Here is a 57,671-nt window from a genome sequence, read left to right as displayed (position 1 = left end):
GCGGTGACGCTGCCGCTGGGCGCCGGCCGTCTCACCCGCGAGCACCTGCCCGGCGACCCGCCCCGCCGCCGCGACGTCAAGCGGTTGCGCGGCGTGGTTGGGGAACATCTGGACGACCGGCTTCCGGACGGCCCGGACGGGCTGTGGGAGGGGCGTCCCGGCGAGGGGCCGGGCGCGGGGCGGGCGGTCGCCACGTCCAAGATCTTCGCGCAGCTGGCGAGGTCGCTGCGGCGGCGGGACGCCGAGGGCCGGCGGATCCTGCGGCGCAAGGACCTGCGCGACCAGATCCCGCGGCTGGCCCGGATGACCGCCGCCGACCGGACCGGGCTCAAGGGCGTCTCGGCGACCAGGGCCCGCCAGCTCCTGGCGGGCGCGATCGTGGCCGAGGCGGTCATGCGGCGGCTTGAGCTGCGCCGCCTGGAGGTCTGCCCGTGGGCGCTGCGCGAGGGCATCGCGCTGCGCCGCCTCCAGCAGATCGGCGGGCCGGCGCCGTCCGTCGACGACGACATCGGCCACCTGCTGCGCCCGATGCCCGGCCCGCGGTCCCGGCTCCACTGCGTCGGCGGGGTGGGGGCGGGCGCGTCCTGAGCCGGCCGTGCCGGGGCGCTTCCGGCCGGGCGGTCAGACGTGGGTGTCGCAGGCGGCCAGGTAACCCGCCAGGTAGGCCTCGGCGACCCGCCCGACCAGGGCGTCGTCGGGGAGGAACTCGCTGTGGTGCAGGCCCGGGGCCTCGTCCGGCGAGCCCTCCCCGGCCGTCCCCACGAACAGCATGAGCCCGCGCGTGACGTGGCAGTAGTGGGAGAAGTCGTCGGCGCCGAAGGACCGGAACGAGGTGTCGACCGGGATGCCCAGCCCGGTCAGCCGGCGCGCGGCCTCCAGTGCGAGCGGCGGGTCGTTGTGCAGGGACGGCTGCATCTCGTGGATCCGCACCTCGGCCGTGCAGCCGTGCGCGGCGGCGGTGTGCTCGACGATGTCGCGGACGAGGCCGGCGGCGATCTGCCGCTCGTCGTCGCCCATCACCCGGATCCCGCCGCGCGCCGAGGCGGTCCTGGGGATGACGTTGGCGGCGCTGCCCGCGGTGACCTGGCCCACCGAGCAGACCGCGCCGCGGACCGGGTCGAAGCGCCTGCTGACCACCTGCTGCAGCGAGACCACCGCCTGGCACAGCGCCAGCACCGGATCGCGGGCGGTGTGCGGGTAGCCGGCGTGGCCGCCGCGGCCCTCGATGGTGATCTCGAACTCGTCGGCCGCCGCGTTCACGGGGCCGGGCACGGCCGACACCACGCCCTCGGCCAGCCGGGGCTGCACGTGCGCGCCGATCACGGCGTGCGCGCCGTCCAGGGCGCCCTCCCGCACCGCGTCGGCGGCGCCGGAGGGGAAGGTCTCCTCGCGCGGCTGCAGCAGCGCCGCGATCGGGGCGTGGCCGCCGACCCGGGCCGCCGCGCGGCACACCGCCACCAGCGCGGCCAGGTGGACGTCGTGCCCGCAGGCGTGCATGGCGTGGGTGCGGGACGCCCAGGGCGCCCCGGTCCGCTCGTCGATCGGCAGCGCGTCCAGCTCGGCGCGCAGCACGACGCGGGGGCCGCCGCCGTCGCCGATCCGGACGATCCGGCCGGTGCCCGCGACCGGCGTCCCGGGGCCGGCGTCCAGCGCCCGCACGACGGCGCGCGTGGTGTCGCCCTCGTCGCCGGAGACGCGGGGGTCGGCGTGCAGCCGGTGGCGCAGCTCGATCGCGGCGGGCAGCTCGTCGGCGACCGCCGCCCGGAACTTCTCCACCTGCACGCTGTCCACCTGCATCCTTTCCTCCCGTGCCGTCCTGTGACCCTCCTGCGAGCGGGCCCGACCACCCACCGTAGGGGCGCGCGGCGGAATCGTCATGGCGGACGCGTGACACCGGCCACGCCGTAACACGGATTTCACCTGGCTCGTTCCTGCTCCACCTGCGGTGATATGGGTTCGCATATCGTTCTCACCCCGATATCGATCTTGGACTTTCCGCTGGTGAGATGGTGTTCTGTGGGCGGCCCGCCGGACGTGCGCGGGCGCTCCGCCGAGCGGACGGACGAAGGGGGACAAAAATGCGCAGACCTGGCGCCGTCATCGTGGCCGCCGTGGCCGTGGCGGCCGTGCTCGCGGGCGCGGGGATCTTCTGGTTCCTGCGCTCGGGGGACGGCCCCGAGCAGACCGCGGAGCGGTACCTGGCCGCCTGGCAGCGCGGGGACACCGCGGCCATGCGCGCGCTGACCGCCGACCCGCCCGCCGACTTCGACCGGCGCGTCACCGGGACGCGGGACGATCTCGGCGCCGTCCGGCAGCGGTTCACCGTCAGCTCCGTCGGCGACCCGGACGGCGGCCGGGCGGGCGGCTCCTACCGCGCGGAGATCACGCTGGCGGGCGGCCGCACCTGGGCCTACCAGGGCACCCTGCCGTTCGTGGAGCGCGACGGCCGGTGGCTGGTGGCGTGGTCGCCGCAGGTGCTCCACCCGGAGCTGCGCGAGGGGCAGCGGCTGCGCGCCAGCCGGGCCTGGTCCGACCGGGCCGCGATCCAGGCCGCCGACGGCACCGACCTGCGCGGCTCCTCCTCCGGCTCGGTCGAGCAGCTGGTCGGGCCGGTCGCCCCCCGCCTCCGCCGACGCCGCCAAGAAGCTCGGCGCCCCCTACCGGAAGGGCGACGCCGCGGGCGCCGACGGGCTGCAGCGCCAGTACGAGCGCCGCCTGGCCGGCACGCCCGCGATGGCCGTGCAGATCACCGGGGCGGACGGCTCGGTCGTCAAGACGCTGCAGCGGTTCGGGGGCGCGCCGGGGCAGCCGCTGCGGACGACCCTCGACCTCAAGGTGCAGGAGGCGGCGGGCCGCGCCCTCGGCGATGTGGACAAGCCCGCCTCGATGGTGGCGCTCCGGCCGTCCACCGGGGAGATCCTCGCGGTCGCCAACAAGCCGGGCGGCTACAACCGGGCGCTGATGGGCCGCTACCCGCCCGGCTCGACGTTCAAGGTGGTCACCGCCGCGGCCCTGGTGGCGGGCGGGGTGAGCGTGTCCAGCCCGGTCGGCTGCCCGGCCACCACCACCGTGGGCGGACGGACGTTCAAGAACTCCGAGAACGAGGCGTTCGGGACGGTGCCGTTCCGGGAGGCGTTCGCGCACTCCTGCAACACCACCATGGCGCGGCTGACCGTGGACCGGCTCGGCGAGAAGCGGCTGGCGCAGGTGGCGGCCCAGTTCGGCTTCAACGCCCCGCTCATCACCGGGCTGCCGGCCGTGCGGGCCTCGTACCCGGCGACCGGGGACGCCACCGCGCTGGCCGCGGCGTCGTTCGGGCAGGGCGAGGTGCTGACCAGCCCGCTCAACATGGCGGGCGTCGCCGCCGCGGCCGCCTCCGGCACGTGGCGGTCGCCGCGGCTGGTGGACGCCGCGCTGGCCTCGCAGGCCGTGGACGCCGGAGGCCGCCGCCCGGAGCCGCAGCACCGGCTGGAGCCGGCGGTGCACAAGGCGCTGCGGACGCTGATGCCCGCCGTGGTCAGCGAGGGCACCGCGTCGAAGGTCAGCTTCCCCGCCGGCACGGCGGGCAAGACGGGCACCGCCGAGTTCGGGACCGCGCCGGAGGGCGGCGAGCCGCCCACGCACGCGTGGTTCATCGGCTACCGGGGCGACCTGGCCTTCGCCGTCATCGTCGAGGACGGCGGCACGGGCGCCGGGACCGCGGCCCCCGTCGCGGCGGAGTTCCTCCGCTCGCTGTAGGGAAAAGGGGAGCAATCGGCGATTGAATTCGGGAGTGTCCCGGCCTAATGTCCGGACATGTGGAACCGGCCTGAATTCCTCAGCGCCGCACCCCCCGGCGCACCATTCCTCCCGGGCGCATCTTTCCGCCCCACATTTCTCAGGGCCGCGTTTATCCGGACGGCCCTCGCCGCCCTCCTCGCACCCGCCCTTTCCGCCTCCGCCTTTCTCCCGGCCGCTCCCGCGCACGCGGCGGCACCGTCCGCCGCGTGCGGGGACGTCACCGAACGGCCCTGGTGCCGCGCCTCGCTGCCGCCCGACCGGCGCGCGGCGCTGCTGCTGGCCGCCCTGACCCTGGACGAGAAGGCCGATCTGATGGCCGGGGACGAGTTCCTCGGCCAGGTCACCTCCGGCTGGGACCCGAACGCCCGGGCGGGCACGCTCAACGGAGTCCCGCGGCTGGGCGTCCCGGCGCTGCGGTTCAGCGGCGGCGACGCGGGCGTGCGGCAGGGCACCGCGACCGCGCTGCCCGCCCCGATCGCGCTCGCCGCCGCCTTCGACCCGGCCGCGGCCCGCCGCCACGGCGCCCTGGTCGGCGACGAGACGCGGCGGAAGGGGAGCGAGGTCACGCTCGGCCCGGCCCTTGACCTGATCCGCAATCCCCGGTTCGGGCGGTCGTTCGAGCAGTACGGCGAGGACCCGCACCTGACGGCGCGGCTCGGCGTGGAGTGGATCAGGGCGGCCCAGGCCCAGGGCGTGATGGCCTCGGCCAAGCACTTCGCCGCCTACAACCAGGAGGCCGACCGGTACACCGTGGACGCGGTGGTGGGGGACCGGGCGCTGCGCGAGATCTACCTGCCGCCGTTCGAGGCCGCCGTCCGGGAGGGCGGGGCCGCCACGGTCATGTGTGCTTACAACAAGGTCAACGGGGCCTGGAACTGCGAGAACCGCACGCTGCTCGGACGCGTCCTGCGGGAGGAGTGGCGCTTCCCCGGCATCGTCGTGTCCGATTGGATGACCCAGTTGTCCGGGACGGCCCCCGCCGCCCGCGCCGGGCTCGATCTGGAGATGCCGATCGGGCAGCGCTTCAACCCGCTGTCGGTGCGGGCCGAGATCGCCGCCGGACGGCTCGACCAGGCCACCCTCGACTCCCGGGTCCGGGCGATCCTGCGGACCATGTTCGCGTTCGGGGTCTTCGACCGGCCGCCGTACCCGAACGCCCCGGAGACCATCGACGTGCCCGCCCACCTGGCCGCCGCCCGCGAGCTGGCCGAGGAGGGCGTCACGCTGCTGAAGAACGACCGCGGCGTACTCCCCCTCGACCGGCCCGCGTCGATCGCGGTCATCGGATCGGCGGCGGACGCGTACGTGAGCGGCGGCGGCTCGTCCCAGGTCCTGGCGCGCTCGCCGGTGACGCCGCTCCAGGGGATCAGGGAGCGCGCCGCCCGCGCGGGGATCCGGGTGGACCACGACGCGGGCGCCGACCGGGCCCGCGCCGCCGCGCTCGCCCGCCGCGCCGACGTGGCGGTCGTGGTGGCGGCCGACGCCCGCACCGAGTTCGCCGACCAGTGGTGCCTGGCGCTGATCTGCGGCGACGCGCTGCGCGGCGACCAGGACGCCCTCATCGAGGCCGTGGCCACCGCCAACCCGGAGACGGTGGTGGTGCTGGAGAACGGCGGCCCCGTCCTGCTCCCGTGGGCCGGCCGGGTCGCGGGGATCGTCCAGGCGTGGTACCCCGGCGAGCAGGGCGGCAACGCGCTGGCGCGGGTGCTGTTCGGCGACGTCGACCCGGGCGGGCGGTCCCCGGTCACCTTCCCGGCCGCCGAACGCGACGCCCCGGCGTCCGGCGGTCCCGCCCAGTACCCGGGCCGCGACGGCAGCGTCCACTACTCCGAGGGAGTCCTCGTCGGCTACCGCCACTACGACGCCCGCCGCATCACACCGCGGTTCGCCTTCGGCCACGGCCTGTCCTACACCACGTTCGCGTTCGGCGGCCTCGCCGTCCACCGCGACCGCGTCGAGGTCACCGTGACCAACACCGGCGCCCGGCGCGGCACCGCCGTCCCCCAGCTGTACCTGGGCCTGCCCGGTACGGCCGAGGCGCCCCAGCCGCCCAGGCAGCTCAAGGGCTTCGCCAAGGTGAGACTGGACCCGGGGCAGAGCCGCCGCGTCACCATGCCCCTGAACGACCGGGCCTTCTCCTACTGGGACGAGACCGCCGGCGCATGGCGCGCTGCCCCGGGCTGCACGTCGGTCATGGTCGGCACCTCGTCCCGTGACATCGTCGCCACCGACCGCCTGTGCTGACCTCGCCGCAGCGGAATCGGCCGGATCGGGACGTTGCCACTGTGCGTCACATAGAGAGAGATGTCAGTCGGAAGCCGATACGGTCGTCGTACCGTAGTCGTCGGGGTTCGCGGGGGTACCCAGCATGGAGTCGAGGAGCAGGATCGCCGCGGGCGATCCCGCCGAGGCCGCCGCCGAGATCGAGCGGCTGCGCCGCGCCAACGACGCCCTGGTCGCCCGGGTCGCGGAGGCGGGCGAGCTGCCGCAGGGCGCCGAGGAGGCCCGCCGGGCGTTCCTGGACCGCGCCGAACTGGTCCGCCGCTGCGCCGACGAGCCGGTCACGGTCGGCGTGCTGGGCGTCCACAGCACCGGCAAGACGCTGCTGCTCAACATGCTGCTCGGCCGCCCCGACCTGCTGCCCAGCGGGTACGCGCCGACGACCGGGAACGTGACCGTCCTGCACCTGCGCCCGGCGGCCCCGGCCGACGGGGAGGTGGCGGAGTCGCGGCTCACCGGGGCCCGCGTGGAGTTCCTCAACGAGACCGACCTCGCGGGCTGCCTCGCCGCGCTCTTCGACGCGGTCCGCGACACCGCCCGCGGCTCGGGCAAACTCGACGACCGGGCCCTGGCCGAGCTGGACGGCCTGCTGCCCGAAGGCCCCGCCCGCTTCACCCCCGAGGGCTGGGGCGGGCTGGTGCGCTGGTTCGAGGAGCGCGGCTGGCCCACCGGGAGCACCGCGCTGCGGCTGCGGATCCTGGAGCTGCTGGCGTTCCGGTCCGCGTGCCTGGCCGGGCGGGAGGTGCTCGGCCGCGAGGAGCAGGTCGACTTCGCCACGCTCAGCGCCAGCGCGATCCGGCTCGACACCGACGTCCTGGAGACCGCCCGCGGCGACATGCCGCCCCGGCCCGGCCCCGGCCTGCCGATCCGGCCCGGCGGCCGGCTGACCGAGGAGGCGCTGGCGGAGGGGTTCGCGTTCGTCCGCCGCATCCACCTGGACGTGCTGGTGCCCGCCTCCGTGTGGGCGCTCGGGGACCTGGGCGCCGAGTCGGTGAGCCTGGTCGACTTCCCCGGGCTGGGCAGCCTGGCCTCCAAGGAACGCGACGCCTACCTCGCCGACCAGGAGATCGACCGGCTCACCTCGATCGTCATCATGCTGGACGCCGAGTCCCCCTACGACGAGGCGCCGCTCGGCCTGATCACCCGTTTCGAACGCACCCGCTCCGCCAAGCTGGCGCCGTCCTGCCTGGTGGTCGCCAACCGGCTGGACCGGCTGCCCGGCGGGCTGCACGGTGCCGAGGCGGCGCCCGACCCGCTGCGCACCGAGACGGTCCTCGGCCACTCCGACGCGCTGCGCACCCTGCTCGGCATCGCCGAGCAGGCCGTCACCCACGGCCACACCGACCGGATCACGCTGGCCTCCGCCCTCTACGCGCGGCTGCGCCTGGAGGGCGAGGCGTCCCCGGTCGAGGTGGGCAACGCCGCGACGACCCGGGCGTGCGCCGACGGCTGGCGGCGGCTGGCGCAGCGGCTCAACGCCGACGACCCGGGCCGCCCGCTCGGCGCCCTCCTGGAGGCCGCCGCGGCCGACGGCGGCATCGCCCGGCTTCGCGACACCATCGCCCGGCACGTCGGCGAGCACGGCATGCCGCTGCGGCTGGACCGGATGGCCCGCCTCGTCGCCGACCGCGCCGACGCGCAGCGCGACCTGGCCCGCGCGCTGCGCCCCGACGACCGCCGCCCCGCCGGCCGCCCCACCCCCGAGCAGCGGGAGCTGCGCCGCCTGCTCGTCCAGGTCGCCCGGAACGCGCGCGGCCTGCTGCAGAACGTGCGGCCCCAGATGGACCAGGCCGAGGGCGACGCGGGCCTGCGCGCGGCCGTGGAGGAACGCGTCGTCGGCGACGTCTTCCGCTGGCCCGAATGGCGGCAGCTGCTGGAGGCGGTGGAGCGCGGCGTCGTCCCGATCCGCCAGCTCGACCGGCGCGAGCTGCGCCCCAACGACACCGGCGAGCTGGAGAAGAGCTTCAGCGCCGCGCTGGAACGCCTGGAGTCGCAGATCGTCGACCTGGACCGGACGCTGCTGGACCGCTGGATCGCGGCGCGCGACGACGACGCCCACGACCTGCGCCGCCAGATCAGGACGCTGCTGGACGGCGCGGACGGCGCGGGCGACCCCGAGGCGCTGTCCTGGGTCGAGCCGTTCCTGGCGTTCGGCTGGGTGCGGCAGGACGTCGCGCACGCACGCCGCGCCGCCGCGGACGACGCGGACGGCTTGGACGGCGTCGACGGCGCGAGCGCGGCGAGCGGCGCGGACGGCGCGGACCGGCCGCCCGGCGAGAGCGCGCAGGTGCAGGAGTTCCCGCTCCGCCGCGAGCACGGCCTGCCCTGGCACCCGGACTACCCGGTCCCGCACGGCTGGCCCACCGACGAGCTGGAGCTGCGCCGCCACCAGATCCAGGTGATGGCGGTGCGCCGGGAACTGGTCAACGCGCTGACCCGCAAGGTGATGCTCCAGGCCGAACGGCGGCGCCGGGCGCTGGTCGACGACGTCCGCGCGGCGCTCGTCCGGCGGCTGGAGGCGCTGCCGGAGGGCGACTACGGGAGGCTGGCGGCCGAGGCGCTCGGCCAGTCGCGGCGCTCGGACGGCGCCGCGCTGGGCGCCCTCGCCGCCGCCCTTCTCGACGACCAGGGACAGGGGGATCTCTGATGCCGCTCATCGTGCGGATCGCGCCGCCGGCCGGAACGCCCGGCCAGTGGGGCGGCGGGCCGCTGGAACTGTACGAGCAGGCGGGCCGCTACCTGCTGCCCGACCTGCTGGTCACGCCGACGCACCCGCCGGTCTGGCTCACCGGCGTCGCCGCCGACCTGGAGGCCGGCAGCGGATCGCGGGTGCTGCGCGAGGTCGTCCGGAACGCCTACCGCGCCGCGCGGGTCCCGGCCGAGCCGCTGCACGCGCAGATCCGGGTGCCGGGCCCGTCGATCCCGGCGATGGACGTGGAGGCGGCCGGCGCGGTCCGGCTCGTCCTGGACGTGGTCTACCGGGGGCTGCCGGCGGCGGGCAAGGGCGACCCGGGGATCGAGATGTCCCAGCGGGTCGCGTGCGACGTGATCTTCCGGCCGTCGTCGTCGCGGACGCCGCCCGTCCCGCCGCCGCAGGCGCAGTCGGCGGCGCAGGCCCCGCCGCCCTACGCCCCGGCCTCGTACGCGCCGCCGCCGTCGGCCGTGCAGGAGTTCGCGGCGGTCCCCGGGCAGCCGGTCCCCGCCCCGCAGCACGCTCCTCCGCCACCGCGGCAGGCTCCCCAGCCGGCGGCGCAGCAGGCTCCCCAGCAGGCCGCCGAGCCCGTGGCGAACGAGGTCGGCACCGACCGGCACCACGGGTTCGCCGCGGTGGACCTGGGCACGAGCAACTCCACCGTCACGCTCCTGGACAGCGAGCTGGTGCAGCGCGTCGCCATGTCGTCCAACCAGCAGGAGGAGCTGCGCAACCGGCTCGTCGCGCTGCTGGAGTCGGTCCCGGGCGAACGGCATGACCCCTACGGCGACGCCGCCGACGAATGGCACGAGCTGCTCGCCGAGATCGCCGAGACCCTCCTGCCCGGCGACGGCGATTCCGCCGATCCGGTGCGGGACCTGGTGTCGGCGCTGCGCGCGCGCCGGTCCACCAGCGACGAGCTGCTGCACGAGATGCTGCGCCGCCTCGACCTCGACCTGCAGTTCGCCGGCGACCCGCTGCGGTCGTGGCTGGCGGTCGGGCTGCACCGCTGCTACGACGCGGCGTTCGCGGTCCCCGCCCTCGACACCCGCTCGCTCCACCAGATCGTGCTCGACCCCAACGAGGGCGACACCGTCCTGTCCAGCCGCGCCGAGGTCACCTCCGTCGACCCGCCGCGGGTGCGGCTCGGCCGCGCCACCGTCGACGTCCCCGAGGCCGACGGCGGCGGCGACGGCGACGGGGGCCCGCGGGTCTTCTACGGCGTCAAGTCCCGCTTCGACCGCCTCGACCAGGTCGAGACCACCCTCGACGGCCGTGACCTCACCGTCCGCGACCTGATCGGCGCCTCCTACGCCGACCTCATCGACCGCACCAACCGCCGCGAGCACCGCCGCCTGATGGATAGGCGGCCGATCGGCCGGGTCGTGGTCACCTACCCCGCGATGGCCTCGCTCAAGGTGCGCGGCGAGCTGCGCCCGATCGTGCGCGAGGCGCTGGGCGTCTCCACCGTCTACACCAGCTACGACGAGGCGGTCGGCGCGGCGTTCTTCTTCCTGATGAAGGACGTCGGGGCCCGCTCGGGCAGCGGCATCGAGGCGCTGCGGGCGCGCTGCCGCCCGCTGCCCGGCCGCCCCGGCCACTGGCAGCGCAACGTCCTGGTGGTCGACATCGGCGGCGGCACCACCGACATCGCGCTCATCACCTTCGTGCTCAGCGACGAGACACCGCCGCTGCCCGGCGGCGACCCGCGCTTCACCGGCCGCTACTACCGGATCGTCCCGACGCTGCGCGGCTCCAGCGGCCACGCCAACCTCGGCGGCAACCTCATCACGCTGCGCGTCTTCCACTGGCTCAAGCTGAAGCTGGCCGACGCGCTGCTCGCCCACGACTCCCAGCGGCTGGCCGCCTCCCTCCCCGACGACCTGCGCGGCCCCGACGGCCTCTACCTGGCCGGCAGCCTGCCCATGCACGTGGGCGACGAGCTGCCGCTGCCCGGCGAGATCACCGAGCTGGTCGAGGACATCGTCCCGACGCACTGGAAGCGGCACCCGCGCCGCCGCCGCGCCTTCGAGATGCTGTGGGACGAGGCCGAGAAGGCCAAGCGGGAGCTGGGCGCCGCCGGCGGATCCGGGTCGTACACCGTCTCCAAGGCCGTCCTCGGCCGGATCCTGCGCGCCCTCACCGACACGCGGGCGCGGATCCCCGAGCAGGGTGTGGACGAGCTGGTCCTGCAGAGCGCCCAGTTCGAGGACCTGGCCCGCCCGTCGGTGCGGCGCGTCGTCGAGCTGGCCAACGCGCTGGTCGAGGAGCGGTTCCGGGACCGCGACGAGCGGCTGGACGAGCTGATCCTCACCGGCAACGCCAGCGCGCTGCCGCTGGTGGAAGAGGAGTTCGCCGCCGGGTTCGGGGCCCGCCCCGGCGGCCACGAGACCTTCGCCTGGTCGGCGCACGACATCAAGGTCGAGCGGACGCTGCCGAAGAACGCCGCGTCCATCGGCGCGTGCTGGGCCGAGAGCCTGCGCCAGTTCGGCCACGACCAGCCCGCCAACGCCGCCGCCCGGCTGCGCGAGGACGACTCGGTCATCGACGTCGAGGTGGAGAACCTGTTCCGCGGGCTGCCCAGCTCGTTCGCGCTGGCCGGGCAGGACGGCCAGGAGCTGGTGGTGCTGTCGGCCGGGGACTCCCTCGACATCGTCGACGCCGACCACGGCACCCGCGTCCGCACCGACGGCACCGGGCCGCTGCTGCGCAGCTTCCAGATCATGCGGAAGGTGGAGGGCTCGGCGTCGCTGCGCTGGGGCTCGTTCAGCTACGAGAGCCGCCCGGGCGCCGAGGACCTCAGCGCCTCGGTGTGGCCGGCCGAGATCCGCACCACGCTGGACATGAGCCACGAGCTCACCCCCACCCTGCACCTGTGGCGCGGCGACCGGCCGCACTACGTCGTGGAGGGCGAGGCGTTCGGCAACGTCCACGACGTGCTGGCCAACATGGGCAGGGCCGCGGCGCGGGGCGAGGAGCCCGGGCCCCGCTTCCAGCTCGTGGTGGACACCCCGCCGGAGGAACCCGCGGGCGGATCGGTCGTCTTCGGCGACCTCGCGGTCGGGCCCGACGGCCGGATCTACCCGGCCGTGCTGCCCGACCGGTTCCGCGGCCGGGACGGCCGGGTGCGCGCCGGGCTGCTGTCGCCGCTGCCGCTGCGCCGCCCCCCGCGCAAGGGCGGGTGGACGTTCCACCTGCGCTTCAACGACAGCACCGACGTGGTGCGCGTCGGCGAGGGCGGGCCGCCGCCGGAGGCGCCCTACGTGGCGTGCTGGGTGTCCATCGACGAGGACGGGCTGCTGCGGCTGCACCCGGGCGGCCCCCCGTTCGTCCGCGCGGACGACCTGCCGCACGTCGAGCAGGACCCCGGCGCCGTGTTCAGCACCGAACTGGCCGAGCCCGCCCTGCAGCTCGACGAGGCGCGCGACCCGTTCAGCGGTGAGCAGTGAACGAACCCACCCCGGACACGACCGTCCCCGGGGACGACCTCGCCGCGTTCCGCGGCCTGCTCGCCACCCCCGACTCCGACCTTGCCGGGACGTTCCGCGACGGGCTGAGGCTGCTCGCGCGCGCCCTCGACCACACCGCCCTGCTCCATCCCGGCGACCCGGGCGCCGAGCCGTTCACGCGCGTGCGCGCCGTCCTGGGCGGCCTGCTCGACGACCCGGCCGAGCCCGTGCCCGCGGGACCCGCGCCGCCCCCGGCGGCCGTCGCGGAACCGGCCCCCGAACCGGCGCCCGATCCGGTCGCCGTCCTGCTCGACCGCTTCCACGCCGACCGGGCCGTCCGCGAGCACCTCGGCGACATCCGCCGCCAGGACGACCCCGCCCGGCAGTGGATCGCGTTCAACTGCGCGCTGCTGCGGCTGCCCCGCAAGACCGCCGAGTCATGGCGGGAGCAGGCGGCGCGGGCCGTCCCGGCGGCGCCGGACGCCCCCGCGCCCCTGCTGCTGCCCGCGCTCGACTCCGAGGAGGACCTGCTGCTGCCCTGGCCCGACCAGGGCATCCGCGGCGTCCGCACGGCCGTCGGCGCCGCCCCCGTCCCCGAAGTGGCCCAGGCCCTGGCCCCGGTCCCACCCCAGGACCCGACGGGCAAGGCCCTCACCGCGCTGGCCTCACAGGTCCTGGCCGTCGCCGAGCTCGACCCCGAGGCCCTCTACTTCGAAAGCCTCACCCCCCAGCCGCGCCCCCTCGCCCAGGCGTCCGCCCGAGCCGACCACACCAGGGAACTGCTCACCAGGCTCGCCGCGTACCCCGCCGCCCTCCGCGACGGGCCGTCGCGCGCGCTCGAAGCCCTCGTCGCGATCGACGAGGCCCTGTGCTCGGTCGCGCACCTGCCGCCCGCCGCCGACCCCGCCTCCTGGTGGAACGGCCTGGCGTCCCGCGCCCACGAACTGGTGTTCGCGCTCGCCGCCGGACTGCCGGGCCGGGCGCGGGTACGCGAACCGGCCCGCCGGTTCCGGGACGTCCGCGACCTCACCGAGGACGACGTCCCCATGGTCAGCCAGGCCCACCCCGGCCGGGTCATCTGGTGCCTGCGCCTCTACTCCGAGATCGACGGCGTCCCCCGCCGAGGCCGCGTCATCTACGGCGTAGATCGTTAACTCTGGGGCGCCCGGGGTCGCTCTTGGGAGTGAGGACAGGGGCGGCTCGGGAAAAGATACTTGGGGCCGTGTCGTTCTTCTCCCGGGTTGTGACGCGGGCCCAGACGTTGCCGCCCGTGGCCGTGGACGCGGTCATCGCGGTCGCGTGCCTGGCCAACGCGGTCATCCAGTCGATCGTGAACGAGCGGTTCTTCTGGTACATGCCGCTGGTGGCCGGGGCCGCGTCGGCGGCGCTGCTGTGGCGGCGCCGGTACCCGTTCTGGGTCACCCAGGTCGTCGGCGTCTGCACGATCGTGCAGGCGATGACGGGCGCGCTGGGCGATCTGCCGCCCGCGCAGCTGGTCGTCACCTACACCTTCGCGGCGCTGTGCCCGCCGAAGGAGCGGCTGATCGCCGCGGCGGGCACGTTCGTCGGCGTCATGCTGTCGGTCGGGGTGCCGCAGGAGAAGGTGCTCAACCTCGGCCTGGTCGGGATCGCGTTCACGGCGGCGTACGCCCTCGGCGTCGGCGCGCGGGCGCGGCGCGACCGGATCGCGATGCTGGAGGAACGGGCGGCGCGCCTCGCCGAGGGGCAGGTCGCCGCGGCCACCCGTGAGCGGGAGCGCATCGCGCGGGAGATGCACGACATCATGGCGCACTCCATGAGCATGGTCGTGATCCAGGCCGAGGCGGGGCCGGTCGCCGTGCGCACCGATCCCGACAAGGCGGAGGAGGTGTTCGACACCATCTCCGAGACGGCGCGGGAGGCGCTGGCGCAGTTGCGGCGGGCGCTGGGCGTGCTGCGCGCGGAGGAGGGCGGGGCATCCCGGCGGCCGCCGCCCGGCCTGGAAGCGCTGCCCGCCCTGGTGGACGACGTCCGGCACGCCGGGCTCGAGGCGACGCTGGAGGTGGACGGGGAGCCGCGGCCGGTCCCGTCCGACCTGGCCGTCACCGCGTACCGGATCGTGCAGGAGGCGCTGACGAACACGGTCAGGCACGCGGCGGCCGACCAGGTCCGGGTGCGGCTGAGCTGGCGGGACGGCGCGCTGGACGTGGAGGTCCGCGACGACGGGCGCGGCGCGTTCGGCGGGGGCGGCGGGGGCGCCGGGCTCGGGCTCGTGGGGATGCGGGAACGGGTGGCGGCCTCCGGCGGGGAACTGGCGGCCGGACCGGGCCCCGGCGGAGACGGCTACCGCGTGACGGCCAGCCTGCCGCTGGCCTAGATTGATCGCGTGCCGATCCGCGTCCTCATCGCCGACGACCAGGCGCTCGTGCGCGACGGTTTCGGCATGATCCTGTCCGCGCAGCCCGACCTGGAGGTGGTCGGCGAGGCCGCCGACGGCGCCGAGGCGATCCGGGCGGCGCGCGAGCTGCGGCCCGACGTGGTGCTGATGGACGTGCGCATGCCCAACGTCGACGGCATCGAGGCGACCGCCGCGGTCTGCCGCGACACCGCCGCCAGGGTGCTGGTCCTCACCACCTTCGACCTCGACGAGTACGTCTACGACGCGCTGCGGGCCGGGGCCAGCGGGTTCCTGCTGAAGGACATGCGGCGGGCCGAGCTGGTCGAGGCGGTGCGGGTGGTGGCCGGGGGAGAGGCGCTGCTCGCGCCCACCGTGACCCGCCGCCTGATCGCCGACGTGGTGGGACGGGGCGGGCGGCCCGCGGCGCCGCGTCCCGCCGACGACTCCCGGCTCGCCACGCTCACCGCCCGCGAGACCGACACCCTCCGGCAGGTGGCCCGGGGACTGTCGAACGCGGAGATCGCCCGCGAGCTGTACGTCACCGAGCACACCGTGAAGACCCACGTCAGCAGCCTGCTGAGCAAGCTGGGCCTGCGCGACCGCGTCCAGGCCGTGGTGCTGGCCTACGAGACGGGCCTGGTCCAGCCCGGCGAGAACGCGCCGCCCGCCCCCTCCTGAGAGTGAGGCCGGCCGCTCCTGAGAGCGGCCCGCAAGTCCGCTCCTGGCGGCGATTCGCCGGACGCGTCTCCGGCGGAGCATCGGAGCAGCCACGCAAGCGTAGGAGGCTGTCGTGATCCGTTCCGTTTCCGCATTCGCCGTCCGGCGGCCCTGGGTCGTCATCGTGCTCTGGGGCGCCGTCGTGTTCGCCGGCTTCGGCATCGGCGTCGGGGTGTTCGGCCGCCTGGTCGGCGACGTCGGCACCGTCCCCGGCAGCGAGTCCAGCCGCGCCGAGCAGCGCGTCGAGCGGCTCGCCCCCCGCCCCGAGAGCCTGACCGCCGTCATCACCGGGCGGCCCGCCGACGACCCGCGGCTGAACCGCGAGGTGTCGGCCGCGCTGGCCGCCGTCCGCGCGGTGCCGGGCGTCACCGGTGTCGAGGGGCCGCTGCCGTCGGCCACGACCGGTGCCGCGCTCCTCGTCGAGATCACCCTCGCGCCCGGCAAGGACGTCCAGGAACGGGCCGCCGAGGCCGCCGCCGAACGGCTGCGCGCGGTGGACGCCCGCGTCACCGTCGCGGGCGGGCCGCTGTCGGGCGCCGAGTTCGACGAGCAGGCCGGCCGCGACGTCGTCCGCGCCGAGCTGCTCAGCACCCCGGTCCTGCTGGTGCTGCTGCTGGTCGTGTTCGGCGGGCTGCTGGCCGCCGGGCTGCCGCTGCTGGTCGCCTTCGCCGGGGTCGGCTGCACCTTCGGGATCCTGTTCGCCTTCAGCGCCGTCACCGACATCTCCGTCTACTCCATCCAGATCACCACGATGCTGGCCGTGGGCCTGGCCGTCGACTACGCCCTGCTGATGGTCAACCGGTTCCGGGAGGAGCGGCAGGCCACGGCCGACGTGGGCGAGGCCGTGGCCCGCACGGTCGCCACCGCGGGACGGACCGTCATGTTCTCCGGCCTGACCGTGGCCGTCGCGCTGGCCGGGCTCGTCGTCTTCCCCGACCCGTTCCTGCGCTCGATGGGCCTGGCCGGCGCCGCCGTCGTCGTGGTCGACATGGCGGTCGCGCTGACGCTGCTGCCCGCGCTGCTGGGCCGGTTCGGGCACCGGATCTCCGCGTCCAGGCGCCGGGACGGCGGGCGCGGCGTGTTCGCGCGGGTCGCGGGCGCCGTGCAGCGGCGGCCCGTGCTGACCCTGGCCGTTTCGGGCCTCGTGCTGGTCACGCTGGCGCTGCCGCTGTTCGGGATGCGCATCTCCCAGGGCGACCCGCGGATGCTGCCGTCCTCGACCGAGACCCGGCAGATGTGGAACGGCCTGAACGCGCACTTCCCGGACCGGTCGGGCCGCGGCGGCGACATCCAGGTGATCGCGGACGCGCCGGTGAACGACCCCGGCGTCGAGCGGCTGCGCCGGACGCTCGCCGCCCGGCCGGGCGTCACCGACGTGCGCGCCGAGCAGATCGCGCCGCGCACCACCATCGTGCTGGCCACCCCGACCGGCTCGGCCGAGGGCCCGGCGGCCCGCCGCGCCGTCGAGGCCGTCCGCGACCTGCCCGCCCCGTTCCGCGTCCAGGTCACCGGGGACACCGCGGGCCTGATGGACTACCGGGCGATGCTCGCCGAACGCCTGCCCTGGGCCGTCGCGGTCGTGGCGCTGGGCACGCTGCTGCTGCTGTTCGCCTTCACCGGCTCGCTGATCCTGCCGGTCAAGGCCGTGCTGACCAACCTGCTGAGCATCGGCGCCGCGCTGGGCATCGTGGTCTGGGTGTTCCAGGACGGCCACCTCGCCGGCCTGGTCGGCGGCGAGGGCCTGGGATACGTGCACCTGACCGTCCCGGTGCTGATCGGCGCGATCGCGTTCGGGCTGTCGGTCGACTACGAGGTGTTCCTGCTGTCGCGGATCCGCGAGCGCTGGCTGGCCGGGGCGGGCCCGCGCGGCTCGGTCGCCGAGGGGCTGCAGCGCACCGGCGGCATCGTGACGGCGGCGGCCCTGCTCATCGGCATCGTGTTCGCCGGGTTCGTGGCCGGGGGCTTCGCGCCCATCAAGACGATCGGGCTGGGCCTGGTGCTGGCGGTGGCGCTGGACGCGACCGTCGTGCGGATGCTGATGGTCCCGGCCACCATGACGCTGCTGGGGCGGCGGAACTGGTGGCTGCCGCGGGCGCTGCGTCCCGTGCACGCCCGCCTGGCCCTGTCCGAGGCGCCCCCGCCGCGCGAGGCCCCGAACGCCGGGCCGGAGAAGGACGCGCTGGCCGCGCACTGACGAAAGGAAGAACGGCGGCGCCCCTCACTCCGGGGGGCGCCGCCGCCATGGTTAATGCCAATTCGGAAATGTCGGCTTTGTTTTGGTTACCTGCGAGTGTATTCGCAATCGAGACACCGTTCGTGCCATCGCGATCAATGGCGGCCACGTCGAACGGGCATGCAGGAATTCACCATGGACACCGCCTTCGTGGAAATCAGGGAGAGCCGCGCCGACCCTCTCCGGCTGGACGAGCTGACCGTGCGGCTGTACCGGGATCTGGCCGACCGCGACCTCCGGGTCCGGCGTCCCATGGGCGCCGCGCCCGAGGGGGCCAAGTCGGGGGCGGTGGCCGCGCTGGGCGCGCTCGTCGTCGCCCTGGGGGCCAGCCCGGTGGTCGCGGCGTTCGCCGAGGGCGTCTTCGCCTGGCTCGCGGCCCGCCCCGACCGGACCATCAAGGTCACGCGCGGGGCCGACTCCATCGAGATTTCCGACCCGTCCCCGGAGCAGGAACAGCAACTGATCGAATGGCTGACGCGGCATCCCGAAACCCGAGACGAGCTCTCCTGATCGCGTCGGATCGGTACTCCGACCCCGGACTCCAGCGGCTGCGCTCGCCGATGCAGGACGTGCACGAACTGGAGGCGGTCCTGGCCGACCAGGCCATCGGGGGCTTCTCCGTGCGGGTTCTGCGCAACGACCCGGCCCACCTGGTGATGGAGGCGATCGAAGACCACTTCGCCGACGCGGAGCCCGACGACGTCCTCCTGCTGTACTTCTCCTGCCACGGCTACAAGGACGAAGCGGGACGGTTCTACTTCGCGACCACGGGCACCCGCCTCGCCCGGCCGAACTCCACCGCCGTCCCGGCCGCCTACGTCAGCGACCAGCTCCGGCACAGCCGCTCCAGGAACATCGTGCTCCTGCTCGACTGCTGCCACAGCGGCGCCTTCACGCGCGGCATGGTCGCCCGCTCCGGCGGCAACGTGGACGTCGCCGAACGCCTCAGAGGATCGGGCTGCGCCGTGCTGTGCTCGTCCACGTCGCTGGAGTACTCCTTCGAGGTCGACCACGGCCGGGTGTCGGCGGGCCGGCCCACCGCCGGCGGGCCGCGCCCGTCCGTCTTCACCAGCGCCGTCATCCAAGGGCTGCGGACCGGCGAGGCGGATCTCAACGGCGACGGCCGGGTCACCATCGACGAGCTGTACGAGTACGCGTACGGGCGGATCCGGGAGACGACGTCGAACCAGACGCCGACCAAGTTCGTGGACGTGCGCGGCGAGCTGGTGGTCGCCTCCAGCCCGCGCGGGGCCCGGCCCCGGCCGATCCCCGAGGAGGTGCTCTCCGCGGCCGGCAGCCTGCTGACCGGGTCCCGCCTGGAGGCGGTGAACGCCCTGTGGCGTCTCGCCCGCGACGGCCTCCCGGCGGGGGCCACGGCCCTCGAACGCCTGGTGGCCATGCAGCACGACGACAGCCGGCAGGTCTCCGCGAGGGCCCGCGAAGCGGTGGAGGACGTCCGGCGCCATGCCACCTGGCCGCCCCTTCCGCAGCCGCCCGTTCCCCGCCCGCCCGTTCCGCAGCCGTTCGTCCCGCCGCAGCGTGCTCCGCTGCCTCCGCACCGCGCCGGGCCGGTTCTCCCGCCGGTGGGAACGGCGCCGCATCCCGCCGCGCGGGAAGGACTCGGCCCGGCGGCGGCCGCCTACTTCCTGCCGTTCTTCCTCGGCCTGGTGCTGGTCAGGGCGAGGACCGGCCTGGCAAGGTTCCACGCGTGGCAGTGCGTTGCGATCGACGTGCTGACGGTCCTCTACACCGTCGTCGGCACGATGGTCGGCGTCGGCTACGGCTTGGTCCGGTACGGCAATGAACCGATGCCCGAGAACGACATCGTCCTGAACGTCTTCACGGCCGGGTTCCTGCTGCTGCCGATCGTGCTGAGGGGGTACTGCCTTGTCGCCCTGGCGATGGGCAGACCGGCGCGGATCGCGGTCCTCGCGCCCGTCGCGGCGCGGCTGGCGGGACGCCGGTCCCGGCGCACCGCGTGAGGATGCCGGGTTGGGGGATCGCGTGGCGATTTAGCTTAGGCTAGCCTAAATCTGTGCTGACGTCCGTGCGGAAAGCCCCCCCGAGCGACCGCCCGCCGCCCGTGCGGAGCGGGATCCGCGCCGGCCGGTGGGCCGGGCTGCTCGTGCTGGCGGGACTGCTCGTGGTCGCGGTGACGGCGAGCTTCGCGATCGGGGCGCAGCGGATCCCGCCGGGTGAGGTGTTCGGCGCGCTGTTCGCGCCGGACGGCTCGGAGCACGCGCTGATCGTGCGCGAGCTGCGGCTGCCGCGGACGCTGCTCGGCGTGGCGGTGGGCGGCGCGCTTGGGCTGGCCGGGGCGCTGATGCAGGCGCTGACCCGCAACCCGCTCGCCGAGCCGGGGCTGCTGGGCGTCAACGGCGGTGCCGCGCTGGCCGTGGTGACGGTCATGAGCCTGGTCCGCACGGACGAGGTGATGGTCTACGTGTGGGCCGCGCTCGCCGGTGCGGCCGGGGCGTGGGTGCTGGTCTACCTGATCGGCGCGCACGGCCGGGGCGGGGCCTCGCCCGGGCGGCTGGTGCTGGCGGGCGCGGCGATCAACGCGGTGTTCACCGCGCTGACGGCCGGGCTGATGCTGATGAGCCCGCGCACGTTCAACGGGTTCCGGTTCTGGCAGGTGGGCTCGCTGTCGGGACGCGATCTGGGGGTCTTCGTCAAGGTGCTGCCGTTCCTGCTGGTGGGAACGGTCCTGGCGCTGTCGCTCGCGCGGGCGCTCAACGCGCTGGACCTCGGCGAGGAGTCCGCGCAGGCGCTCGGCGTGCGGCCGGGGCGCACGCGCGCGCTGGGCGCGGTCGCGGTGGTGGTGCTGTGCGGTTCGGCGACCGCGGCGGTGGGGCCGATCGCGTTCCTGGGGCTGGCGGTGCCGTTCGTCGTGCGGGCGTGGGTCGGGCCCGACCAGCGGTGGGTGCTGCCGTACTCGCTGCTGCTGGCGCCGGTGCTGATGCTGGGCGCGGACGTGGTGGGACGCGTCGTGACGCCGGGCGAGCTGGAGACGGGGCTGGTCACCGCGTTCCTGGGCGCGCCGATCTTCATGCTGATGGTGCGGCGCGGAGGGATGCGGAAACTATGAAGGCGCTGGGTGCCTCGGCGGGGCCGCGCATGGACAAGGGGTCCGGCCGGGTGGTGCGCGCCGGGAGCGTGTCGGTGCGATTCGATCCGCGGATCGCCGCGGTGAGCGCCGCGCTGCTGGCCGTGGCCTGCGGCGCCGCGGTCTTCGTGGTGGGGACGGGCGACTTCCCCATCTCCCCGGCCGAGGTCGTCCAGGTGCTGGTCGGTCAGGGCGACAAGGCCACCGAGTTCATCGTCACGAAGCTGCGGCTGCCGCGGGCTGTGGTGGGGCTGCTGGCGGGGCTGGCGCTGGGCATGAGCGGGGCCGTCTTCCAGAGCATGTCGCGCAACCCGCTGGGCAGTCCCGACCTCATCGGGTTCACGACGGGGTCGGCGACCGGGGCGCTGCTGCAGATCCTGGTGTTCGGCGGCGGGTTCGTGGCCATCGCGGCCAGCTCGGTGCTGGGCGCGGTGGTGACCGCGCTGGCGGTGTACCTGATCGCCTACAAGGGCGGCGGTGTGCACGGCATGCGGCTGGTGCTCGTCGGGGTCGGGGCCGCCGCGATGCTGGAGGCGTTCAACTCCTACCTCATCACCCGGGCCGAGCTGCGCGACGCGTACGAGGCGGCGTTCTGGCTGACCGGCAGCCTGAACGGGCGGGGCTGGGACCAGGCCGTGCCGCTGGCCCTGGCGCTGCTGGTGCTGGTCCCGATGGCGCTGCTGTTCGCGCGCCAGCTGGGGATGGGGGAGCTGGGCGACGAGGCGGCGCAGGCGCTGGGCGTGCCGGTGCAGCGGGCGCGGGCGATGCTCGTGGTCGCCGGGGTGGGGCTGTGCGCGGCGGCGACGGCGTCGGTCGGCCCGGTCCCGTTCGTCGCGCTGGCCGCGCCGCAGCTGGTGCGCCGGCTGACCCGGCGCACCGGGCCGCACCTGCTGTCCGCCGGTCTGATGGGCGCCGCGCTGCTGGTGTGCGGCGACCTGGTCTCACTGCGGCTGCCCGTGGCGCTGCCGGTCGGCGTGGTGACCGGCGTGCTGGGCGGCCTGTATCTGGTCTGGTTGCTGTCCACGAAGGGACGGAGGGGTATGCCGTGAACGGAGTGAACTTGAAAACACGGCAGCGGAGCTCACGCATGGCCGAGCCGCTAGGCGAGGCAGCCACCGAGCCGCTAGGCGAGGTGGCCGCGTGAGCAGACTGAGGGCGGAGGGCCTGACGCTGGCGTACGAGCAGCGTGTGGTGGCCGAGGGGCTGGGGGTGGAGATCCCCGACGGGTCGTTCACGGTCATCGTGGGCCCGAACGCGTGCGGCAAGTCGACGCTGCTGCGCTCGCTGGCCCGGCTGCTGAAGCCGAAGGCGGGCACGGTCTTCCTGGACGACGCGCCGATCGCCTCGCTGCACGGCAAGGAGGTCGCGCGGCGGCTGGGGCTGCTGCCGCAGTCGCCGATCACGCCGGACGGCATCACGGTGGCCGATCTGGTGGCGCGCGGCCGGTACCCGTACCAGGGGCTGCTGCGCCAGTGGTCGCGGGCCGACGAGCGCGCGGTGAACGAGGCGATGGACGCGGTCGGGGTCGCCGACCTGGCCGGCCGGGTGGTGGACGAGCTGTCGGGCGGCCAGCGGCAGCGGGTGTGGCTGGCGCTGGTGCTGGCGCAGCAGACGCCCATCATGCTGCTGGACGAGCCCACGACGTTCCTGGACATCGCGCACCAGATCGAGGTGCTCGACCTGTGCTCGCGGCTGCACGAGGAGGGCCGCACGCTGGTGGCGGTGCTGCACGACCTCAACCACGCGTGCCGGTACGCGACGCATCTGGTGGCGATGCGCGGCGGCGAGATCATCGACCAGGGCCGTCCGGAGGAGGTGGTGACGGCGGATCTGGTGGAGCGGGTGTTCGGGCTGCCGTGCCAGGTCATCGACGATCCGGAGTGCGGGACGCCGCTGATCGTGCCGGTGGACCGGCGGCGCGCGGACCGTCCGCGGGGGGCCGTGCCGGCGTCGGCGACGTTGACGGTCAAGGGCGCTTGATTTAGGTTAGCCTTACCTAAATTTCAAGAGGAGTGCCGTGCTGACCTGGGACGAACTGCACACCGCGCTGACCGAGGTGCTGGGCGAGGAGGCCCGGCCCGACGACAACCTCATCGAGCTGGGCATGGACTCGATCCGTCTCATGGGGCTGACCGGGCGGCTGCGCAAGCGCGGCGTCGAGGTGCGCTTCGCCGAGCTGGCCGAACGGCCCACCCTGAACCAGTGGTGGGAACTCCTCGAAGAGCGCGGCGCCGTCGAGCCCAAACCGGCCGCTGCCGAGCCCGAGCCCGAGACCGAGGTCGGCGCCGAGGCGTTCCCGCTGGCGTTGATGCAGCACGCGTACTGGATCGGCCGCGATGCCGGGCAGGCGCTCGGGTCGGTCGCCGCGCACCTCTACGTCGAGCTCGACGGCCGCGAGATCGACCCGACCCGGTTCGAGGCGGCCGTGCGCGCGTTGGTGGAGCGGCATCCGATGCTGCGCGTGGCGGTGTCGGACGACGGCACGCAGCGCGTCCTGCCCGAACGTCCCGGCCCCGCCATCGCCGTGCACGACCTGCGCGACGCGGGCGACGGCGGCGCGGCGGCGGAACTTGAGCGGGTGCGCGCGGAGATGTCCGTGCAGCGCCTCCCGATCGAGGACGGCCGGGTCTTCGACGCCCGGCTCAGCCTGCTGCCCGGCGGCGCCGCCCGGCTGCACCTCGACGTCGACATGGTCGCCGCGGACGCGATGAGCTACCGCACCCTGCTGGCCGACCTCGCCGCGCTGTACGAGGGCGAGTCGCTCGATCCCGTCACCTACACCTACGCGCGCTACCTCGCGGCCGACCCGCGCGCCGAGGCCCGCGAGCGCGACCGCGAGTGGTGGGCCGGACGGCTCGCCGACCTGCCCGGCCCGCCCGAGCTGCCGGTCGTGCCCGAGCCCGGCGACCGGGTGGTGCGGATGCACCACTGGCTGTCCCCGGACGACAAGGACCGGCTCATCGCCCGCGCGCACGGCGAGGGCGTCACCCCCGCGATGGCGCTGGCCGCGGTGTTCGCCGAGGTCATCGGGGCCTGGTCGGCCACGCCGCGGTTCCTGCTGAACCTGCCGCTGTTCCACCGCGAGCCGGTGCACCCCGAGGTGGACCAGGTGGTCGGCGACTTCACCGGGTCGATCATGCTGGAGGTCGACCTCACCGCGGAGCTGCCGTTCGTCGAGCGGGCGCGGGCCGTCCAGGCGCGGCTGCACACCGCGGGCGCGCACAGCGACTACTCCGGCCTGGAGGTGCTGCGCGACCTGTCGCGGGTGCGCGGCGAGCAGGTCCTCGCCCCGATCGTCTACACCAGTGCGCTCAACCTCGGCGAGCTGTTCGGCGAGCGGGTCCGGCGCAGCTTCGGCGAACCGGAGTGGATCGTCTCGCAGGGCCCGCAGGTGCTGCTGGACGCGCAGGTGACCGAGGTGTCGGGCGGGCTGCTGCTCAACTGGGACGTGCGCGATCCCGCCTTCCCCGACGGCGTCGCCGAGACGATGTTCGCCGCCTACACCCGCGAGATCACCCGGCTGGGTGCGCCGGACGCCGACTGGAACGAGCCGCTGCGGATCGCCGCGACGCCGGAGCAGCTGCGCGTCCGGCACGGGCTCAACGCCACCGAGGCCCCGCCCGCGCGCACCCTCACCGAGGGCTTCTTCGGGCACGCCGCCGCCACCCCGGACGCGCCCGCGCTGCGCTGGGGCCTGGACGGCACCCTGACCTACGGCGAGCTGGCCGACCGGGCGCTGCGCGTCGCCGCGCGGCTGGTGGAGCGCGGCGTGCGCCCCGGCGACCGCGTGTCGGTGGAGCTGCCCAAGGGGCCGGAGCAGGCCGTCGCGGTGCTCGGCGTGCTGGCGGCGGGGGCCGCGTACGTCCCCATCGGCCCCGAGCAGCCCGCCGCCCGCCGCGAGCGGATCCGCAAGCGCGCGGGCGTGACCGTCCCGCTGACCTCCGTGGAGACCGGCGACGCCGCGCCGCTGGACCTGCCGGTGCGGATCCGTCCCGGCCAGGTCGCCTACGTGCTGTTCACCTCCGGGTCGACGGGCGAGCCCAAGGGCGTGGAGGTGTCGCACGGCGCCGCGATGAACACCATCGGCGACCTGGTGGAGCGGTTCGCGCTCGGCGCGTCCGACACCACCCTCGGGGTGTCCGCGCTGGACTTCGACCTGTCGGTGTTCGACCTGTTCGCGCCCTGGGCGTCGGGCGGCGCGGTGGCGCTGCCCGAGCAGGACGACCGGCGCGACGCCGCGCGCTGGGCCGAGCTCGCCGGGCGCTGGTCGGTGACCGTGCTCAACTGCGTGCCGTCGGTGCTGGAGATGCTGCTGGCGACCGGGCCGGTGCCCTCTCTGCGGCTGGTGCTGCTGGGCGGCGACTGGGTCGGCGCGCACCTGCCCGGCCTGCTGCGCGAGCGCGCCCCCGGGGCCCGGTTCGTCGCGCTGGGCGGCACGACCGAGACCGCGATCCACTCCACCGTGCTCGAAGTCGAGGACGCGCGCGTGCCCGAGGGCCGGCACGCGATCCCATACGGCGTGCCGCTGCGCGGCGTCGCCTGCCGGGTGGTGGACGAGCTGGGCCGGGACCGTCCCGACTGGGTCGCCGGCGAGCTGTGGATCGGCGGCGGGGGCGTCGCCGACGGCTACACCGGCGACCCCGAGCGCACCGCCGACCGGTTCGTGGAGCACGAGGGCACCCGCTGGTACCGCACCGGCGACCTGGGCCGCTACTGGCCCGACGGCACGATCGAGTTCCTCGGCCGCCGCGACCACCAGGTCAAGGTGCGCGGCTTCCGCATCGAGCTCGGCGAGGTCGAGGCCGCGCTGGAGAGCCATCCGGAGGTGGGCCGCGCGGTCGGCCTGCTGGCCGCCGGGCGGCTGGCCGCCGCCGTCACCGGCCCGGACGCCGGCGGCGTCGAGGGGCTGCTCGCCCACGCGCGCGAGCTGCTGCCGCCGCACATGGTGCCCGAGCTGGTCGTCCCGCTGGCCGAGCTGCCGCTCACCGCCAACGGCAAGGTCGACCGCAAGGCGCTGACCGCCCTGGCCGCCGAGGCGGGCGGCGAGGGCGGCCGGGCCTACACCGCGCCGCGCACCGGGGTGGAGAAGGTGCTGGCCCGCGTCGTCGCCGGCGTGCTCGGGGTGGAGCGCGTCGGCGCCGACGACGACTTCTTCGCCCTGGGCGGCGACTCGGTGCTGGCCACGTCCGTCATCGCGCGGCTGCGCGAGGCCCTCGACACCACGTCCCTGCCGGTCCGCGTGGTGTTCAACCAGCGGACCGTGGCGGGGATCGCGCGCCGCTTCACCGAGCTCGAGGAGAGCCCCGGCCGGCTGGAGGCCGTCGCGGAGATCTGGCTCATGGTGGAGGGCATGTCCGAGGACGAGGTGTCCGAGCGGCTCGCCCGCTCGTAACGCTCCGGTCCGGCCGCGCACTGGGGTGGTGCGCGGCCGGACCGGTCAGGCGCGCTCCGGGTCCGGCTCGGCACCCGGAGCGGGGCCCGGCTCCGGATCCGGCGCGGGATCCGGAGCCGCGGCCTGGCCGGGTTCGAGCGTGGCGCCGCGGAGCCCGGCCAGGGACAGCGCGAGCGCGAGCGCGAGGACGGCGCTGACCGTCCCGTACACGACGATGGCGGCGCCGGGCGCGAGGTAGCGGCCCAGCGCGCCGGCGCCCAGCGACCCTACGGCCTCGCCGCCGGTCTCCTGCGCCGACCAGAGGGCGTTGACGCGGCCGAGGTAGGCGTCGGGCGTGTGGCTCTGGATGAGGCCGTAGCGCAGGATCTCCTCGATGGAGGCGACGAAGCCGTAAAGGAACAGGATGGCGACGGCCAGCACCGGGTGCCGGGCCAGGCCGAGCAGCGCCAGCGTCACGAACCCGGCGACGGACGCGACGAGCAGGACCCGTCCGGGCGCCCGGACCGTAGAGGCCCAGCCGCTGGTGACGGAGGCGAGCACGGCGCCGCAGGCGGGCGCGGTGTACAGGAACCCGATCGTGGTGGGCCCGCCGTCCAGGCTCAGCGCCGCGAACGCGGGCAGCAGCACCGGGATGCCGCCCGCGACCATGAACAGCAGGCCGAGCAGCATCAGCGAGCCCACGACCCGGTGCGTCGACACGAAGCGGAACCCGGACGCGAGCGCCTTCAGCGGCTTCTCATGCGTCTCGGCCTCGGGCTTGAGCGAGGGCAGCCCGGTCAGCAGGAACAGCGTGGCGAGCGTGCCCGCGGCCGCGGCCGCGTAGTTCCAGCCGACGCCGACCGCGGAGATCACCATGCCGCCGAGGGCGGGGGAGAGCATCGAGCCGAGCCGCACCGTGAGGGCGTTGAGCGCGCCCGCCGCCACGAGCTTGTCGGGTTTGACCAGCGCCGGTGTCGCGGCCAGCAGGGCGGTGACGCTGATGCCGGTGGCCAGGCCGTCCCAGGCGGCCAGGACGTAGAGGGCGGCCAGGGACGGCGACGGCAGGAAGGCGTTGAGCGTGAGCAGCACGAAGCCGATGCCGGCGGCGGTGCGGGCGCGCAGCATGAGCGTGCGGCGGTCGTACCGGTCGGCGAGCACGCCGCCCCACAGGAAGCCGACCAGCAGCGCGAACCCGCTGGAGGCCGCCACCGCGCCGACGTGCACGGTGGAGTCGGTCATGTCGTAGACCTGCACCGGCAGCGCGACCATCAGCATGCCGATGCCGAAGACCGACACCGTTCTGGCGATGAACACGTTGCGGAAAGGTCTGCTGCTGCGCAAGGGGCTGATGTCCATGGCCAGACGGCGAAGCATCTTCGGGGTTCTCCTCGGCAGGGGTAGTAGCTAAGGTAAGCCTAGCCTTAGTTGTTTTCGAGAAAGAGGCCGACCGGTGCAGCGCATGCTGATGAACGGAAAGATCCACCGTGCCACCGTCACCCAGGCGGACCTGCACTACGTGGGGTCGCTGACGATAGACGCCGACCTGATGGCCGCGGCCGACATCGTGGAGGGCGAGCAGGTGCAGGTGGTCGACATCACCAACGGCGCCCGGCTCGTCACCTACGCCATCACCGGGGAGGCCGGCAGCGGCGTGATCGGGATCAACGGGGCGGCGGCGCGGATCGTGCAGCCGGGCGACCTGGTCATCATCATCACCTACGCGTCGGTGGACGAGTCGGAGCGTAGCGCGCACGATCCGAAGGTGGTGCACGTGGACGCCGCCAACCGGATCGTCGCGCTCGGCTCCGACCCGGCCGAGCCCGTGCCGGGCGCCGAGGCGCAGCTCGCGGGGCGCTGAAATGGGCGGCGAAGCGGCTTCGGGGGGTCCGGGGGGCCGCCCCCGGGAAGGGCACGGCGTGGAAGGGTTCATCGCCTGGCCCCCGGAGCTCGAGGAGCGCTACACGCGCGAGGGCTACTGGAGCGACCGGCTGCTCGGCGGCGTGCTGCGCGGCGCGCCCGACCGGGTCGCGCTGGTCGCCGGTCCGGAGCGGCTGACCTACGCCGAGCTCGACCGGCGCGCCGACCGCACCGCCGCGGGGTTCCGGCGGCTCGGCGTCGGCCGCGGCGACCGCGTGGTCGTGCAGCTGCCCAACACCGCCTCGTTCGTCGTGGTGTTCCTGGCGCTGGTGCGGATCGGGGCCGCGCCCGTGCTGGCGCTGCCCGCGCACCGCGAGAGCGAGATCGGTTACCTGTGCGAGCTGTCGGAGGCGCGCGCCTACGTCGTCCCGGACGTCGACGGCGGCTTCGACTTCCGCGCCCTGGCCCGCACGCTCCGGGTCGAGCACGTCGTCGTGGACGGCGACGCGCAGGAGTTCGCCGCGCTCGCCGACCTCGACGCCGACCCCGCGGACGTGCCGGCCGGCGACGGCCCGGACCCCGCGGACGTCGGCGTGTTCCTGCTGTCGGGCGGCACGACCGGCCTGCCCAAGCTCATCCCGCGGACGCACCGTGACTACGTCTACAACCTGGAGGCGAGCGCGGAGGTCTGCGGCTTCGGCGAGGACACCGTCTACCTCGTCGTGCTGCCCGCCGCGCACAACTTCGCGCTGGCCTGCCCCGGCATCCTGGGCGTGTTCGCGACGGGCGGCACGGTCGTGCTGGCGCCCTCGGGGTCGCCGGACGAGGCGTTCCCGCTCATCGAGCGGGAACGTGCCACCGTGTGCGCCGCGGTGCCGCCGATCGCGCTGCTGTGGCTGGACGCGGTGTCGTGGTCCGACGAGGACCTCTCGTCGCTGGAGTTGCTCCAGGTCGGCGGCGCCAAGTTCGCCGCCGAGCGCGCCGCGCAGGTGCCCAAGGTGCTCGGCTGCTCGGTGCAGCAGGTGTTCGGGATGGCCGAGGGCCTGCTCAACTACACCCGGCTGGACGACCCCGCCGACCTGGTCGAGCGGACCCAGGGGCGGCCGCTGTCGCCCGCCGACGAGGTCCGCGTGGTCGACGCCGACGGCGCGGACGTGCCGGACGGCGAGGTCGGCGAGCTGCTCACCCGCGGCCCGTACACGCTGCGCGGCTACTACCGGGCGCCCGAGCACAACGCCCGCTCGTTCACCCCGGACGGGTTCTACCGCACCGGCGACCTGGTGCGGCGGCTGCCGTCCGGCCACCTGATCGTGGAGGGGCGCGAGAAGGACCAGATCAACCGGGGCGGCGACAAGATCTCGGCGGAGGAGCTGGAGAACCACCTGCTGGCCCATCCGGCCGTGCACGACGCCGCCGTGGTCGGCATGCCCGACCCGGTGATGGGGGAGCGGACCTGCGCGTTCCTCATCCTCCGTGAGGCGGCCGGGGACGGCGCCGCGCCGCCGGGGCTGCGCGAGGTCAAGGAGTTCCTGCGCGAGCGCGGGGTGGCCGCCTACAAGTTCCCCGACCGGATCGAGACGACCGGCGCCTTCCCCCGCACCCCGGTCGGCAAGATCAACAAGAAGGCCCTGGCAGCCCGGCTGGGCTGAGCCCGCCGGTTCCGAGCCGGGCGCACGACGGACGCCCTCCGCACCCGGGCAGCGGGGTGCGGAGGGCGTTCCCTCGTGCCGGGAGGTCAGGAGGCCGGGACGACGTACGGGGCGATGCTGGACAGCTTCTCGCACGTCTCCTCGTACTCGCGCTCGGGCGTGGAGCCGGTGACGATGCCGGCGCCCGCCCGCAGCCAAGCGCCGTCCTCGTCGCTGTAGAGGGCGCGCAGCACGAGGGCGGCGTCCATCGCGCCGTCGTGGGAGATGGTGAGGACCGCGCCCGCGTACAGCCCGCGCGGCTCCTCCAGCCGCCCGATCGCGGCCACCGCCTCGGCCTTGGGGATGCCGGAGGCGGTCACGCCGGGGAACAGCGCGTCCAGCACGTCCCAGCTGGTGCGGCCGGGCGCCAGCAGGCCGCTGACGCTGGAGCCGAGGTGCTGCACGCTGCCGCGCTCCTTCACCGCCATGAACCCGGTGACCTGGACGGTGTCGGGCTCGCACACGCCGTACAGCTCCTCCTGGGAGGTGCGGACGGACACGGCGTGCTCGAAGATCTCCTTGGGGTCGGTCTCCAGTTCGTGCCGGGTCGCCGCGTCCACCTCCGCGCCCCGCCCGAACGCGCGGGTGCCGGCCAGCGGCTGCGTCATGACGGTGCCGGTGCCGTCCACGCCCGCCAGCACCTCGGGGCTGAACCCGGTGGCGCCGAAGCCGCCGAGGCGGAGCAGGAACGAGCGGGCCGGGGTGTTGGCCTCGCGGCCGCGCACGTAGGTGGCGGTGACGTCGACGGGGTGAGAGATGGGTAGCCGCCTGGATACGATCACCTTTTGGTAGAGCCCGGCCGCGATCTCCTCGACGGCCTGGGCCACCCGTGACCGGTATCGGTCACCGCCGACCCGGACGTCGACCGGCGCGGGGGAGCCGAACCGGAGCGGTCCCGGCGCGGCGAGGAAGGCGGCGACGGCCTCGGCCTCCGCCGTGTCCACGCTGGTGACGGTGGCGGTGGCGCCCTCGATCCGCACCTCCGTGCGCGGGACGACCAGATGCGCGAGCCGCTGCCCGGCGGGCCGGTCGGCGGGGCGGGCGAACTCGAAGGCGATCCACCCGTAGGCGTTCCACGTGGCGAAGGGGCAGGCGCGGAACGCCTCGTCGAGCGCCGCGGACGGCGCGCCGGACCAGGAACGTTCCGATGGCTCGGCGCCGGCCCAGCGCGTGCGCGCCACGCCGTCGTCGAGGACCACCTCGCCGAGCACGCCGCCGGCGAACGTCCAGAGCCCGGGACGCTCGTAAACGACGTGGTCGTCGAACCTGCCGGAGCCGGACAGCCCCGCCAACAGACGCAGCGGCTCGGCACCGGTCACGTCGACCGTGAGCTCCGTGACCGCGAACGTGGTGACCGGACCGGCCGTGCGCACACCGAAGGACAAGGCACCCAACTCCTCTTCGACCGAAATATGCAGTCAAACTTAGGTAAGGCTAACCTTGTGCGTTTTTCGTAGGCAAGGCTAACCTAACTGACTGCGGTGGCCGACGACGACGAAAGAGTTGAGCGTGCGGGAACAGACGGCGGCGCGGCGACGCGAGCTGATGCGGCGAATGATGGTTGAGGCCGGGCTCGGCCCGGACACCTCCCGGATAGGTCCGCGTGGATCGGACGGCCCGGCGCCGTTGTCGTACGCGCAGCAGAGCATGTGGTTGCACCACCGGACGTTCCCCCAGAGCCCGGCCTACAACGTGTGCCTGCTGGTGAACCTGACGGGCGACCTCGACACCGCCGCGCTGCGCGAGGCGCTGCGCGGGCTGATCCGGCGCCACGCCGTCCTGCGCACCGTCTACGCCGACGCCGACCCGGCGGCCAACGGCGAAGCTCCCTCTGGAGCGGTGCAAATCGTCACCGACGACGACGCCCTCGACCTTCCCGCGAACGACTGCCCCGCCGAAGCGGCGCGGACGCGCGCCGAGGAACTGGCGGCGCTGCCGTTCGACCTGCGCAAGGAGCGGCCGATCCGGCTGGAACTGCTGCGTCTGGGCGAGCGCGAGCACGCCCTGGTCCTGGTCGTCCACCACATCGCGTGGGACGGCATGACGTGGGGCTCGCTGTCGGGCGACCTGTCGGCGCTCTACCGTGCCGCGCTCGCCGGGACGCCCGGCGCGCACGGCCTGCCCGACCTCGCCGTGCAGTACGCCGACTTCGCCGAGTGGGAGCAGCGGCGCCCCGTCCAGGAGGACGACCTGGCGTACTGGCGTGCCCGGCTCGACCCGCCGCCCGCGGCGCTGGACCTGCCCGCCGACCGCCCGCGCGGCGCCACCGTGTCCGAGCGCGGCGGGCGCCGCGCCCGCACCTTCGACGACGCGGTCACCGCCGGGATGCGGCGGCTGGCCGCCGAGGAGAACCTCACCCCGTACATGGTGATGATGGCCGCGTACGCGGTCCTGCTGCACCGCTACACCGGGTCGGCCGACATCTCGATCGGCTCGTCGGTGATGAACCGCGAGCACGCCGAGGTGCAGCGGCTGGTCGGCAACTTCGGCAACACCCTCGCGCTGCGCACCGATCTGTCGCCCTCGGACGGGACGCCGGGCGCAGGCCCGACCTTCCGGGAGGCGCTGCGCCGCGTCGGCCGCACGGTCGAGGAGGGCTTCGCCCACCAGGCGCTGCCCTACGACGCGATCGTGCGCGAGCTGCGCCCCGCACGGACGCAGGGCCGCTCGCCGTTCTTCGACACCATGCTGCTGTTCCTGGTCCAGGAGATCGGCGAGCTGGACCTGCCCGGCGTCACCTCCGGCTGGACCCACATCCACAACGGGACGACGCACTTCGACCTGTCGCTGGAGGCGTTCGTCCGGCGGCAGGGGATGACGGTCGAGGCGACGTTCCGCCGCGAGCTGTTCGACGACGCGCGCATGGACGCGCTGCTGGCCCACCTGGAGCGGCTGCTCGGCGACGCGACCGCCGACCCGGACCGTCCCATCGGCGCCTACGACCTCACGACCGGCGAGGACCGCGCCGTCGTGGACGCCGCGAACGACACCGGCCGCCCCGTCCCCGTGACGAACGTGGTCGAGCTGTTCGCCGACCAGGCCGCCCGCACGCCCGAGTCGACGGCCGTCGAGGGCACGGAGGGCGGCGCGGCGTCCCTGACCTACGCCGAGCTGGACGCGCGTGCGTCCGCCCTCGCCGCGAAGCTGCGCGCCCGCGGCGCCGGTCCGGGCGAGGTCGTGGCGATCGCGCACCCGCGCACCCCCGATCTGGTGGTCGCGCTGCTGGGCGTGCTGAAGTCCGGCGCCGCCTACCTGCCGCTCGACCTCGACCACCCCGCCGACCGGCTCGCCTACATGCTGGACGACGCCGGCCCGCTGTGCGTCATCGCCGCCTCCGGCACCACCGGGAAGCTCCCGGAGGACCGCGACGTCATCCTTCTCGACGAGATCGACCTGGTCACCGCCGCGCCCTCCGAGCCCCTGCCCGACCTCTCCCCGGACGACCTCGCCTACGTCATCTACACCTCGGGCTCCACCGGCAGGCCCAAGGGCGTGGCGATCCCGCACGGCGCGCTGGCCAACTTCCTGCTGATGCAGCGCGCCGAACTCGCGCTGGACGGCACCGACCGGCTGGTCGCCGTGACCACCATCGCCTTCGACATCGCGGCGCTGGAACTGTACGTGCCGCTCATCAGCGGGGCCACGGTCGTCCTCGCGGGACGCGCCGCCGTCCGCGACCCCGCCGCGCTCGCCGGCCTGCTCACCGGCGCCACGATCGTCCAGGGCACGCCGTCGCTGCTCGGCTCGCTCGACCCCGCCGCCCTCCGGGGGCTGCGGGTGCTGGTCGGCGGCGAGGCGCTGCCCGCCGACCTCGCCGCCTCGCTCGCGCGGGTGGCGGCGCGGGCCACCAACGTGTACGGGCCCACCGAGGTCACGATCTGGGCGACCTCCGCCGACATCCGCAGCGAAGCGAGGAATGTCGGCGCGGCTCTTGCCGGGGGGTCTGGGGGGTCGTCCCCCCAGAATGACACCGACCTGCCGTCGGACGGGATCGGGCGCCCGTTCTGGAACACCCGCGCCCACGTGCTGGACGCCGCGCTGCGTCCCGTCCCGGTCGGCGTGCCCGGCGAGCTGTACCTGTCGGGGGCACAGCTCGCGCGCGGCTACGTCGGCCGGCCCGACCTGACCGCCGAGCGGTTCGTCGCCGACCCGTACGGCCCGCCCGGCACCCGCATGTACCGCACCGGCGACCTGGCCCGCTGGAACCGGGACGGCTCCCTGGAGTACCTGGGCCGCACCGACGACCAGGTGAAGATCCGCGGATTCAGGATCGAGCCCGCCGAGGTGCAGGCGGTCCTGGCGGCGCAGGAGGGCGTCGCGCAGGCGGCGGTGGTGGTGCGCGAGGACCGTCCCGGCGATCCGCGCCTGGTCGGCTACTACGTGCCCGCGCCCGGCGCCGCGGCGGCCGAGGACGCCGCTTTCGAGGGGGCACTGCGCGACGCACTGGCCGAAACGCTGCCCGAGTACATGGTGCCGTCCGCCCTGGTCGCCCTGGACGCGCTGCCCCGCACCGTCAACGGCAAGCTCGACCGCAGGGCGCTGCCCGCCCCCGCGGCCGAGGCCGGGATCTCGGGCCGGGAGCCCAGGGACGACCGCGAGACCGCGCTGTGCGCGGTGTTCGCCGAGGTCCTCGGGCACGACCGGGTGACGATCGACGACGACTTCTTCGCGCTCGGCGGGCACTCGCTGCTGGCCACCCGGCTGGCCGCGCGCGTCCGCGCGGAACTGCGCGCCGAACTGACCATCGCGGACGTGTTCGAGGCCCCCACCGTCGCCGCGCTCGCGCCCCGCCTCGTCGAGGTCGCCGGCACCCGGGTCCGGGACGTCGAGCGCCCCGCCGTCCTGCCGGTGTCGGCCGCGCAGCGCGGGCTCTGGTTCGAGGAGCGGCTGCGCGGGCCCTCGCCCGCGTACGCGCTGCCGCTGGGCCTGCGGCTGTCCGGGCCGGTCGACCCCGGCGCGCTGCGCGCCGCGTTCGGCGACGTCGTCGACCGCCACGAGGCGCTGCGCACGCTGCTGGCCGAGGGCGAGGACGGGCTGCCCGTCCAGCGCGTCCTGGACCCCGGCACGGCCGCCGCCTTCGACGTCGTGGACGCGCGCGGCTGGACGCCCGAGCGGCTCGCGGAGGCCGAGGCGGGCGCCGCCGCGCACATCTTCGACCTCGGCACCGACCTGCCCATCCGCGCCACCCTCATCCGCACCGGCGACCAGGAGTGGACGCTGGTGCTGCTGCAGCACCACGCCGCCGCCGACGAGTGGTCGTTCACGCCGCTGCTGGCCGACCTGTCGGCCGCCTACGCCGCGCGGCTGGAGGGCCGCGCCCCGGACTGGGCGCCGCTGCCCGTCCAGTACGCCGACTACGCCGTCTGGCAGCCGCAGGCGCCCGAGCCCGCCGGCGGCCTGGCGCACTGGGAGCGGGCGCTGGCCGGGCTGCCGGAGGAGACCGTCCTGCCGCTGGACCGGCCGCGGCCCGCCGAGGCCACCCACCGGGGCGGGCTGGTGCCGTTCCGGCTGCCGCTGGAGGGGGTGCGGGAACTGGCCCGCGCCACCGGCACCAGCGTGTTCATGGTGCTGCACGCCGCCGTCGCCGCGCTGCTGCAGCGGTCGGGCGCGGGCGACGACATCGCGCTCGGCTCGCCCATCGCGGGCCGCTCCGACGAGGACCTCACCGACCTGGTCGGCGTGTTCGTCAACCTGCTGGTGCTGCGCACCGACCTGTCCGGCGACCCGACGTTCGCCGAGCTGCTCGACCGGGTGCGCGCCGCCGACCTGGACGCCTTCGCGCACGCCGGGGTGCCGTTCGAGCGCGTGGTGGAGCGGCTGGCGCCGGAGCGGTCGCTGGCGCGCAGCCCGCTGTTCCAGGTGATGATCGTGCACCAGCGGCTGGACGACGTGCGGCCGTCGCTGCCGGGGGTGCGGGCGACGCCGTTCCTGCCCGAGACCGGCGGCGTCAAGTTCGACCTCGACCTGTACTTCGCCGAGGGCGAGGACGAGGTGGAGGGCTTCGCCGCGTACGCCGCCGACCTGTTCGACCCGGAGACCGTCACCGACCTGGTCGACCGGCTCGGCGAGCTGCTCGGCCGGATCGCCGCCGACCCCGGTGTCCGGCTGTCCGCGCTCGGCGCGCCGGTCCGGGGGCCCGACACCGCCCGCGACTTCCCGGTACGAACCGTCGCGGAGCTGGTCGAGGCCCAGGTGGCGCGGACCCCGGACGCGACCGCCCTCGTCTTCGGCGACACCGTGCTGACCTACGCCGAACTGGACGGGCGCGCCGAGCGGCTGGCCGACCGGCTCGCCGCCGCCGGGGCGGGACCGGAGACCACCGTCGCGATCGCGCTGCCGCGCTCCGCCGACTTCGCCGTGGCGCTGCTGGCCGTGCTGAAGACCGGTGCCGCCTACCTGCCGATCGACGTCACCTACCCGGCCGCCCGCGTCGACTTCATGATCGAGACGGTCCGCCCGCTGCTGGTCCTGGGCCGCGACGAGCCGCCCGTGTCCGCCCCGCCGCGCACCCGGCCGGACGTGCGCCCCGGCCACCCGGCCTACGTCATCTTCACCTCCGGTTCCACCGGCACGCCCAAGGCGGTCGTCGGGACGCAGGGGGCGCTGGCCAACCGGCTCGCCTGGGGCGCCGAGCTGACCGGGCCCGGCGTGCGCGCCGCCAAGAGCTCGCCCGCGTTCATCGACGGCACCACCGAGCTCCTCGGCGGCCTGGTCGCCGGTGACACCGTGGTCGTGGCCGACGACGACACCGCCACCGACGCGATCGCCCTCACCGCCTTCCTCGACCGGCACGGCGTCGGCACCGTCACGCTGGTCCCGAGCCTGCTGTCGGCGCTGCTGGAGGCGGGCCCGCCCGCGTCCGTCACCACCTGGATCAGCAGCGGCGAGGCGCTGCCCGCCGCGCTGGCCGAGCGCGCCCCCGGACGCGTGGTCAACCTGTACGGCTGCTCGGAGGCGGCCGGCGACAGCCTCATCGCCGACGGCGGCACGGGAGGGCTCTCTCCGATCGCCAACACCGCGGCCTACGTGCTGGACGCCGCGCTCCGCGAGGTGCCGGTCGGCGAGCTGTACCTGGCGGGCGACGGCCTGGCCCGCGGCTACCTCGGCGACCCGGCGCGCACCGCCGAGCGGTTCGTCGCCAATCCGTTCGGCCCGCCCGGCTCGCGGCTCTACCGCACCGGCGACCGGGTCCGGCGGCGCCGGGACGGCTCGCTGGACTTCCTGGGCCGCGCCGACGACCAGCTCAAGATCCGCGGCTTCCGGATCGAGCCCGGCGAGATCGAGACCGTGCTGGCCGCGCAGCCCGGCGTCCGGCAGGCGGCTGTTACCGTCACCGGGGGGGCTGGGGGGTCGTCCCCCCAGAATGACACTGCGGTGCGCGGGGGATCGCGTCTGGTCGGGTACGTGACCGGCGACGTCCCCGACCCGGACGCGCTGCTCGACCGCCTCGGGGAGCTGGTGCCCGGCTACCTCGTGCCGTCCGAGCTGGTCGTGCTGGAGGAGATGCCGCTCAACCCCAACGGCAAGGTGGACCGCCGGGCGCTGCCCGAGCCGGGGCGCGGCGCCTCCGGGCGCCCGCCGCGCACCGGGCCCGAGCTGGTCCTGGCCGGGCTGGCGGGCCGCCTCCTCGGCCGCGACGACGTGGCCGCCGACGACGACTTCTTCCGCACCGGCGGCGACAGCATCAGCGCCGCCCTGCTGGTGGCCCGCGCCCGCCGCGCGGGGCTGGTCTTCACCGTCCGGGACGTGTTCCGGCTGCGCACGGTCGAGGCGCTCGCCGCCGCGGCCGCCATCGACGGCGGCGGCGCGGCGGTGGAAGCCGCGGCCCCGGCGGACGAGCCGTCGGAGCTGCCGCTCTCGCCGCTCCAGGAGGGCCTGCTCTTCCACCTGATGATGGCGGGCGAGGGCCGCGACATCTACGTCCAGCAGGCCGTGGTGACGCTGTCCGGCCCCGTCGACCCCGACCGGCTCAAGGACGCGGCGCGCGGCGTCCTGGAGAAGTACCCGAACCTGCGCGCCGGGTTCCGCGCCGACGGCGGCCGCACCGTCCAGTTCGTGCCCGCCGAGTTCGAGGTGCCCTGGACCCACGCGGAGGTCGCCGGCGAGGACGAGCTGGAGGCGTTCGTCGACGCCCAGCGCGCCCGCCCGTTCGACCCCGGACGCCCGCCGCTGATCCGCTTCGGCCTGGCCGGCCTCGGAGAGCACGACCACCGGCTGATCCTGACCTCCGAGCTGATCCTGCTGGACGGCTGGTCCGGCGGCCTCCTGGTCACCTCGCTGCTGGAGCACTACACCGACGCCGCCGCCGAGGCCGCCCGTCCCGCGGCGCCCTTCCGCGCCTACCTGGACTGGGTGAACGCCCGCGACCGCCAGGAGTCCATCGACGCCTGGCGCGCCGAGCTCGACGGGTTCGACGAGCCCGCGCTGCTGCGCCCCGGGCTGCTGGACCGTCCCGCCGACCTGTCCACCGCCGGCGAGGTGCACCGCGACCTGCCCGCCGGGCTCGCCGGACGGCTCGACGCGGTCGCCCGCGAGCGCGGCATCACGCGGGGCACGCTGTTCGAGACCGCGTGGGGCCTGGTGCTCATGGGCCTCACCGGCCGCGACGACGTGGTCTTCGGCGCCTCCGTCTCCGGCCGCCACCCGGACGTGCCTGGGGTGGAGTCGATCGTCGGCCTGCTGTTCAACACCATCCCGGTGCGGGTGCGCGCGGGCGGGGCCGACTCGCTGGACGCCGTGCTGGAACGCGTCCAGGGCGCCCGGTCCGAGCTGTTCGACCACAACCACGTCGCGCTCGCCGACGTCCAGCGCGCCACCGGCCTGGGGACGCTGTTCGACACCCTCTTCGTCTTCCAGAACTTCCCCGGCATGCCCACCGACCGCGGCTTCGGCCCGGACGGCGACGTGCGGGTGCTGGGCCGGGAGGTCCGGGACGCCACCCACTACCCGATCACGATGGTGGTGGAGCCCGGCGCCGGGCTGCGCGTCATGTACCGGGGCGACGCGTTCACCGAGGCCGAGACCGAGCGGATCACCGACCGGTACGTCCGCGTGCTCCAGCAGCTCGCCGACGACCCCGGCACCCTCTGCCACCGCCTGGACGTCCTCGTCCCCGAGGAGCACGACCGGCTGCGCGCCGACTGGGACGAGGCCGTCCGGCCGGTGCCGGAGCTGACCGTCGCCGAGCTGCTCGCCGAGCAGGCCGGGCGCACCCCCGACCGCACCGCCCTGGTGTCGCTGCCGGACGTGTCGCTCACCTACGCCGAGCTGAACGCCGAGGTCAACCGGCTCGCCCGGCTGCTGCTGCGGCACGGCGCCGGCCCCGAACGGGTCGTCGCGCTCGCGCTGCCCCGCTCGGCGGAGATGGTCGTGGCGCTGTTCGCGGTGCTGCGCACGGGCGCCGCGTACCTGCCGCTGGAACTGGACTACCCGGCCGACCGGCTCGACTACATGCTCGCCGACGCCGCCCCGGCCTGCCTCGTCTCGCACGGCCCGATCGCCGCCGGACTCACCTTCGGCGGCCCGGTGATCGAACTGGACGACCCCGCCGTCCGCACGTCCCTCGACGGGCTCGACGGCGGGGACCTCGCCGACGGCGAGCTGCCCGGCTTCGCGCCGGGCACGCCCGGCCGCATGGACCGGCCCGCCTACGTCATCTACACCTCCGGCTCCACCGGACGGCCCAAGGGCGTGGTGACGCCGTACCGCGGCCTGACGAACATGCAGTTCAACCACCGCGCCAACATCTTCGACCCGGTCGTCGAATCCGCCGGGCGCGGGCTGCGGATCGCGCACACGGTGTCGTTCTCCTTCGACATGTCGTGGGAGGAACTGCTGTGGCTCATCGAGGGCCACGAGGTGCACGTCTGCGACGAGGACCTGCGCCGCGACGCCGAGGCCCTCACCGCCTACCTGCGGCGGCACCGGATCGACGTCATCAACGTGACGCCCACCTACGCCCAGCACCTCCTCGACGAGGGGCTGCTCGACGACACCGGTGACGGGCACCGTCCGCCGCTGGTGCTGCTGGGCGGCGAGGCCGTCCCGACCTCGGTGTGGGAACGGCTCGCCGAGGCCGACGGCGTCCTCGGCTACAACCTGTACGGCCCCACCGAGTACACGATCAACACCCTGGGCGGCGGCACCGAGGACAGCGCCACGCCCACGGTCGGCAAGCCGATCTGGAACACCCGCGGCTACGTGCTGGACCGGTGGCTGCGGCCCGTCCCGAAGGGCGCCCCCGGCGAGCTGTACATCGCGGGCGCCGGGCTGGCCCGCGGCTACCTCGGCCGTCCCGACCTGACCGCCGAGCGGTTCGTGGCCGACCCCTTCGACGAGCACGGCGGCGGGGGCCGGATGTACCGCACCGGCGACCTGGTCCGGGTGCGCGAGGACGGCAACATCGACTTCCTCGGCCGCACCGACGACCAGGTGAAGATCCGCGGCTACCGGGTGGAGCTGGAGGAGATCGAGACCGCGCTGGCCGCCGAGCCCGGCGTCGGCCAGGCCGCCGTGATCGCCGCCGACACCGACATGCCCGGCGTGAAGCGGCTGCTCGGCTACGTGGTGCCGGACGGGTCGCGCGAGGGCGCGGCCGACGAGCAGATCGCCGAGTGGCGGCAGATCTACGACGCCGAGTACACCGAGGTCTCCACGGTCGTGCACGGCGAGGAGTTCGCCGGCTGGGACAGCAGCTACGACGGCGGCCCGATCCCGCTGGACCACATGCGCGAGTGGCGGGAGACGACCGTCGAGCGGATCCGCGCGCTGCGCCCCCGCCGCGTGCTGGAGATCGGCGTCGGCACCGGCCTGCTGCTGACCCGGCTCGCGCCCGGCTGTGAGGAGTACCACGGCACCGACTTCTCCGCGCCCGTCATCGACAAGCTCCGCGCCGACCTCGGCCCCGGCTCGCCGGTACGGCTCAGCTGCCGGCCCGCGCACGACACCGAGGGCCTGCCCCGCGAGCACTTCGACACGATCGTCATCAACTCCGTCGTCCAGTACTTCCCCGGCGCCGGCTACCTCGCCGACGTGATCGCCCAGGCGATGGAGCTGCTGGTGCCGGGCGGGGCGCTGTTCGTCGGGGACGTGCGCGACCTGCGCTCGGTCCGCGCGTTCCACGCCGCGATCCAGCTCGGCCGCGGCGGCGGCGACCCGGCCGCCGTCGACCGCGCCGTCCGGATGGAGAAGGAACTGCTCCTGGAGCCGGCCTTCTTCGCCTCCGTCGGGGAGTCCGTCGGCGCGGCGCGGGTGGAGGCGCGCACCAAGCGCGGCGTCCACCACAACGAGCTGACCCGGCACCGCTACGACGTCACGCTGTGGAAGGCGTCGCCGGATCGGGTCTCGGAGCTGGAGACACGGGTCGTCGACTACACCGGCCCCGGCGACCTGCCCGCGCCCGGGGCAGCGGTCCGGCCGCTGCGCGTGCGCGGCATCCCCGACCCGCGGCTGTCCGGCGAGGTCGCCGCGCTGCGCGCCCTGGAGGCGGGCGCCACAGCCGACGAGGCCCGCGAACTGCTTCAGGCGCCGCCCGAGGGCGTCGAGCCCGAGCGGCTGTACGAGCTGGACCCGGACGTGGTCACCACCCCGTCGGACGAGATCGGCCGCTACGACGCCGTCTTCGGCGGCGGCGCCGCGGGCATCGAGGCGGCGCCCGACCGGCGGGCCGCCTCGTACGCCAACGACCCGGTCGCCGCCCGCGACCTCGGCGTGCTGGCCTCCCGCGTCCGCGAGGGGCTCAAGCAGCGGCTGCCCGCGTACATGGTGCCGAGCGCCATCGTCACGCTGGACGCCCTGCCGCTGACCGTCAACGGCAAGCTGGACCGGCGCGCCCTGCCCGACCCCGGCCAGTCCGGCGGCCCGCGCAAGTCCGGCGGCCGGGCCGCGCGGACCCCGGTCGAGCGGCTGCTGTGCACGCTGTTCGGCGAGGTCCTGGACGCCACGGGCGTCGGCATCGACGACGACTTCTTCGAGCTGGGCGGCCATTCGCTGCTGGCGACCCGGCTGATCGGCCGGGCCCGCACGGTGCTGCGGACCGAGCTGGCGATCCGGGACCTGTTCGAGGCGCCGACGGTGGCCGAGCTGGCGGCCCGCGTCCACCAGCGGGCGGAGGGCGAGCTGCGGCCCGTGCTGGAGCCGCGGGAGCGTCCCGAGCGGATCCCGCTGTCGTTCGCGCAGCGCCGCCTGTGGATGCTCGACCAGCTGCTGCGGGAGGACGACGGTCCGCGCGGCGCGTACCACCTGCCGCTGGCCGTCCACCTGCGCGGCGACCTCGACCTGGCCGCGCTGGAGGCCGCGATCGGCGACGTGACCGCCCGGCACGAGAGCCTGCGGACGGTGTTCGCCGAGGACGACGGCGCCCCCTACCAGCGGATCCTGCCGCCGGAGGAGGCACGGCCCGCGCTGGAGGTCGCCACGTGCGCGCCGGAGGAGGTCATCGCCCGGCCGTTCGACCTGGCCCGCGACATCCCCCTGCGCGTGGCGGTCTTCCCTGAGGGGGAGGGGGAGCATCTCCTGCTGGCGGTGTTCCACCACATCGCGTTCGACGAGTGGTCGTTCGGGCCGTTCGCGCGGGACGTCGCCGAGGCGTACGCGGCCCGGCTCGGCGGCGGGGAGCCGCCCGCCTGGGAGGCGCCGTCCGTGCAGTACGCCGACTACACGCTCTGGCAGCGCGACCTGCTCGGCGACCCGCTCGACCCCGGCAGCCTGCACGCCCGCCAGCTCGCGCACTGGGCGCAGGCCCTGTCCGGGATCCCCGACGAGATCCCGCTGCCGGTGGACCGGCCCCGGCCCGCCACCGTCGGGCAGCGCGGCGCCACCCGCACCGTCGACCTGCCGCCCGGCCTGGTCGACCGGCTCCGCAAGCTGGCCCGCGGCAACGGCGCCACCATGTTCATGGTGTGCCAGTCCGCGGTGGCCGCGCTGCTGCACCGCATGGGCGCGGGCGACGACGTCCCGCTGGGCAGCCCCGTCGCCGGGCGCACCGACGACGCGGCCCGCGACCTGGTCGGGTTCTTCGTCAACACGCTGGTGCTGCGCGCCGACGTGTCCGGCGACCCCACGTTCACCGAGCTGCTCGGCCGCGTCCGGGAGGCGGTGCTGGCCGGGCTCGCCCACCAGGACCTGCCGTTCGAGGCGGTCGTCGAGGCGCTCCGGCCGCCCCGCGCGCCCGGCCGCAACCCGCTGTTCCAGGTGATGGTCGGATACGAGAACCAGGGCGTCGGGGACGTGCGCTTCCCGGGGCTGGAGCAGCGCGAGGCGCTGTTCGGGCCCGGCGCGGCCAAGTTCGACCTGGACTTCATCTTCCGCGAGGCGCCCGGCTCGCTCCAGCTGATCGTGGACTACTCGGCGGACCTGTTCGACGACGCCACGATCGGCACCCTCGCCGGCGCCCTGACCGGCCTGATGGAGGCCGTCGCCGACGACCCCGGCGTCCGGGTCGGGGCGCTGCCCGCCTCGCTCACCGCCCGCAGCGTCACCGGCGAGGCCGCCGGACCGGCGGGGCCCCGCGACGGCGACCGCGAGGCCGCGCTGTGCCGCGTCTTCGCCGAGGTGCTCGGCGTGGACGAGGTCGGCCCCGACGACGACTTCTTCGACCTCGGCGGCCACTCGCTGCTGGCGATGAAGCTGGTGAGGCGGATCCGGCGGGAGCCGGGCTGCGCCGACCTGAAGATCGCCACGCTGCTGGCCGCGCCGACGGTCGCCCGGCTGCTCGACCGGCTCGGATAGGAGCCAGGCGTGCGGCCCGACCCCACCAGACCACCCCGGAACCGGTCCGGGACCGTTACCCCACTGTCAGGAAGGACGACCCCCATGCGCCGAATCCTTGTGGAGGGGAGACCCCCCATGCCCCGCGATAGAAGAGGCTCCACCATGCGCCGCCTGGCCGCGGCCGGGGCTCTGCTGCTGAGCCTCGGCCTCGTGGCCGCCTGCGGCGACGACGAGCCCGCGGAGACCTCCGCCGGTGGCGGGTCCGGGGGCGCGTACCCCGTCACCCTCACCCACAAGCTCGGCACCGCCACGATCGAGAAGAAGCCGGAGCGGATCGTCGCGCTCGGCGAGGTCGACCAGGACGCCCTGCTCGCCCTGGGCGTCCAGCCGGTCGGGATGACCGAGCTGACCGGCGTCCAGCCCGACGGCCTGGCCCCCTGGACCGCGTCCAAGGTCACCGGGACCAAGCCCACGCTGCTGAAGCCGGCGGAGTCCGGGTTCAACCTGGAGGAGATCGCCAAGCTGCGCCCCGACCTGATCCTGGCCGGCGGCGACTTCACGATCGACAAGGAGTACGCCAAGCTCAAGGAGCTGGCGCCGACCACCGCGTACCAGACGGGCCCGGCCGAGGACTCCTGGCAGGACATCACCCGGCAGGTCGCGCAGGCCGTCGGGCTCAAGGCCGAGGGCGACAAGCTGGTCGCCGACGTCGAGGCCAAGATCGGCTCGGTCAAGACGGCGCACCCCGAGCTGAACGGCAAGGGCTTCGCGTTCACCAGCGTCATGCCCTCCGGGAACATCGCCGTGATGAAGTCCAAGGACGACACCAGCGTCAAGATGCTGGAGCAGTTCGGCATGAAGCTGCCCGACACCCTCGCCACGCTGCCCGGCGAGGGCTTCGCCGCCGAGCTGAGCATGGAGAAGGTCTCGGTCCTGGACGTGGACGTCCTGATCAGCCACTACAACGACGACCCGGCCACGCAGAAGAAGATCGAGGGCAACAAGGTCTTCGCCGACCTCGGCGTGGTCAAGCGGGGCGCGTACGTGGCGCTCGACCTCAAGGCGTTCTGGCCGCTGCGCACCCCCACCGCGTTGTCGGTCCCCTACGTGGTCGACCAGATCGTGCCGAAGATCGCCCAGGCCGCCAAGGCGGAGAAGACGGGCTGACCGCCCGCCCCTCCGCGGCATCCGGGGCCGGCGGCCGCGGAGGGGCCCGTTCCCTGGCCCCGTACGACTTTGGCCCCCCGCACGACTATTGAGTGAGAGGCGCACATGGCGACACCCGTCCATGACGTTGTGGGCATCGGTTTCGGACCCTCCAATCTGGCCCTGGCCGTGGCTCTGGAGGAGGAGTACGGCTCCGGCGTGGACGCGGTCTTCTTCGAGAAGCAGCCTGCCTTCGGGTGGCACCGCGGCATGCTCATCGAGGGCGCCACGATGCAGGTGAACTTCCTGAAGGACCTGGTGACCCTGCGCAACCCGACCAGCCGGTACTCCTTCGTGTCCTACCTGCACTCCCGGGACCGCCTGGTCGACTTCATCAACCACAAGACGATGTTCCCGACGCGGCTGGAGTTCCACGACTACCTGGAGTGGGTGGCCGCCTCGTTCTCCGGCATGGTGCGGTACGGGGCGGAGGTGGTCGCGGTCCGCCCGCACGACGCCGACACCCTCGAGGTGGTGGTGCGGCACGACGACGAGCTGCACACCTGCCTGGCCCGCAACCTCGTCATCGGGGCCGGGCTGGAGCCGGTGCTGCCCGACGGCGTGCGGCAGGGCGAGCGGATCTGGCACACCGAGGACCTCCTCACCCGCCTGGAGGAGCTGGACGCCCGCGAGGGCGAGCCGCGCCGGCTGGTGGTGCTGGGCGCCGGGCAGAGCGCCGCCGAGGCCGTCGAGCACCTGCACGGCCGCTACCCCCGCACGGAGGTCTGCGCGGTCTTCACCCGGTACGGGTACTCGCCGGCCGACGACAGCGCCTTCGCCAACCGGATCTTCGACCCGCAGGCCGTCGACCACTACTACCAGGCGCCCGACGACGTGAAGCGGATGCTGTTCGACTACTCCCGCAACACCAACTACTCCGTCGTCGACCTCGACCTCATCGACGAGTTGTACCGGCGCGCGTACGCCGAGAAGGTCGCCGGAACCGAACGGCTGCGGATCATGAACGTGTCCCGGGTCCTGGACGTCCGGGCCGGGGACGGCGCCGTGGACCTCAAGGTGTGCTTCCTGCCGTCCGGGGAGGTGACCGCGCTGGAGGCCGACGCGCTGGTCTGCGCCACCGGATACCGCGAGCGCAGCCCGCTCGACCTGCTCGGCGAGGCCGCCGAGCACTGCCGGACCGCGCCCGGCGGCGGCCTGGTGGTCGAGCGCGACTACCGGCTCGCCACCGGACCCGAGTGCGGCTGGGCGGTGTACCTGCAGGGGGCCACCGAGCACACGCACGGGATCGCCTCGTCGCTGCTGTCGATGATCGCGGTCCGCACCGGGGACATCGTCCGTTCCATCGCCGGGCGCAGCGCCCGCGTCGCCCAGGAGGCCTGACCGATGACCAACCCCTTCGACGACACCGACGGCCGGTTCCTCGTCCTGGTGAACGAGGAGAACCAGCACTCGCTGTGGCCCGAGTTCGCCGACGTGCCCGCCGGATGGACCACCGTGTACGGGCCGGAGGAGCGCGAGCGCTGCCTGGAGTACGTCCGGCTGAACTGGACCGACCTGCGCCCCAGAAGCCTCGCCGACCGCGCCGGCTGAGACCTGGCGAACGCCGGAGGCGCCGCCCCCCATGTCCAGGGGAGACGGCGCCTCTCGTTCGGCGGTGCCTTACTTCTCGGCCAGCGGCGTGAGGTACTTCTGCAGGTCGTCCAGGAGCTTCCCGGCGGCGGTGACGCCGATGCCGGTCATCCAGATCTCGTCGTCGACCACATGGGCGCGCCCGGCCTTGACCGCGCCCAGCTTCTGCCACAGCGGCCCGGCCGTGACCTTGGCCTGCTCCTGCGCGGCCTTCTCCCCGTAGGCCGCGACGAAGACGATGTCGCCGTCGGCGTCGGCGATGCGCTCCGGGCTGAGCGGGGCCATCCGCTTGTCGCTCTTGTCCTCCAGCAGTTGCAGCTTGGGACGGCCGGCCCCGACGTCGCGCAGCACGATGCCGGAGAAGGAGTCCGGCCCGTACTGGCGGAGCTCGTCGGGCATGAACCGGATCACGCTGACCTTGAGCCGCGCGGGATCGCCGAGCGACCTGCCCAGTTCCTTGGCGCGCGCCTCGTAGGCCTGCAGCTTCTGCTGCCCCTCGGCCTTCTTGCCGACGGCCTCGGCGTCCAGCAGGAAGTTCTGCTTCCAGGTGATCCCGACCAGCTCGGTGAAAACGGTCGGGGCGATCTTCGACAGCTCGCCGTAGAACTTCTCCTGGCGGAACTTCGAGCCCAGGATCAGGTCGGGCCGCAGCGAGGCGATCGCCTCGACGTCCGGCTGCTGGGTCGTTCCCACGACCTTGACCTTGGCGAACTCGCCGCCGAGGTACTTGGGCATGCCGCCCGCCTCGCCCGGCAGCACGCTGCCGACCGGGGTCAGGCCGAGGGACTTCAGGGTGTCGAGCTTGTCGGTGTCGAGGACCACGACGCGCCGGGGGCTCTCGGGCACCTTCGTCTCGCCCATGGCGTGCTTGACGGTGCGGGTGGGGCCCGACGACTCGGCGTCGCCGCTTCCGCAGGCGGTCAGAACGAGTCCGGCCGCCATCACACCGGCGACCGCCGCACCCAGCCTCCGGCCGAGTCCAAGGAACTTCACGTGTGCCACCTGCTTTCTGTGGGGGCGAATGTTGTCGGGGGGCGTTCTCACTGCGGGACGCCCCCCACGGACCGGTCAGGCCGGCGCGTTCGGAATGACCAGCGGGGCCCCTGTCACCGGGCACGGGACGACCACGCCGCCCAGGCCGAACACGTCCTCGAGGCGGTCGGCGTCCATGACCTCGCCGGGCGGGCCCTGGGCGACGACCCGGCCCGCCTTCATCACCACCAGGTGGTCGGCGTACCGGCAGGCCTGGTTGAGGTCGTGCAGCACCGCCACGACCGTCCGGCCCCCGCGGTTGAGCCGCCGCAGCAGGTCGAGGACCTCCACCTGGTGGGCCAGGTCGAGGAACGTGGTGGGTTCGTCGAGGAGCAGCGCGTCGGTGTCCTGGGCGAGCGTCATGGCGATCCACACCCGCTGCCGCTGGCCGCCCGACAGCGCGTCCACCGGGCGGTCGCGCAGCTCGTCCAGCCCGGTCAGGCTCAGCGCCCGCTCCACGGCGTCGGTGTCGGCCGTGCTCCACTGCCGGAACCACCGCTGGTGGGGCTGGCGGCCGCGCGCCACCAGGTCGGCCACGCTCAGCCCCTCGGGGGTGACCGGGCTCTGCGGCAGGACGCCCAGGCGGCGGGCCAGCTCGCGGGAGGGCAGCGCGTGCACGTCGGCGCCGTCGATGAGGGCGCTGCCGCCGCGCGGCTCCAGCAGCCGGGCCAGCGTGCGCAGCAGCGTCGACTTCCCGCAGGCGTTGGGCCCGGCGATCACGGTGAACGCGCCGCCGGGCAGCTCCAGGTCCAGGTCCTCGATGACGAGGCGGTTGCCGTAGCCGACGCTGAGCCCGCGCGCGGTCAGCCGCACCGGGGGACGCGCCTTCTCCTCGGTGGTCATGCCTTCTTCCTCCGTACGAGCAGCCACAGCAGGTAGGGCCCGCCGAGCGCCGCGGTGAGCACCCCGACCGGCAGCTGGATCGGCGCGAACGCCGTCCTGGCGACCAGGTCGGCCACGACGGTGAGCAGCGCGCCGGTGAGCGCGGCGCAGGCCAGCGGGGGACGTTCGGCGCGGACGAGGCGGCGGGCGAGCTGCGGCGCGGCGAGCGCGACGAAGTCGACGGCGCCCGCCTGCGAGGTGGCCAGGGCGGCCAGCACCACCGCGACGGCGCCGAGCGCGACCCGCCGCCGCACGACCCGGACGCCCAGCCCGCGGGCCACCTCGTCGTCGAGGGCCGCGGTGTCCAGGGCCCGTCCCGCCCACAGCAGCAGGGGCGCGAGCAGGAGCAGCGGGATCAGCAGCGCGCGGGCCTCGGCGTAGCCGAGCCCGCCCAGGTTGCCCGCCAGCCAGATCCGCGCCTGCTGCCCCTCGATCGGGTCGGCGTCGACGATGATCACCTCGGTCAGCGCCCGCAGCGCCAGCGCGACGGCCATCCCGCACAGCACGAACCGGTTCGCGGCCAGCCCGTACCGCCAGGACAGCGCGAACACGACCGCGGCCGCGGCCAGGCCGCCGACCAGCGCGGCCGGTCCCAGCCAGACCGCGCCCATGCCCGCGCTCATCCCGAGGGTGGCGACGAGCCCCGCGCCCTGGGTGACGCCCACCACGTCCGGGCTGGCGAGCGGGTTGCGGCTGATCGACTGCAGCAGCGCGCCGGCCAGGCCGAGCAGCAGCCCGACCGCCAGCCCGACCGCGATCCTCGGCAGCCGCAGGTCCTGCACGACGACGACGAACGGCCCGTCCCCCGCCAGCGCGCGCACGACATCGCCCGGCGGGACGAACGTGCTGCCCACGCCCAGGGAGACGACCACGGCGACGCCGGTCAGCACCGCGAGCACGGCGCCGGCGACGACCGGGCGGCGCCGCACCACGAACGCCACCGGCCCGCGGCCCACGACCACATGGCCCGCGACGGGATGAGCGGTCTTCACGCGGTCACCGTCCGTCCGCGGCGGACCAGCAGGATGAGGAACGGGGCGCCCAGCAGCGCGGTGACGACACCGGCGCGGACCTCGGCGGGCGGCACGATCAGGCGGCCGAGCACGTCGGCGGCCAGCAGCAGCGCGGGCCCGAGCAGCAGCGAGACGCCCAGTACCCAGCGGTGGTCGGCGCCGACCAGGCCGCGCGCCAGGTGCGGCACCGCCAGCCCGACGAACCCGATCGGACCGGCGGCGGCGACCGCCGCGCCGGTGAGCACGACGGCGGCCACCGCGGCCAGCAGCCGGACCCGGCCGACGTTGCGGCCCAGGCCGCGCGCCACGTCGTCGCCGAGAGCGAGCGCGTCCAGCCCGCGCGCCGCGCCGAAGGCCAGCACCGTCCCGGCGGCCAGGAAGGGCAGCATCCACAGGGCGACCTCGGGGGGCCGCCCGGCCAGCGAGCCGACGGCCCAGAACCGGTAGGTGTCGAAGGTCTGCGCGTCGACGGTGAGCACTCCGACGACGACGCCGGTGAGCGAGGCGTCCAGGGCGGTGCCCGCGAGAGCCAGCGTGACCGGCGACGCCCCGTCCCGCGCGCGGGCCGCCAGCACATAGACGAACGCACCGGCCACGGCGGCGCCGACGATGCCGAACCACACGAAGGCGGGCAGCGTCGTCAGCCCGAACACGCTGATCGCGACGACGACCCCCAGGGACGCGCCGGACGTGACGCCCATCAGCCGGGGATCGGCGAGGGGGTTGCGGGTCAGGGCCTGCATCAGCACCCCGGCCAGCGCCAGCCCGGCGCCGACCGCCAGCCCGGTGACGGTGCGCGGCACCCGCATCGACCGGACGATCGTGCTCTCCTCGCCGCCGTCGGGGCGCAGCAGCGCGTCCAGGACGTGTCCGGGGGCGATGCCGCGGCTGCCCACGGCCAGGCTGGCCAGCGTCGCCGCCACCAGGAGTACGGCGCACCCCGCCACCACGGCGAGCCGCCTGCCGCGCATCCCGCCCACCCGCCGCCACCTTCACTTCAAAGAGGGCAGGCCACCTATCACATAGGTAAGGCATGCCTAAGTTCAGCGGAATCGTAGGGTATGCCCGGCGAAAAAGACAAATCACTCTCGAGGGGTGAACAGGGGGCGCATATCCGAGGCATATAGGCCCGTGTCGACTATGATGGCGATCATGCCCGAGTCGAATGATCACGCCGCCCGTAGCGGCGGCGTGCACCCCGGGTAACCCACGGCTCCACGCTTCGCCGCATCAGCTCCAGCGCCGGTGCGGCGCTCAGCGCTGCCCGGCTCCGCCATCGATCCGCGGAGCGTTCCGTGTCCGACACACTCTCCCCTTCCTTTGCTCGTTCCACCGCCCGGCGGCTGCTCGTCCTGGGCGTCGTGCTGGCGTCGATGCTGACCATCCCGCTGACGATCACCGGCGCCTCGGTCGCCCTGCCCGGCATCCGGGCCGACCTGGACGCCGGGCTGCCCGCCGCCCAGTGGGTCGTCAACGGCTACAACGCCTGCTACGCGGGCTTCCTGCTGCTCACCGGCTCGCTCGCCGACGTCTTCGGACGGCGCCGGATCTTCGCCTGGGGCCTGGCGCTGTTCTGCGGCGGCGGCGTCGCCGGCGCCCTGGCCCAGCACATCGTGGTGCTCGACCTGGCCCGCGCCGCCGCCGGGATCGGCGCCGCCGCGGCCACCACGGGCGGGTCGGCGCTGCTGGCCGCCACCTTCCAGGACCCCCGGGCCCGCGCCCGCGCGTTCGGGCTGGTCGGGACCGTGCTCGGCGTCGGGCTGGCGTTCGGGCCCACCCTTGGCGGCGTGCTGGTGGACGCGCTGGGCTGGCGCGCCGTCCTGGCCGTCCCGGCCGGCTTCGCCGCGGCCGCCCTGGCGCTGGTCCGCGCGCTGCCGCCCGTCCCCGGAGAGCCGGGACGGACGGTCGACCGGCCCGGCGCGGCCCTGTTCACCGGGGCGCTGCTGGTCCTGATCTTCGCGCTGGACGAGGGGCCCGCGCTCGGCTTCGGGCACCCGCTGGTCGTCGCCGCGTTCGCCGCCGCGTCGGCCATGGCCGTCGCGCTCGTCCGGATCGAGCGGCGCCGCCCCGACCCGATGTTCGCGCTCGACCTGCTGGCCGACCGCCGCTTCCTGGCCCTGGCCGCCGCGGCGGGCGCGCTGATGGGCGTGCTGGTGCCGCTGGTGGTGTACCTGCCCTCGTACCTGATCACCGTGGTCGGCCTGGACGCCGGGACGGCCGGCGCCTGGCTGCTCATGCTCACCGTCCCGACCGTGCTGCTGCCGGCGGCCGGTGCGGCGCTGGCCCGCCGGCTGCCCGCCCCGGTCCTGGTGGCCGGGCCGGTCGCGGTCGCCGGCGCCGGCGTGCTGCTGCTGGCCACCATCGGACCGGACGCCACGCCCGCCCGCCTCCTCGCGCCGTTCGTCCTGCTCGGCGCGGCCGTGGGGGTGTCGAACGGCGTGCTGGACGGGATGGCGATCGGCGGCGTCCCGCCCGAGCGGGCCGGGACCGCCTCGGGCATGTTCAACACCGCCCGGCTCGTCACCGAGACCGTCATGCTCGCGGTGGTCGGCGCGCTGCTGGCCGCCCTGAGCGGCGGGCACCTGGAGGGCGCGGCCTTCACCGGCGCCTTGCGCGCGGTCTGCCTGACCCTGGGCGCCTTCGCCGCCGTGGCCGCGGCGGTGTCGGTCCTGCTGCACCGCTCGGCGGCCGGGAGGAGCCAAGCGTCCCGAGGGTGACGTCACGCCCGGTCCCGGGCCCGAATTCACCGGGCGTTTACCGTGTCGGCACCCGCTCCGCGGCCGCGGACTGGCAGGTTAGCGCCGTGATCGCCAGCCTCGGAGCGACATCGACCAAGGAAGAGGACGCCGCCCCGGCCGGTCGCCGCGGCCGGGCGGCGCGGGCCTGGCTGGTCCCCGGGCTGCTGGGCCTGGCCTGGCTGGTGGTGCTGCTGGCCCACCTGCGCGTCCCGGCCCCGTCGGACCAGCTCAACTACATGCTGGCCGCGCGCCGGTTCCCCGACCCCGTCACCGAGGGGACGGAGACGCACCAGCTCACGCGGTTCGGCCTGGTCGTCCCGGCCGCCCTCGCGGTGAAGGTGTTCGGGTACTCCCAGGCGGCGTACGCGGTCGTGCCGGTGCTGGCGACGCTGTCCCTGCTGCTCGGCACCTACGCGCTGGGGACGCTGCTGTTCTCCCGGCCGGTCGGCGTCGCGGCGGGCGTGGCCGTGGTCGCGGCCACGCCGGTCTTCAACGACTCGACCGACCTGCTGCCCGACGTGCTGGCGGTCGGGCTGTTCACCTGCGCGCTCGCGATCGCGGTCGCCGTCCGCAAACGGGACGATCCGCCGAGCGTCTGGGTGCTGGTGGGGCTCGGGGCGCTGCTCGGCTGGTCGTACATGACCCGCGAGTTCATCGTCTTCCTCTGGCCCGTCATCCCGGTGCTGCTGTGGCGCCGGGCGGGCCTGGCCGGGCTGGCGTGGACGGCGGCGCCGATCGTCGTGCTGGGCGTGACCGAGCTGCTGCTGTGCTGGCGGCTGTACGGCGATCCGCTGGCCCGGCTGCTGGCGATCACCGGGCACGGCAGCGGCCCGTCCCGTCCCGAGATCGCCTCGACGTACCGGGACAAGCCCCGGATGATGTACGTCCTGCGCCTGCCCAACACGCTGCGGGACCACTACCCCGAGGGCGGCCTGCTGGTCGCGATGATCGGCGCCACCCTGCTGGGCGCGCTGGCCTGGCCGCGCCGGCTGGTCCTGCCCGCGGCGCTGTGCGCGCTGTTCTGGGTGCCGCTGACGCTGCTCGGCGGAGTGATCGACCCGAGCGCCCCCAAGCTGAGGCTCCAGCTCATCCGCTACTGGTTCCCGATCTTCCCCGCGTTCGTGCTCGGCGGCTTGGCGGCGCTGTGGCTGCTGGCGATGCTCCTGGCCGCCCGCCTTCCGGACCGGGGGCGCGTACGGGTCGTGCTGCCCGCCGTGGCCGTCCTCGCCGCGGCGGCCGTGGTCTCCGGGGTCGCGGCGAGCGGCTGGTGGGCGACACCGCAGACCAGGGCCGGCGGCGCCACGCAGATGGAGGCGTTCCGGGGCTGGATGCACGACCGCGACGGCACGTACCGCCGCGTGTGGACCGACCCCGACACGCGCCGGATCCTGGCCGTCTACCGCAGCGGGCCGTTCGGGGGCGAGGCGTGGCGGGCCGAGATCCTCGTGTCCCGCCCGGGGAAGCCCGGCCCGGCCGCCGGCGACCTCGTGGTGTTCTACGACACCGAGCGGGGGAAGGTCTGCCCGTACTGCAAGATGGAGGCGCGCAGGACGTGGGGCGACACCAGCGGGAACCGGCCGGGGTGGCGCCAGGTCTTCGCCACCCCCGACCGGGTGCTCCGGGTGTTCGAGGTCTCCCGCTGATCCTCCCGCCCGGCCGCGCTCAGGCGGCCTCGCGGAGGGCGGCGGGCAGCGGCGCGGCGTGCAGCACGTGCAGCGCGCTGACGGCGCGGGTGAGCGCGACGTACAGGCGGTGCAGCCCGCGCGGCTCCGCGTTCACGATCCCGGCCGGTTCGACGAGGACGACCGTGTCGAACTCCAGGCCCTTGGCCAGGGTCGCCGGGACGCACACCAGCCGCGCGTCCTCCATCGCGTTCTCGTTCTCTTCCAGCGACGCCGCCTCCAGGCCCTCCGCCAGCAGCCTCTGGTGCAGCGCGGGCAGGGCGGCGTCGGCGGTGATGACGCCGATCGACCCCTCGCCCTTCAGGTGCTCGCGGCAGGTCGCGGCCACCGCGTCCGGCAGCCCCTCGGGCGCTGCGGCGGCGACGCGCAGCGCGCCGGGGGAGCGGCGGGCCGAGGTGGGGGCGCCCAGCCCCGGGGCGATCTCGGGGAGCAGCCGCGCCGCGAAGTCGATGATCTGCGCCGGGACGCGGTAGCCGCGCTCCAGCGTCTCCAGCCGGGCGTCCGGTTTGCCGAGGTGGCGCAGCAGCGCCGCCCAGTCGCCGACCGCCGACGGGGCGGTGCCCTGCGCGATGTCGCCGAGCACCGTCATCGAGCCGGTGGCGCAGCGCCGCCCGACGGCGCGGCACTGCATGGGGCTGAGGTCCTGGGCCTCGTCGAGGACGATGTGGCCGATCGAGGCGGTGCGCTCGACGAGGTCGGAGAGCTCGTCCAGCAGCGCGGTGTCGGCGTCCGACCACTTCGCCGAGCGCCACGACCTGGGCGGCCTGCGCCACAGCAGCAGCTCCTGCTCCTCCTGCGTGAGGTCGCGCCGGGCGGACCTGGCGAGGAACTCCGCGTCCGACAGCAGCCGGAACAGCACCTGCTCGGGCGTGACCTTCGGCCACACCGCGTCGAGCAGCTGCCGGACGGGCTTGGAACGGGCGACGGCGTTGTGGGTGCGGTCGTCGGGCGACTCCCCCCGCCGCTCCATCTGCACCAGGACCGCGTGGGCGATCCGCTTGGCGGCGGCCGCGCGGCCCGGGCCGTACCGCATGGCGCCGCGCAGCCCGGCGACGATCTCGCTGACCTCGTGGTCGGCCACCCGGTGCCGGTAGACGCCCTTGGCGTACACCAGCCCCTCGGCGGGCCGGGTGACGTGCGACCACAGCGCGCGGTGCAGCACCTCCGCCATCCGGGCGTCGCCCTTGAGGCGGGCGACCGCCGGGTCCTCGCGGTGGTGCGCGGGGCCGCGGCCGATCAGCTCCTCGACGGTGGTCTGGGTGACGTTGACCTCGCCCAGCGCCGGGAGCACCCGCCGGATGTAGGACAGGAACGAGCGGTTCGGCCCGACGACGGCGATGCCCGTGCGGCCGAGCCGGTCGCGCTCGGTGTAGAGGAGGTAGGCGACGCGGTGCAGCCCGACGGCGGTCTTGCCGGTGCCGGGGGCGCCCTGCACGCAGACGGTCCGCTCCAGCGGGGCGCGGACCAGGTCGTCCTGCTCGGGCTGGATGGTGGCGACGATGTCGCGCATCGGCCCGGAGCGGGGGCGTTCGATCTCGGCGGCCAGGAACGCCCCGGCCCGGTCACCGTCCACGCCGGGGCCGGCCAGCGGCTCGTCCTCGTAGGCGGTGAGCTCGGCGGCGCCGGAGAACCCGTACCGGCGGCGCAGCCGCACGCCCTGCCGGTCGTCGCGGGTGGCGCGGTAGAACGCGGTGGAGATCGGCGCCCGCCAGTCGATGACCAGCGGGTCCCCGGCGCCGTCGTGGACGTGCCGCCGCCCGATGTAGAGCCGCTCGGCGCCGGTCGAGCCCGGGTGGGCGGCGCCGGGGTCGAAGTCGAGGCGGCCGAAGAACAGCGGCACGTCGGGCAGGTCGACCAGCAGCAGGGCGCGCAGCTCGCGGGCGCGCTTCTGGAACAGCCGCTCGGCGTAGTTGTCGTTGTCCTCGGCGGCGGCGGTCAGCTGGGTCTCGGTGGTGACGACGTCGTGGTGCATCCGGTGCAGCGCGGCGCGGGCGGTCGCCAGGTACGCGCGCTCGGCCCGGATCTCGGGCTCGGCGTGGTCGAGGGCAGGGTCGGCGGGCGCGCCGGAGGAATCGGCCATGGCAGGACGGCCTCGGCTTTCGGGTCGCGGTGTCGGCGGGAAGGTGTCGGCAGGAAAGAAGGGGAGGCGGCGGACTCCGGATCCCGCCCCGGAGGAACTCCGGTTCGTTGCGACCCTCAGGCATGGTGCGGGCGCCTGCCTCGAAAAGAAGCGGGAGGCACTTTAGCGCGCCCGCGGGCCCGTGCCAAACGGGTTTATGATCGACCGGCAGAGGCGCTCAACGGCAGGGGGCGAGGCGCATGGCGGAGGGCGACGCGGGTGGTGACACGGGCGTCGACGCCGGGCCGGTCGTGATCGACGGCGGCGACCGCTCCTGCGTGCGGCTGCTGCTGGAACTGCGCGGCCGGCTGGCCGAGATGGCCGCCGGGACGGTCGTCCACCTGATGGCCAGCGACCCGGCCGCACCGCTCGACCTGGCCGCCTGGTGCCACATGACCGGGCACGAGTACCTCGGGACCGTTCCGCCGCCGTACGGCGAGACGCCCACCTACGCGCTGCGGGTGGCCGCCGCGCCGCGGCCCACCCGGCCCGAGTCCCCCTGGCGCCCGCAGAACTGAGGCCGGGCTCGGTTCATCGAGGCCGGTGGACGACGGACAGGACGATCTTCCCGGTGGTCCGGTTCGTCTCGCCGCGCTCGTGCGCCCTGGCGGCCTCCTCCAGGGGCACCACCGTGTCGAGTTGGGCGCGCAGCCGTCCCGCCCCGGCCAGCGCCGCCAGCTCCTTCATGCCCTGCTGGTCGGGCTCGACCAGCAGCACCTCGCTGCGGACGCCGGGTGCGTCACCGATCCGCACGTCGCGCGGGGTGATGGTGACGATCACGCCGCCCGGGCGCAGCGTCCGCACCGACCGCGGGCCGTACTCGCCGCCGATGGTGTCCAGCACCACGTCCACGTCCCGGACCGCCTCGGCGAAGTCGGTGGTGCGGTAGTCGATCAGCTCGTCCGCGCCCAGCCCGCGCAGCAGGGCGTGCTTGGGCTCGCTGGCGGTGCCGATCACGTACGCGCCGCGGGCCTTGGCGATCTGCACCGCCAGGTGCCCGACCCCGCCCGCGGCCGCGTGGATCAGCACGCGCTGCCCGGCCTCCAGGCCCGCGGTGTCGACCAGCGCCTGCCAGGCGGTCAGCCCCGCCAGCGGCAGCGCCGCGGCCTGTATGTGGTCGAGGTTCTCGGGCTTGGGGACGAAGTAGCGGGACGGGGCGGAGACGTACTCGGCGTGCGCCCCGGCCCCCTGCGGGTACTTCAGCATCCCGAACACCGCGTCGCCCGGCTTGTGCAGGGTCACGCCCAGGCCGGTCTCCTCCACCACGCCCGACAGCTCCCAGCCCAGCACGAACGGCGGCTGCCCCAGGAAAAGCCCGTACGCCCGGTGCTTCCAGTCGGTCGGGTTGACGCCCGCCGCGTGCACGCGGACCAGGACCTCGGTGGGCCCGGGGTCGGGGCGCGGCAGGTCGATCTCCTTGAGCACCTCGACGCCGCCCAGGACGTCCTGGCTGATCGCTCGCACGGCGCTCAGTCCTCGGTGGCGAGCCGGGCCGGGAAACCGCCCGTCGCGATGGGGCCCCAGCCCTCCGGGCTGATCCGGATCAGCGACTTGCCCTGCTCGACCATCGCCGCGCGGTACTCGTCCCAGTCGGGATGCTCGCCGGAGATGTTGCGGAAGTACTCCACGAGCGGCTCCACCGACTCGGGCGCGTCGATCACCTCGGCCCGGCCGTCGATCTGGACCCACGGCCCGTTCCACTCGTCGGACAGGACGATCACGCTGACCCTGGGGTCGCGCCGGGCGTTGCGGACCTTGGCGCGCTCGGGATAGGTGGAGACGACCACCCGGCCGGCGTCGTCCACGCCGCAGGTCACCGGCGAGCCCTGCGGGCGCCCGTCGGCGCGGGCGGTGAGCAGCAGCGCGCGGTGCCGAGGCCGGACGAACTCCAGCAGTTCGGGCAGCCCCACGGTCTGGTTCGTCGCGATGGTGCGGGCCATCACCGGCCCCCTTCCTTCGGGTGTCGTGCGGGTGTCATGGCAGGATCTTCGTCCCTGCTCCCTTACCGTGATTCGCCGGTTTCACTCGGATCTCACCCGGACCCGCCGCGCCGGGCCAGCAGCCGCCGCCTGGGAGCACCCGGCTCGTCCGGGACGTTCCGCTGGTCGAGGACGACGAACGGGCCGGGCAGGTGCGTCGCGGGCTCGCC

35 protein-coding genes and 1 pseudogene (2 of these 36 running past the window's edge) are annotated in these 57,671 nt (G+C 74.8%); 25 read left to right on the top strand and 11 right to left on the bottom strand.

What is annotated here, in order from left to right; genetic code table 11:
• Window positions 1-588, top strand: the 3' portion of a protein-coding gene (locus ACZ466_RS01980; protein WP_378287779.1) for a Ppx/GppA family phosphatase. The gene continues 459 nt to the left of window position 1, outside the view; the window shows 588 of its 1,047 coding nt (coding positions 460-1,047); the start codon falls outside the window, past its left edge; it ends in the stop codon at window positions 586-588.
• 33 nt (window positions 589-621) lie between these two features.
• Here the strand turns inward: ACZ466_RS01980 and ACZ466_RS01975 are convergent, their stop codons facing one another.
• Window positions 622-1,797, bottom strand: coding sequence for a M20 metallopeptidase family protein (locus ACZ466_RS01975; protein ID WP_378287778.1), 1,176 nt, complete (start codon window positions 1,795-1,797; stop codon window positions 622-624).
• 209 nt (window positions 1,798-2,006) lie between these two features.
• Between ACZ466_RS01975 and ACZ466_RS01970 the strand changes: the two are divergent.
• The 15 genes and pseudogenes from ACZ466_RS01970 to ACZ466_RS01900 form a co-directional block, all read left to right on the top strand.
• Window positions 2,007-2,444: pseudogene (locus ACZ466_RS01970) on the top strand (nuclear transport factor 2 family protein); the annotation flags it as partial.
• 289 nt (window positions 2,445-2,733) lie between these two features.
• Window positions 2,734-3,738 carry a penicillin-binding transpeptidase domain-containing protein gene (locus tag ACZ466_RS01965; protein WP_464042724.1) on the top strand — a complete coding sequence of 335 codons (1,005 nt, stop codon included), beginning with the start codon at window positions 2,734-2,736 and terminating at the stop codon, window positions 3,736-3,738.
• A gap of 354 nt (window positions 3,739-4,092) precedes the next feature.
• Complete coding sequence (locus tag ACZ466_RS01960) at window positions 4,093-6,024, top strand: beta-glucosidase (RefSeq protein WP_464042722.1); 1,932 nt, start codon at window positions 4,093-4,095, stop codon at window positions 6,022-6,024.
• Between the two features lie 124 nt (window positions 6,025-6,148).
• Window positions 6,149-8,707 (top strand): hypothetical protein, encoded by a 2,559-nt coding sequence (locus tag ACZ466_RS01955; protein WP_378287775.1) that lies wholly within the window; start codon window positions 6,149-6,151, stop codon window positions 8,705-8,707.
• The gene (locus tag ACZ466_RS01950) at window positions 8,707-12,201 is read left to right on the top strand and encodes a hypothetical protein (protein ID WP_378287774.1); all 3,495 of its coding nucleotides are present in this window, start codon (window positions 8,707-8,709) and stop codon (window positions 12,199-12,201) included. The genes ACZ466_RS01955 and ACZ466_RS01950 overlap by 1 nt, the downstream gene beginning before the upstream one ends.
• Window positions 12,198-13,355 carry a hypothetical protein gene (locus ACZ466_RS01945; RefSeq protein WP_378287773.1) on the top strand — a complete coding sequence of 386 codons (1,158 nt, stop codon included), beginning with the start codon at window positions 12,198-12,200 and terminating at the stop codon, window positions 13,353-13,355. Before ACZ466_RS01950 ends, ACZ466_RS01945 begins: the two co-directional genes overlap by 4 nt.
• 116 nt (window positions 13,356-13,471) lie before the next feature.
• Window positions 13,472-14,557, top strand: a complete 1,086-nt coding sequence (locus tag ACZ466_RS01940) for a sensor histidine kinase (protein ID WP_464042719.1) — start codon at window positions 13,472-13,474, stop codon at window positions 14,555-14,557.
• Between the two features lie 9 nt (window positions 14,558-14,566).
• Window positions 14,567-15,256 carry a response regulator gene (locus ACZ466_RS01935; RefSeq protein ID WP_464042717.1) on the top strand — a complete coding sequence of 230 codons (690 nt, stop codon included), beginning with the start codon at window positions 14,567-14,569 and terminating at the stop codon, window positions 15,254-15,256.
• 112 nt (window positions 15,257-15,368) lie between these two features.
• Window positions 15,369-17,489 (top strand): MMPL family transporter, encoded by a 2,121-nt coding sequence (locus ACZ466_RS01930; RefSeq protein WP_378287770.1) that lies wholly within the window; start codon window positions 15,369-15,371, stop codon window positions 17,487-17,489.
• A gap of 174 nt (window positions 17,490-17,663) precedes the next feature.
• Window positions 17,664-18,038, top strand: coding sequence for an effector-associated constant component EACC1 (locus ACZ466_RS01925; protein ID WP_378287769.1), 375 nt, complete (start codon window positions 17,664-17,666; stop codon window positions 18,036-18,038).
• Entirely contained in the window at window positions 17,996-19,510 is a 1,515-nt protein-coding gene (locus ACZ466_RS01920; protein WP_378287768.1) for a caspase family protein, read from the top strand. Before ACZ466_RS01925 ends, ACZ466_RS01920 begins: the two co-directional genes overlap by 43 nt.
• Window positions 19,511-19,575: 65 nt before the next feature.
• Entirely contained in the window at window positions 19,576-20,616 is a 1,041-nt protein-coding gene (locus ACZ466_RS01915; protein WP_378287767.1) for a FecCD family ABC transporter permease, read from the top strand.
• Window positions 20,613-21,683 (top strand): FecCD family ABC transporter permease, encoded by a 1,071-nt coding sequence (locus tag ACZ466_RS01910; RefSeq protein ID WP_378287766.1) that lies wholly within the window; start codon window positions 20,613-20,615, stop codon window positions 21,681-21,683. The genes ACZ466_RS01915 and ACZ466_RS01910 overlap by 4 nt, the downstream gene beginning before the upstream one ends.
• A 91-nt stretch (window positions 21,684-21,774) precedes the next feature.
• On the top strand, window positions 21,775-22,614 hold the full coding sequence (locus ACZ466_RS01905; protein WP_378287765.1) for an ABC transporter ATP-binding protein: 840 nt from the start codon (window positions 21,775-21,777) through the stop codon (window positions 22,612-22,614).
• Between the two features lie 37 nt (window positions 22,615-22,651).
• A complete protein-coding gene (locus ACZ466_RS01900; protein ID WP_378287764.1) occupies window positions 22,652-26,026 on the top strand; it encodes a non-ribosomal peptide synthetase in 3,375 nt (1,124 codons plus the stop codon).
• 45 nt (window positions 26,027-26,071) lie between these two features.
• Here ACZ466_RS01900 and entS read toward each other — a convergent pair whose 3' ends face one another.
• Entirely contained in the window at window positions 26,072-27,379 is a 1,308-nt protein-coding gene (entS, locus tag ACZ466_RS01895) for an enterobactin transporter EntS (RefSeq protein ID WP_464042713.1), read from the bottom strand.
• 76 nt (window positions 27,380-27,455) lie between these two features.
• Here entS and panD point away from each other — a divergent pair, with 76 nt between their 5' ends.
• Window positions 27,456-27,863 (top strand): aspartate 1-decarboxylase, encoded by a 408-nt coding sequence (panD, locus tag ACZ466_RS01890; protein WP_378285506.1) that lies wholly within the window; start codon window positions 27,456-27,458, stop codon window positions 27,861-27,863.
• Window positions 27,864-27,921: 58 nt separating this feature from the next.
• Window positions 27,922-29,511 (top strand): (2,3-dihydroxybenzoyl)adenylate synthase, encoded by a 1,590-nt coding sequence (locus ACZ466_RS01885; RefSeq protein ID WP_378285505.1) that lies wholly within the window; start codon window positions 27,922-27,924, stop codon window positions 29,509-29,511.
• Window positions 29,512-29,597: 86 nt separating this feature from the next.
• Here the strand turns inward: ACZ466_RS01885 and ACZ466_RS01880 are convergent, their stop codons facing one another.
• On the bottom strand, window positions 29,598-30,935 hold the full coding sequence (locus ACZ466_RS01880) for a salicylate synthase (protein WP_378285504.1): 1,338 nt from the start codon (window positions 30,933-30,935) through the stop codon (window positions 29,598-29,600).
• 124 nt (window positions 30,936-31,059) lie between these two features.
• Between ACZ466_RS01880 and ACZ466_RS01875 the strand changes: the two genes are divergently transcribed.
• From ACZ466_RS01875 to ACZ466_RS01860, 4 genes are all read left to right on the top strand, one after another.
• Entirely contained in the window at window positions 31,060-43,278 is a 12,219-nt protein-coding gene (locus ACZ466_RS01875; protein WP_378285503.1) for an amino acid adenylation domain-containing protein, read from the top strand.
• Window positions 43,279-43,395: 117 nt separating this feature from the next.
• Window positions 43,396-44,427, top strand: a complete 1,032-nt coding sequence (locus tag ACZ466_RS01870; RefSeq protein ID WP_378285502.1) for an iron-siderophore ABC transporter substrate-binding protein — start codon at window positions 43,396-43,398, stop codon at window positions 44,425-44,427.
• A gap of 105 nt (window positions 44,428-44,532) precedes the next feature.
• Entirely contained in the window at window positions 44,533-45,807 is a 1,275-nt protein-coding gene (locus ACZ466_RS01865; protein WP_378285501.1) for a lysine N(6)-hydroxylase/L-ornithine N(5)-oxygenase family protein, read from the top strand.
• A gap of 3 nt (window positions 45,808-45,810) precedes the next feature.
• Window positions 45,811-46,017 (top strand): MbtH family protein, encoded by a 207-nt coding sequence (locus ACZ466_RS01860; protein ID WP_378285500.1) that lies wholly within the window; start codon window positions 45,811-45,813, stop codon window positions 46,015-46,017.
• Window positions 46,018-46,086: 69 nt separating this feature from the next.
• Here ACZ466_RS01860 and ACZ466_RS01855 read toward each other — a convergent pair whose 3' ends face one another.
• From ACZ466_RS01855 to ACZ466_RS01840, 4 genes are all read right to left on the bottom strand, one after another.
• Window positions 46,087-47,049 (bottom strand): ABC transporter substrate-binding protein, encoded by a 963-nt coding sequence (locus tag ACZ466_RS01855; RefSeq protein ID WP_378285499.1) that lies wholly within the window; start codon window positions 47,047-47,049, stop codon window positions 46,087-46,089.
• 75 nt (window positions 47,050-47,124) lie between these two features.
• Window positions 47,125-47,931 (bottom strand): ABC transporter ATP-binding protein, encoded by an 807-nt coding sequence (locus tag ACZ466_RS01850; RefSeq protein ID WP_378285498.1) that lies wholly within the window; start codon window positions 47,929-47,931, stop codon window positions 47,125-47,127.
• Entirely contained in the window at window positions 47,928-48,962 is a 1,035-nt protein-coding gene (locus tag ACZ466_RS01845) for a FecCD family ABC transporter permease (protein WP_378285497.1), read from the bottom strand. Before ACZ466_RS01845 ends, ACZ466_RS01850 begins: the two co-directional genes overlap by 4 nt.
• Entirely contained in the window at window positions 48,959-49,954 is a 996-nt protein-coding gene (locus tag ACZ466_RS01840; protein WP_378285509.1) for a FecCD family ABC transporter permease, read from the bottom strand. Before ACZ466_RS01840 ends, ACZ466_RS01845 begins: the two co-directional genes overlap by 4 nt.
• Window positions 49,955-50,278: 324 nt before the next feature.
• Here ACZ466_RS01840 and ACZ466_RS01835 point away from each other — a divergent pair, with 324 nt between their 5' ends.
• Window positions 50,279-51,700 carry an MFS transporter gene (locus ACZ466_RS01835; RefSeq protein ID WP_464042708.1) on the top strand — a complete coding sequence of 474 codons (1,422 nt, stop codon included), beginning with the start codon at window positions 50,279-50,281 and terminating at the stop codon, window positions 51,698-51,700.
• Between the two features lie 86 nt (window positions 51,701-51,786).
• Window positions 51,787-53,364, top strand: a complete 1,578-nt coding sequence (locus ACZ466_RS01830; protein WP_378285495.1) for a glycosyltransferase family 39 protein — start codon at window positions 51,787-51,789, stop codon at window positions 53,362-53,364.
• 19 nt (window positions 53,365-53,383) lie between these two features.
• Here ACZ466_RS01830 and ACZ466_RS01825 read toward each other — a convergent pair whose 3' ends face one another.
• Window positions 53,384-55,483 (bottom strand): HelD family protein, encoded by a 2,100-nt coding sequence (locus ACZ466_RS01825; RefSeq protein WP_378285494.1) that lies wholly within the window; start codon window positions 55,481-55,483, stop codon window positions 53,384-53,386.
• Window positions 55,484-55,722: 239 nt separating this feature from the next.
• Here ACZ466_RS01825 and ACZ466_RS01820 point away from each other — a divergent pair, with 239 nt between their 5' ends.
• Window positions 55,723-56,040 (top strand): sulfurtransferase TusA family protein, encoded by a 318-nt coding sequence (locus ACZ466_RS01820; protein WP_378285493.1) that lies wholly within the window; start codon window positions 55,723-55,725, stop codon window positions 56,038-56,040.
• Between the two features lie 13 nt (window positions 56,041-56,053).
• On the opposite strand, the gene ACZ466_RS01815 is transcribed toward ACZ466_RS01820, so the two are convergent.
• The 3 genes from ACZ466_RS01815 to ACZ466_RS01805 form a co-directional block, all read right to left on the bottom strand.
• The gene (locus ACZ466_RS01815) at window positions 56,054-56,986 is read right to left on the bottom strand and encodes an NADP-dependent oxidoreductase (protein ID WP_378285492.1); all 933 of its coding nucleotides are present in this window, start codon (window positions 56,984-56,986) and stop codon (window positions 56,054-56,056) included.
• 5 nt (window positions 56,987-56,991) lie between these two features.
• Window positions 56,992-57,462 (bottom strand): PPOX class F420-dependent oxidoreductase, encoded by a 471-nt coding sequence (locus ACZ466_RS01810; RefSeq protein ID WP_378285491.1) that lies wholly within the window; start codon window positions 57,460-57,462, stop codon window positions 56,992-56,994.
• Between the two features lie 92 nt (window positions 57,463-57,554).
• On the bottom strand, window positions 57,555-57,671 hold the end of the coding sequence (locus ACZ466_RS01805; RefSeq protein WP_378285490.1) for a methyltransferase domain-containing protein. Its footprint extends 498 nt past the window's final position; only the last 117 of its 615 coding nucleotides appear in the window; its start codon lies off the right edge, out of view; the stop codon is at window positions 57,555-57,557.

The organism is Actinomadura rugatobispora (assembly GCF_055379765.1).
The sequence above is the reverse complement of the archived record's forward strand: the minus strand, read 5'-3'. Positions and strand labels throughout refer to the sequence as shown.

Coding starts and splice junctions, on each gene's coding strand:
- ACZ466_RS01975 (WP_378287778.1), bottom strand. CDS start 1,797: ATGCAGGTGGACAGCGTGCAGGTGGAGAAGTTCCGGGCGGCGGTCGCC.
- ACZ466_RS01965 (WP_464042724.1), top strand. CDS start 2,734: ATGGCCGTGCAGATCACCGGGGCGGACGGCTCGGTCGTCAAGACGCTG.
- ACZ466_RS01960 (WP_464042722.1), top strand. CDS start 4,093: ATGGCCGGGGACGAGTTCCTCGGCCAGGTCACCTCCGGCTGGGACCCG.
- ACZ466_RS01955 (WP_378287775.1), top strand. CDS start 6,149: ATGGAGTCGAGGAGCAGGATCGCCGCGGGCGATCCCGCCGAGGCCGCC.
- ACZ466_RS01950 (WP_378287774.1), top strand. CDS start 8,707: ATGCCGCTCATCGTGCGGATCGCGCCGCCGGCCGGAACGCCCGGCCAG.
- ACZ466_RS01925 (WP_378287769.1), top strand. CDS start 17,664: ATGGACACCGCCTTCGTGGAAATCAGGGAGAGCCGCGCCGACCCTCTC.
- ACZ466_RS01920 (WP_378287768.1), top strand. CDS start 17,996: ATGGCTGACGCGGCATCCCGAAACCCGAGACGAGCTCTCCTGATCGCG.
- ACZ466_RS01910 (WP_378287766.1), top strand. CDS start 20,613: ATGAAGGCGCTGGGTGCCTCGGCGGGGCCGCGCATGGACAAGGGGTCC.
- entS (WP_464042713.1), bottom strand. CDS start 27,379: ATGCTTCGCCGTCTGGCCATGGACATCAGCCCCTTGCGCAGCAGCAGA.
- ACZ466_RS01870 (WP_378285502.1), top strand. CDS start 43,396: ATGCCCCGCGATAGAAGAGGCTCCACCATGCGCCGCCTGGCCGCGGCC.
- ACZ466_RS01865 (WP_378285501.1), top strand. CDS start 44,533: ATGGCGACACCCGTCCATGACGTTGTGGGCATCGGTTTCGGACCCTCC.
- ACZ466_RS01860 (WP_378285500.1), top strand. CDS start 45,811: ATGACCAACCCCTTCGACGACACCGACGGCCGGTTCCTCGTCCTGGTG.
- ACZ466_RS01850 (WP_378285498.1), bottom strand. CDS start 47,931: ATGACCACCGAGGAGAAGGCGCGTCCCCCGGTGCGGCTGACCGCGCGC.
- ACZ466_RS01840 (WP_378285509.1), bottom strand. CDS start 49,954: ATGCGCGGCAGGCGGCTCGCCGTGGTGGCGGGGTGCGCCGTACTCCTG.
- ACZ466_RS01825 (WP_378285494.1), bottom strand. CDS start 55,483: ATGGCCGATTCCTCCGGCGCGCCCGCCGACCCTGCCCTCGACCACGCC.
- ACZ466_RS01820 (WP_378285493.1), top strand. CDS start 55,723: ATGGCGGAGGGCGACGCGGGTGGTGACACGGGCGTCGACGCCGGGCCG.
- ACZ466_RS01810 (WP_378285491.1), bottom strand. CDS start 57,462: ATGGCCCGCACCATCGCGACGAACCAGACCGTGGGGCTGCCCGAACTG.